Source organism: Streptomyces sp. NPDC057474, from assembly GCF_042802555.1.
Classification (GTDB): domain Bacteria; phylum Actinomycetota; class Actinomycetes; order Streptomycetales; family Streptomycetaceae; genus Streptomyces.
The window spans coordinates 1-57,671 of sequence record NZ_JBHVDX010000028.1 but is presented as its reverse complement, the minus strand read 5'-3'; the positions used below and the strand labels follow the sequence as shown (position 1 = coordinate 57,671).

Here is a 57,671-nt window from a genome sequence, read left to right as displayed (position 1 = left end):
GCCTGTCCACCGGACCGCTCATCGACCTGGGTCGCAGCGCGTCGACGGGTCAGCCAAGGACATAGGTCTCATCACCGAAGTCAGCGACGATCTTCAACTTGCCGCCGAGCGCCTTGACGTAGGCGGCGAGGGTGTCGACCTCGCTGCGCTCCAGTTGACCCTTCTCGATGCGTGAGACGCGGGCCTGGGTGACACCCATGGCTTCGGCGACCTGGACCTGTGTGGTGTGCTGCCGCTTCCGCAACTCGGCAAGACGGTGCACACGGGAGGCCAGGACCATCGCCTGCGCCCCCTTTTGAATCTGGTCCCTTTCAGCATCGGTGAAGGCGAATTCCTCGGCCAGGTCTCCCCAGGAGACGGCCTGCGGGTCCTTGAGGTGATCAGTCATCGTGCCCCGTCCTCTCCATCGATTCGCTTCAGATGCTCCGCGTACGCCTGCTCTGCCTGGGGCACCGCGACGCGATACCAGCCGGACCAGTTGCCCGCCTTGTCGCCGCCCACCAGGATCACTGCCTGGCGGTCCGGGTCGAACACGAACAACAACCGCACTTCAGTCGCCCCCGCCGAGCCAGGGCGGAGCTCCTTGAGGTTCGACAGCGCCGAGCCCTTGATCGTATCCACCAGAGGCCGGCCCAGCGCGGGACCTTCCTTCTGAAGGGCAGTGACAGCTTGACTGACCTGAATCAGGGTGTCGCGATCAGTGCGGCGCAGGCCGTGAAGCCACGAAGAGCCGGCTCGACCACGACAGTCTTCCAAGCCATACACGCGTCCCCCATCTGCGCTTATTACACTGGCGGCATACACCACTGACGTCATAATTGGAGAGGGCTACCGTTCTCGCAGTGCGGACGTACCGCCGCTGATCCTGCACGATGCCGCGGCGACCGCATCCTGCCACTCGACGTCAAGGGGCGGCTGCGCTGCGCGCCGCTGCCGTCTGCCGAGTACGTGGCGATCGAGGGCACACGGGCCGCCGTGGACTTACACGGAGAGGCCGACGACGCGCTGCTGCCCTTCCTTGCCGAGGAGCCGTTCAGGCGCTCGGCCACATGCTCCGCGAGAAGGGCGACCCGAGTTCCGTCAGCTACCGAAGGGCGAAACCTGGTGGCCTGTGAGGTCGTCGCGCAAGCACAGGAAGCGGGCGGGTGGCGGTACTGACCCTGGACGACTGCTCATCGGCAGGGAACTCCGCAACCAGGTCGGGCCGTACGGGGGCGTCAGGCCTCCCGCCTGGAACAGGCGAACACCAAGCTGTTGGCGCGGCCGGAGGAGAGGGACGCGGAGCTGGAGGCCGCCCGGGCGGCCAACCGCGAGCCGACCCGGGCCCGAACCAGAAGGAAGCCGCGCACCGCTGGGGCCTGGCCGGCCCGGTCGTCCAGCTTCCAGTCGACGTAGCCCTTGGCTGCGGAAGGCGCGCTCCGGCGGAGCGCCTCCCGCTTCGACCGCCACCCCGAGGAGACCGATGCAACCGCGGCCGATCTTGCACAGCCCGAGCGACAGCAAATACTTGGCTAGCCACATGTTTGCTGTTACGTTGATTATGTGTCCAGCCACCTAAATGGGTGGCGACATGAGAGGAGCCATCATGAAAGCCATCCTGTTCGACCGTTTCGGTGGCACGGAAGTGCTGCACGAGGCGGACATCGAGGTCCCGCAGCCCGGCCCCGGGCAGATCCGCGTCCGCGTCAAGGCGGCCGGGCTGAACGCGCTGGACGGCAAGATCCGCTCTGGGGCACTGGAGGCCGTGTTCCCCACGCCGCTCCCCTCCGTCCCCGGTCACGAGCTCGCCGGCGTGGTGGACGCCCTCGGCGAGGGCGTGCAGGACGTGCAGGTCGGCGATGAGGTGCTGGGCTGGTCGGACACCGGCTCGTACGCCCAGTACGCGCTGGCCACCACCGTGTCCCCCAAGCCAGCCGGCCTCGACTGGCAGCACGCGGTCGCGCTGCCGGTGGCCGCCGAGACGGCCGAGCGGGTCCTGGACCTGCTCGGCGTCACCGCCGGGGAGACCGTGCTCATGCACGGCGCGGCCGGAGCGGTCGGCACCCTGGCGGTCCAGCTCGCCACGGCCCGCGGAGCACGCGTCATCGCCACCGCCGGCCCCGCCAACCAGGACTACCTCACCTCGCTCGGCGCCACCGCGACCCTCTACGGCGAGGGCCTGGTCGAACGGGTCCGGACGCTCGCCCCCGACGGCGTGGACGCGGTGTTCGACCTGGCCGGCAAGGGAGCCCTCGAGGACTCCATCACCCTGCGCGGCGGCACCGAGCGCATCGTCACCATCGCCGACTTCCGCGCGCACCAGCTCGGCATCACCTTCTCCAGCGGTGGCCAGGAACGCTCGGCCGCCCGCCTGGCCGCGCTGGCGCAGGACGCCGCGACCGGCGACCTCGTCACCACCGTCACCGCCTACCCGCTCGATCAGGCCGCCACGGCCCAGCAGATCAGCGACGCCGGGCATGTCCGGGGCAAGCTCGTCCTCACCCTCGACTGATCACGCCCGCCATTCCCTCTTGTTCCGATCATCACCTGGCCATCACCGCACCGAAGGACCACGCATGCTGAACGCCCTCTGGACGCCGACCACCGTCGGCGACATCTCCCTCCCGCACCGCCTGGTCATGGCCCCCATGACCCGTGACCGCTCCACGCCTGAAGGCATACCGACCGAGCTGAACGCCGAGTACTACGCCCAGCGGGCCTCGCACGCGCTCATCATCACCGAGGGAACCCAGCCCTCCACCGACGGCCAGGGCTACCTCCTCACCCCCGGCATCCACAATGACGATCAGATCGCCGGGTGGCGCAAGGTCACCGACGCCGTGCACGCGGCCGACGGCCGGATCGTCATCCAGCTGATGCACACCGGACGCATCTCCCACCCTGACAACACCCCCCACGGCCGTCAGCCGGTCGCCCCATCGGCGATCCAGCCGCAGGCCGCGATGTTCACCGCGTCCGGGCCCCAGGAGATGCCGACGCCCCGTGCGCTGTCGACGCAGGAGGTCGCGGCGACCGTCGACGACTTCCGCCGCGCCGCAGCGGCCGCCGTCGCGGCAGGCGCCGACGGCGTGGAGATCCACGGCGCCAACGGCTACCTCGTGCACCAGTTCCTCGCCGACAACACCAACCAGCGCACCGACCGCTACGGCGGCTCCATCGACAACCGCATCCGCTTCGCCGTCGAGGTCGCCGCTGCCGTAGCCGACGAGATCGGCGCCGACCGCACCGGCCTGCGCATCTCCCCCGGCAACCCCTACAACGACATCGCCGAGTCCGACACCGCCGAGCTGTATCCGGCACTCCTGCGCGCCCTCAGCCCGCTCGGCCTCGCCTACCTCCACATCCTCCACGCCGGCGACGACGCGCTGCTGGGCACCCTGCGCGCGCTGTGGCCGACCACTCTGATCCTCAACCGGGCCGGCACCGACCTGCCCACCCGCGCCAAGGACGTCGACAACGGCACGGCCGACCTTGTCTCTGTCGGTGCCCTCGCGCTCGCCAACCCGGACCTGGTCGAGCGGCTACGCTCTGACGCGCCGCTGAACACCCCCGACCCGGCGACCTTCTACGGCGGCGGAGTGGCCGGCTACACCGACTACCCCACCCACACCGTCTGAGGAACCGATGCCCGCCCCCACACACCGCACCCCCTCCACGGCCGGCGAGGGGCCGATGAGCTACGCGATCTTCCAGCTCGCCCGCGCTCACCGCGCCCGCGCCGCCGCCATGCTCCGCGAGATGGACCTGCATCCCGGACAGGAACTGCTGCTGATGCAACTTCTCGACCGGGACGGCCAGACCCAGTCCGAACTGCTCGAAAGCGTCGGCCTGGACCACTCCACCGTCTCCAAGTCCCTGCGCCGCATGCAGGACGCCGGCCTGCTCATCCGCGAGCCGGCCGAACACGACCGGCGCGTCATGGTCGTCCACCTCACCGACCAGGGCCGTGCCATGCGCGAGCCCATCGCTGCCATGTGGCGGGCCCTGGAGGAGACCTCCGCGCGGGACCTGTCGGCGCAGCAGGCAGAGTCCTTCGTCCGCACCGCCTACGCCATCACCGACGCGATCAACAGCCGCGCTCTTCCGCGGGAAGAGGCCGAGTAACTCCCCTCGGCTTGCACCCCGGTTCCGGCCTGGTGTGCGAATCGTTTCCGGCGTTCCTGCGAAGTGGACAGTGCTGCAGCGCACTCGGCTCACGAAGGCCCATGCTGAACGGAGCCAGGCTCCCCGACTGTCGGAAGAAGACCCGGCGAGCCGAGCCGGCGGATGCGGTGGAACCCGCCCGTTCACTCCCGTACCTCGGGGAGAACCGGGGTGAACGGGCCTCAGTGTGAGGGGCAAGCGCGAGCTGTCCCGATGGAGGCAGGACGGAACTCATTCGGGGCCAGGGCGACACCCGCGGGGCCTGCGAGCCCTTCCCCGTCGCCGTCCGGCCCGCATGAAGGTTGGCCGCATCACCCGCGTCCGGGCCGCCTTCGACCCCCGCGAGCTCCTGCAGGCCGCCGGTGACCCGCGCCGCGGACCCGCCCACCACAGGCCAACCCCCTGAGCGACCCGGGCCGACGGCGCCCGCCTCCCGCGACCACCATTACCCCGCCCACCCAATTCCCCTCACCACCACTGACCTGATGGAAAGTGAGACCCCCATGACCACCACCCTCCCCGTCCTCGTCGTCGGCGCGACCGGTTCCCTCGGCGGCAAGGTCGTCGACGAACTGCTGGGGCGCGGTAAGAACGTCCGCGCCCTGGTCCGGCCGACCACCGACGCGAGCCGGCTCGAAAACCGGGGTGTCGAGATCGCCCGCGGCGACATGCTCGACCTCGACTCGCTCGTCGCCGCCATGAACGGCGCCGATGCCGTCATCACCACCGCTGCCGGCTACACCCGCGGCGGCAAGAACGCGCACGACATCGACACCGTCGGCAACGCCAACCTCGCTGAGGCCGCCCACCGCACCGGCATCCGGCGGTTCGTCCTGACCAGCATCCTCACCAGCGACCAGACGCCCCAGGTCCCGCACTTCTGGCACAAGAAGCTCGCCGAGGACAAGCTCGAACAGCTCGGCGTCCCGTTCGTCGCACTGCGGCCGGGTGCCTTCCTCGACCAGATCGCGACCATGGCGGGCAACCCGATCGACAAGGGCCGCCTGGCGTGGATCGGCAAGACCACCGTCCCGCTGACCTTCGTCCACACCTCAGACCTCGCGGCGTACCTGGCGGCCGCCGTCGACGCCGAGGCGGACAACGGTGAGCGCATCGACATCGGCTGGGACCGTCCGGTCAGCATGCGCGGGATGGCCGACCTGATGGGCAACCGGGCCGGCAAGGAGATCAAGGTACGGGCCGTCCCCTCCGTCGTCGCCCGCGCCGCAGGAGCCATCGCCGGACGCTTCATGCCCCTGGTCAAGGACATGGCCGCGATGTTCAGCTGGTTCGACAGCGGCCGCTACGTCGCCGACCCCCGCCGCCAGGAGCAGCTGTTCGGCCCCGCCCCCACCGCCGAGGACGTCCTCGGCCGGTACACCGACGAGCTGGGCACGGCGCAGCACCGGTGACCAGCCCGCATGCCGGTCCGGCCGCCCGGGCGGGGCCCAACCGGTGAGTGGGAGGACCGCTCTGACAGATCGCCGTACATTCCTGCCGCACCCGGAATGGGACTGCCGGGCCGACTCCAGCCGGGCTTCACCTGAACTGGCAAAACCACGGCACCTGCTGCGGTGGCAGCGGTTCCTGACAGCCAGGAGCTCTCCAGGGGAGCGACTGTGGCGCGAGGCCAGCCGAGAGGGTCGAGTGACCCATCGGGGCCGTTTCCCCTTCGGGCCGTTTCCTTGCCCCTCGGCCATCGCCGGGACACTTCCTCAGCAGCGACAGGTTTTCCACAGCACAGACGGCAGCCGACGTCGCCCTACCGCGTCCGCGCACCCGCCGCGCCGGTATCAGCACTGCCTCCTCCGCCGCCGGCCCGGTACTCAACTGTCCGCCCTGTGGATGGCTGCCCCAGCCACGCAACCATCAAATGGGACAACGAATCGACCCCGAAACACCGTCGGCCTGGACACGTCTGCGCCGTCCCGGCCCCTGTACGGCCCCTGGGTCCTGGCATCGGCCCTCAAGGCAGTCGCCCAGGCCGCGAGCGACACCCTCGATCATCTACTCACCCGCAGGTCAGGGGGTGGAGCTCCCCCGAGCACCGCCCGACTCCAAACCCACGAGCAGCGGATTCAGTCCGTTCAGGCAAAGTTGACGCTCCGACAGCCAAAAACGAACGATTCCTCAGGTCAGAAACCTGTAGTGGTGGGGCGGGTGGGACTCGAACCCACGGCCGACGGATTATGAGTCCATTGGGAATCTTGGCGGTCCTTGCCGATCCATGCCGATTCATGGCGTTCTTGCAGGTCAGAAGCGTGCACCTGTGTCGGCCTTGCGCGGTCCTAGTCGGTTGATTCCTGTCCTTGCGGTCCCTCGCTGGTCCCTGCCGCTCCATGAGAGACCTGCCGACACGGAATCCCGGACGTCACTCCAGCTCAGCGGACGCAGTCGAACCATGGCGCAGCGGATTTCCCTACCACGCGCAGAGGCTAAGCCCCGGATGTCGGGGAGGAGATTCTGCGAACAGTCGCCACAAGTCAAACGTCTACGGGGAGTGCGGGCCCGTGCGGTCTGAGCGTCCAGGTCGACGACGGCGTGGAGCGCACCGTGCTGTGCGCCGGCCCGTACTTCGCGCTGGAGCGGTGGCGGGCGGGCACGACGGCGCCACTGGTGCGGGAGTTCTCCACCGCGCTGGTCGTCAGCAACGTCGGCGCCCCGGTCAGCGTGGAGTCCGGTGGCCGGTCCGAGCGGATCGGGCGCGCCCGGAGCCTGCTGCTCCCTGCCGCGCTGGGCCGCGTACGCATCCAGGGGCCCGCCGACGTCCTCCTCGGCTACCTGCCCGACCTGGAGCAGGACATCCGCACGCGTCGCGATCGCCTACGCCCGCGAGGGCGCCGACGTTCTCCTCTCGTACCTGGACGAGGAGGGCGACGACGCCCGCGACACGGCGCGCTGGGTGGAGGAGGCCGGCCGCAAGGCGGTCATGGTGCCGGGCGACCTGACCGACCCTGCCCACTGCCGAGACGTGGTGGCACGGGCCGTCGAGGAGTTCGGCCGCATCGACGTCCTGGTCAGCAACGCGGCGTTCCAGATGTTCCGCGACTCGATCGAGGAGATCCCCGACGAGGAGTGGGACCACACGCTGGCGACCAACCTCAGTGCCATGTTCCACCTCTGCAAGGCGGCGGTGCCGCACATGAAGCCGGGGGCGTCGATCATCGCGTCCAGTTCGGTGAACTCCGACACACCGCCGCCGGGTCTGCTGGCGTACAACGCGACGAAGGCCGGCATCGCCAACATGGTCGGCTCCCTGTCCCAGTCGCTCGCCGAGCGTGGCATCCGAGTGAACAGCGTCGCCCCCGGGCCCATCTGGACGCCGCTCATCCCCGCCACGATGCCGGCCGAGCAGGTCGAGGACTTCGGCGCCCAGACGCCACTGGGACGAGCCGGACAGCCGGCCGAAGTCGCTCCCGTGTACGTGATGCTCGCCTCCGACGAGGCTGCCTACGTCTCGGGCGCGCGCATCGCCGTCACCGGTGGCCAGCCCATCCTCTGACCTCCATGTCCTCTGACACGCCATCAGGAACCGGGAGGCAACCGTGGACTGGTACCCCTTGCGGCTGACCACCCCGGTCAAGCAGCACGTCTTCGGCGGCCGCGCCCTCGCCGAACGGCTGGGCCGTACCGGCCTGCCCGACGGCCAGGTCGCCGAGACGTGGGAGGTCAGCGACGTGGACGGTGAGGGAGCGCGGGTTGCGGACGGCCCGCTGGCCGGACGCACCCTGCGCCGACTCGTCGAGGACCACCCCGGCGAACTCGTGGGACCGGGATGGCGCGGCCCACGCTTCCCGGTGCTGACCAAGTTCATCGACGCCACCGGCGCCCTCCCGGTCCATCTGCACGCCGACGACGACACGGCGCGCCGCCTGGAGGGCGAGCCCCACGGCAAGACCGAGGCGTGGCACGACCTCGACGCGGCCCCGGGAGCCACCGCCCTGGTGGGGGTGAAGGCCGGCGTGGACCGGGAGACGCTGCACCGGGCGCTGCTCGCACAGGACTTCGATGCGGTCATGCGCCGGCTTCCGATGCGGTCCGGGCAGACCGTCTACGTGCCCGGTGGCACGTTGCACAGTTTCGGGCCCGGCACCCTGGTCTACGAGATCGAGCAGACCTCCGACATCCAGCAGCACGCCATGCGGCGGCACATGGAGGACGGCTCGGAACTGGACGACGAGGAGTGGCACACCAACCTCGGTCGGCTCCTCGACGAGTGGCGTCCCGGACCGCGTCCCGAGTTCCACTCCGTCATGGAATCGGTGCAGACCCACTGCGGTCGCTCGACGTCGAGGACATAACCACCGGATCGCCGGACGATGTCCGCCCCCTCCGCGACGGCCAAGGCTTGCCGCAGACGGGAGACGTAACCGTAAAGCGCGTTCCGGACCCGCTGCGGAGGACGGTCGGCCCAGACACGCTCGACGAGCTGTTCCACCGAAACCACCTGGTTGACGTCCACCAGCAGCACTGCCAGCACACACCGCTGCCGGGCATGCCCCAGATCGACGATTCGGCCGCCCACACGCGCCTCGACGCTTTCGAGCACATCGAACTCAACCGTCACCGCACGCCCCCGAGTCTCAAGTCCCCACCTTGGGATAGCACCTTCGACCAGCCAATTCAACGTTTGTCCAAGATTCACCGACGGTCGGCCGCGCACCGTGGTGCAGGACAGGGAAGAGCGCGACACACAACGCCGAGGCTCAGCTCGGCAGGCGTCGAGCCGCACAACGAACGGACGGCCACGACGAGTGGGCAGGCATCAACCCGGGGTGGAATGGCACCTACCCGCAGGAGTTGCCCCGGGTACGTACAGGAATCGCAGCAGAACGCCGGTTGTCGGGCTGATCGCACAGCAAGCTCACCCCACTGCGGGACGCAGGCGACAAGGCCCTTGGGCCGCTGTCCTGTGCCGTGCGGCGGGATGCCGACACCCCGGTGAACACATCAAGCGCCATGCCCATGCATGCCTCCCCGTTCGCCTACGGGGAGACAGCCACAGCGCACCATGCTCGTCCTCCCTCAGGGAGGACGAACGCAAGTAACCCTCCGCCATGCTTCAAACCGACCCAACCAAGGGAGCAAGCAGAATGCAGAGAATCCTTGCCAAGGCAGGCATCACGCTCGGCGGACTCGCGCTGGCAGTAGGAAGCACCACCGTCGTGGCACCGACCGCCCAGGCGGCCGGGACGTCGACCACCGCGCACTTCGAGGGCAAGACGATCGACCTGTCCAAGGACTGGGGCGCTGCCAAGGCCTGCAACGTCCAGCGCGGCGTCATCGACTGCTTCCGCACCGCCAAGGAGAGCGACACAAAGGCCGCTCAACAGGCCAAGACCGCAAGCCCCCGCACTGCCCAGGGCTACTGTTCCACCCCGCTGCGCCTGTACGAGCACGCCAACTTCAACTCTTCCCCCTACCCCCAGGGCCGGATCCTGTCGTTCTACGACAGCGGCTACTGGCAGAACCTGGGCGACTACGGCTTCAACGACCAGACCTCTTCCTACAAGACAGGCAATTGCGCCACCTCCTTCGCCAAGGACAACGATGGCAGGGGAAGCAACCCCTCCCCTGTCTACGTCGGAGCGTGGCAGTCCGACGGGTACATGGGAAACGGCAGTTGGAATGACCTGGTGAGCTCGATCGCGCTTTACTGACCCAGAGCCGCCGACCGCAGGAGGGCTGGTTCAGCATGGCGTACCTCCTCAGGACCCACGCTGGTTGGCCGGCTTGGGCGAAGTGCAGTACGACCGCTTCGCTTCGTCAGTGACAACGGGTCGTGCGTGGCGCTGTCCTGGCTGCCGGAAGAACCGGTCCGGGAGAGTTCCCGGCATTCGCTGAGCGACATTCCGGAGGCGGCGCGGAAGCGCGGTTGAACCGAATCCGTAGCTTGCGGCGACGGCGTGCGCGGTACGTGACCGCAAAAAAAAGGGGGCGTGCCGCGACTCGCCGGCCACGACCACCGGACCTGCAGCTGACACCGCACGCTGAGCGCACCAGGCCCGTCCTCCCCAGGGAGGACGGGCCCACCCGGTATTGGCGCGGTGAGCTCTTCCTGTCGCAGTCCGCGAATCCGGCGCAGACCGCGGTAGCCGTCTCGCACGCCTACATCAGCCGGCTGCAGTCCCGCCCGCTGAGCACGGAGGAAGGCGACGAGTTCGGCACCGCGGGCTGCTGGCCGGTCCTCCGGGACACCGCTCCATGCCTACTTGACCCCGCGCGAGATGTATCGGCCCAGCCATTTCCGCAAGGAGCTTCGTATGGCAGATCGCTGGGCCCCGTGCTGGTCATCGGTGCCACCGGCCGGCAAGGTGGCGCGACCGCACGGCAACTGCTCGAGTGCGGCCGACCGGTCAGGGCCCTGGTGCGCCCCCGATTCACCCCCGGCCAGGGCACTGTGTGGCGGGAGCCGACGTTGTCGGCGGCGACCTGGACGATCCGACGTCGCTGCGGAAGGCGATGAGGATACGAGCCTTCGACGAACAGCTCACCCAGATGGTCACGTTCTGCAATGAGCGGCCTGCCGGTCTGCCCGACGTCTCAGCCCTGCGGGAGCACCCTCCCGGCCTGATGAGCCTCGGGACCTGGTTGCGCAGCACCGGCTGGAAGCCCTGAACCCGGGAAACGAGGAGACATGACCGATGGACTGCTGCTACCGCCCGGTGGCGGCCGCCGGATCCAGACCATGACCCTGAAGGCGGGTGCTGAACGGTCGACGACCTGGTCGACGTTCGAGGCCGAGGTCGCGCCGGGATTCGATGTCGGAGCGCACCTGCACCACCATGCCGAGGAGGTGTTCTACGTCCTGGAAGGCGAACTCGATCTCCTCGCCTTCCACCCGGCCACCCAGGCCACCGGCGACTGGCGTTCCTGGGAGTCCGAGACCGGAGCGACCGTGTTGCGGGGCGGACCCGGGAGCTTCATGTTCGTGCCCGCCGGATGCCCCCACGCCTTCTCCAACCCCGGGACCGGACCCGCCCGGATGCTCTTCCTCGTCTCCCCCGCCGGCCACGAGACCTACCTCCAGGAACTCACCGATCTCCTGAGCACCCCAGGGCCCCCGGACCAAGCCGAGATCGCAGCACTACGGCTCCGCCACGACATCCACCAACTCACCCCCCTCACATCCCCCACCACAAACTGAGGGAACAAAGCGCACCGGCTCGGGGAAACGTCAGCGCCAGTTAGCCGGTCGGGGCCAGCGGGTTTCTCCCATGGCCGGCGGAGGTCCCCGGCAACGGGCCGGGCGAGCCGGAACTGGGCGCGGCCAACGATCAGGATCCAGGTCCAGCGGTCCGCCGATCCCCTACGGCCCAGACCGGGCATCGGCCTCCGGAGAGCAGAGACGCGCGCGGTCCGACCCCCACCGCTCAGATAGAGCCGGGCCCACTGCAGCCGTCGGTCCGGGAGATCAGCCACCACCCGGAATGCCGGGTATGAGTGCGCCCCATCGCGCTGGAACACCGCCATGGCGTGCCGCCCCGGAGGCACGCCCGCGCGCTACGCCATGGTCAGGCGCGCGCCGGTCGAACCACGACCCGGCAGGCCCTCTGGCTCGGGGCGTCATGGCAGAGCGGCGGCCTCACGCGGAGATCAATCGTGGGTCGCGGGACTTCTCAGGCACCCGGCGACCCCGTGACCTGCCTATTTCAGGTTTGCTGCAGCTTCGCCGAAGACGGCGGCCCCACGATGACCTCTGCCTGGCCGCCCACGCCATCGTGGGGCGGCCGACCGACTGAGGGGGACAATCATTCCGATCAAGAACGGCGCCGGCGTCCCCCGTCACACCACAACCGGCGTTCCCGACGCCCAGGTCACCGTCCACCCCGTCACCACGGACGACGGACTCGGCCTCCAGCTGACCCGTTTCCGCCGAGCGGAGTGCGACGACGTCGTACTCCTCGTACATGGACTGACCGCGTCCAGCGACCTGTTCATCATGCCCGAGCACCGGAATCTGGCGACCTGTCTCCTCGACAACGGTTTCGCGGACGTGTGGACGCTCGACATGCGGATGAGCAACCGCTTCCCGTACAACACGGAACCGCACACGCACACCCTCGACGACATCGCCCTGTACGACTACCCGGCCGCTCTCGCCGAGCTGCGCCGGCATGTCGGCGAACGGCGGGTGCACGTCGTGGCGCACTGTCTCGGGTCGATGACCTTCCTGATGAGCCTGTACGCCGGCGCCGTACGGGACGTCACCAGCGTCGTCACCAGCGCGGTCGGCCTGCTGATGCGCGTACCGGCCTGGTCGCGCTGGAAGCTGGCCTACGGCCCCGCGCTCGTCGAGGGCGCGCTCGGGCTGTCCCAGCTCGACCCACGGAGCGGCGACGCGGCCTGGTTCAGCCGCAGCGGGCTGTTCTCCCACCTGGTGTCACTGGCGCACCCGGAGTGCGACAACCCGGCCTGCCACATGGTGAGTTTCATGTGGGGCACCGGCTGGCCCGCGCTCTACAGCCACGACAAACTCGACCCCGTCACCCACGACCGCATCGCGGACCTCCTCGGCCCGGTCGGGCTGGGCTACCACCGGCACATCGGCAGAGTCGTACGGGCGGGCCGCGCCGTGAAGTACGACGCCGCCGAGCCGCGCCACGCGCACCTCCCGGGCGACTACCTCGCGGCGGCGGCCAAGGGCGGCCCACCGGTGCTGTTCCTGACCGGCGAGCACAACCGCGTCTTCGGGGACTCCGTCGTCCTGGAGCACGAGGAGATGTCGCGGGAGACCGTCGACCCCGACCGCTACGAACTGTTCGTCGCCCCCGGCTACGGCTACGTGGACACGATCATCGGCCGGGACGCGCACCGGGACGTCTTCCCGCACCTCCTCGACTTCCTCCGCCGAAGGGCGGTGTGAGATGCCGGAGTCGCACGCCGAACACGTCGGCACCGTCGTCGTCGGCTCGGGATTCGGCGGCTCCGTGGCCGCGTACCGGCTGGCCGCGGCCGGACAGCAGGTGGTTCTGCTGGAACGCGGACGCGCTTACCCGCCCGGCGGCTTCGCCCGTTCCCCTGCCGAACTCGGCCGTGCGTTCTGGGACCCGCGGGCAGGCATGCACGGCCTGTTCGACGTGTGGAGCTTCCGCGCCTTCGACTCCGTCGTCGCCAGCGGACTGGGCGGCGGATCGCTCATCTACGCGAGCGTGCTGCTGCGCAAGGACGAACGCTGGTTCGTCGACGAACAGCCGCTGCCCGGCGGTGGCTACGAGGCCTGGCCCGTCGGCCGCGCCGAACTCGACCCGCACTACGACGAGGTCGAGCGGATGCTCCGCCCGGTCCCGTACCCGCTCGACCGCCCCGGCTACACGGACACACCCCGGGCGCACGCGATGCGTGAAGCGGCCGAACGGCTGGGCCTGGCGGCGGAACGGCCGCCGCTCGCGATCAGCTTCGCCCCCGCACCGGGCGCCGACCCCGGGCCCGGTCTGCCGATGACCGACGCCGACCAGGACAACCTGCACGGCGTCGGCCGCCGTACCTGCCGGCTGTGCGGTGAGTGCAACCTCGGCTGCAACGACGGTGCCAAGAACAGCCTCGACCACACCTATCTGTCGGCGGCCCGGCGGCACGGTGCCGAACTGCGCACCGGGCACGAGGTGCGCGCGGTGCGGGCGCTCGCGCGAGGCGGATACGCGGTGGACTACGTCAGACATGGACGACACGGACCGGACGGCGAAGGGGGAGGGGAAAGGGGTGATCCGGACGACCGCGGGGACGGAGGAGGTGTGTCCGGATCACTCCACGCCTCCGGATCACCCCGTACCTCCCGAACGCTCCACACCATCAGCTGCGACCGTCTGGTCCTCGCCGCCGGCACCTACAACACGGTCTCGCTGCTGCTGCGTTCTCGCCGGTACCTGCCCGGTCTGAGCCCGGCGATCGGCAGCCGGTTCTCGACGAACGGCGACCACCTCGCGTTCGTGCTCCGGGCCAGGCGGGGCGACGAGCCCCGGCCGATGCGGCCCAGCCGCGGTCCCGTCATCACCAGCTCCATCCGGCTGCCCGACGAACTGGACGGCGTACCGGGCGCGGGGCGCGGAGGATACATCCAGGACGCGGGATACCCGGGTTTCGTGGAGTGGCTCGTCGAAGGCGCTCACGCACCGCAGGGAGTCTCCCGGGCGGCCCGCTTCCTGGCCGGGAGGCTGCTCGACCGGATCTCCCGCGCCCCGGACCCCAGGCTCTCGGGCGCGTTCGCCGAGCTCCTCGGCGACGGCGCGTTCACCGGTACGTCCCTGCCGCTCCTCGCGATGGGCCGAGATGTACCGGACGGGGAACTGCGCATGCGTGGTGGCCGGTTGGACAGCACCTGGACGGTACGGGGCGGCAGCGCGGCCCAGTTCGAGCGGACGCGCACACTCATGCGGCAGATCGCCGGCGCGCTCGGCGGCGGATACGCCGACCATCCGCTCTGGCACCGGGACCGCGTCCTCACGGTGCACCCGCTCGGCGGCGCCCCCATCGGCCGGCACCCCGGTACCGGGGTCTGCGATCCGTACGGCGAGGTCTTCGGTCACCCGGGCCTGTACATCGCGGACGGGGCGGCTATGCCCGGCCCGGTGGGCCCCAACCCGGCCCTCACCATCGCGGCCCTGGCCGACCGTATGTGCACCCGCCTGTTGGAGCACCGGCCCTCCACTCCACGGGCGGTCGCGCACCGCACGTACCCCCGCCGCGCCTCTCTGCAGTTCACGGAGGAACTGCGCGGACGCTACGCACCCGGTGCGGATGGGTCCCGGACCGAACCGTTCGCGTTCCGGCTCACCGTCACGGCCGACGACGTGGACGCCTTCCTGGACGAACCGGACCACGAGGCGCGCGCGGACGGCTGGATCGACAGCCCCTCCTTCGGAGGGCGCCGCCCCGTCCTGCACGGCAGCGTCCGCCTGTTCGCGGACGGCCGCCGCACGATGCACTACCGGCTCCACTTCACCGACGCCGACGGTCAGCCCCGCATCTTCGCCGGCCGCAAGGACCTGGCGCCCGGCGCCCCGGCCCGCCTGTGGACCGACACGACCAGGCTGGCCTTCCGCGTCCTGAACGGACACGTCCACCAACCGGGCGGGACCGACGCCGGACTCCTGGGCACGGGGACGGCGAATCTCGGCGCCACCGATCTCGCCCGCCTGCTCACCACGTTCCGCACAACGGGCCCGCACGGCACCGCGGCACTCACTCGCTTCGGCCGCTTCTTCGCCGGCGAACTCTGGAACACCTACGCCCTGCGGCGCCACTGAGCAGCTCAGGAAATACCGCCCCGCCCTAGCTCCCAGGGGGCACACGCAGCTACGCCGCAGTCCTGGGCCTCGTGGCGATCCAGCGCCGCCGACCCGACCGCGTCGCCTTCTCATGGTCTCCGCCGAGCGATGTGTTCCTTACGGGCAGTTTTCAGTTCGGGCCGTTTCGCATGCGCTTCCAACGGTCGCCGAGCCAGTCCTTTGAGGATCTTGGCGGTCCTTGCCGATCTACGCTCATCCTTCGGTGAACCTGGTCCAGGGGGTGGGGAAGGCCCTTCGCTGTGATCATGTCTGCTCCTGGCGCGGTGCGATCCGAGCGTCGGCGTCCAGCCCGCGTGCTGTCTGTCGCGTCGAGTGTCGGCAGACGGGCGCACCGCCACGAAGGCCGCGTTGTTCCTGGGTGCGGCAGGACCAGCCTCCGCCCAGGCTCGCCTGCTCCCGTTCGGGCTACTGGTCCTTGGCCGCGAGGTCGGCCGCGGGCACGGCCGCCGGGGCCTGCTTCAGCTCGGCGGCCATGGCCCTCAGTGTCTCGAAGGCGGCTGCCGTCAGGTCGGCCGGTTCGGCTTGATAGACCACGAGCTGCTGGTGCAGGACCCCGTTGACCGTGAAGGCTGCGAACGGGCCGTTTTCTGTACGGGCCGTTTCCCCCGCACCGCGGTCGGGCGGCAGCCGTGATCCAAGGGCCGCGCACCCTGATCGACTGCCGCCACTCCGCCACCCACCACAGCTGGATCGGGCAGGATGGCGCCGAGGCAGCCACTCCCGATTCCCTGCGTCCTGCCAGTGTCCCGAACTCGGCGCTCAGCCCCTCACATAGGCCGCCTGCGGCGCCTTCCCCCGGCCACGAGCCCAGGCATCCGGGCAGGTCAGGGCTGTTCTAACCAACGCTGACCGCAACAGCGTTGAATGCACGAGCAGCGGATTTCTCTTCCAACGCGCAGAGGCTCCGCCCCACTGCTCGGGGCGGAGCCTCTTTGACCGTTGTCGCAGGCTCGTACGGAGCGCCACCACCGCGACCCCCAACTCCAGGGTGGCGGTCTCGGGCGTCAATCGGCCCTCGTGGTCCGCCAGCTCCCGCAGCAGCAGAGCCGTGGCCTCTTCGTATCGGCCGAGCGCCCATTCCATGGTGGCTCGGAGGGCAGCCAACCGGGCCTGCTGGCCTCGTGCTCGCGCGGGCAGGAGGGAGGCGGCCTGCGCAGGATGTCGCGGCTTTCCAGCAGTCGTCCGGGCATGCCCAGCTCGTTGGCCTGCTGGAGCCACAACTCGGGCCGCGGTCGGCCCTAGAGTCCGGGGAACCGCAAGGCTACCTCTGTCCAACGCGCGGCAGCGGCTGGTGCGGTCGTCATCACCTGACGGGCGGCCCGTACAAGTACGTCGACGGCATGTTCATCTCCTCTCCGCGCCGAACGCTGGACATGCGACGCCTGGGCAACCAGCGGCGCGCAGCGCAGCGCCAGGGCCTCTGCGGCCCGGTTATGTGCCTCGATCCGCCAACCGGCGCCCACGCTCTGGTATATGACGGCGCGTACCAGCGGATGGCGGAACTGGTATCGACCCGCAGAGCCGATCTGGCGTACCAGGTCCCGCTCCGCGACCTCGTCCAGGGCCGCAAGGGCCTGTGCCTCATCGGTTTGGGCCACGACTGCCACCATCTCGGCTTCGAAAGAATCACCGAGCACCGCGGCTGCTTGCACGGAGACCCTCGCTGCGGCCGAGAGACCTCCGAGTTCCCCCAACAGCACGGCACGCACCGACTGCGGCAGATCGTCGGCAATGGCTACCGAGTCGGCAGGGGCCGCCTCAGGGCTTTGGTTCCCGGCCCTGGGGGTCAGCGCCTCCAGGTAGAACGGGTTGCCACCGCTGACCTCGTACAGCCGTCGGAAACGCCAGTGATCCGTCCTGGCACCGCACAGCTCCGCTCCCTCGGCCGGAGACAGCGGGCCCAGCTCGACCCTGGCCACTCTTCCCTCCGTTCCTGCCCGGGCCAGTGCCGCGGCCAGTCGCGGCGGAGCCTGCCGGGGACGGTAGGCGAGGGCAAGCAACAACGGTGTTCTTGGCGGGTGCCGTATCAGATGGTCGATCAGCTCGGCGGTGCCGTCGTCCGTCCACTGCAGGTCGTCCAGGCTGAGCACGAGCCCGCCCTCGTCACTCAGCGCCTCCAGCAATGTCCGCACCGCCCGGTGGAACCAGTACCGTTCGACCTTCACCGGCTCCGGACCGGTCGGGAACCGGTCACAGAGCGCGGGGAAGACCGTACTCAGTAGCGCGAACGCGCCGGGCGGTAACCCGTCGTGCCGGAGGCGGAGGAAGTCCTCATGGCCGAGGTGGTCGTCCAGGGCGTCCACGAACGCACCGTACGGAGCCCGGTCGAACTCCACGCTGCGTCCGGCCAGGGACTCGAAACCGCGCTGCCTCGCGCGCTCGGCCAGTTCGCCGAGCAGCCGGGTCTTTCCGATACCCGGTTCCCCGACCATCTCGACCACCCCTGGCGAACCGGCCAGGGCATCCTCGATCGCACCGTCGAGGACCATCAGCTCCGCTGCCCGCCCGATCAGGTGGCTCCCCGTCCGGGGCCGCTGCGGGGTCGGCGGACCGGGCAGGGCACCGCCGCCCCGTGGGGTGCGCACCGGCGGGGGCGTGGGTATCGGGCGCGGCACGAGAGCGGGTGCGGATGCCGGAGCACGCCCGGCGGCTGGGACGTTCAGTGCGGGGTCGGTGGTCAGGATCTGCTGGTGCAGTTGCCGCAGCGGGAGGCCGGGGTCACAGCCGAGTTCTTCGGCCAGCAGCAGCCGGGTCTGCTGGTAATGGTTGAGGGCATCGGCTGGGCGACCACAGCGGTACAGGGCGAGGATGAACTGGCCGGCCAGCCGTTCGTCCAGTGGGTGTGTCTCGACCCGGGCGGACAACTCGGCCAACAGCCCGGTGTGCTGACCGCAGCGGAGCCGAACGTCGGTGTGATCCAGTTCGGTCGCGATCCGTTCTTGGACCACGGCGTCGCGGAGGGCGTTGATCCAAGGGGTGTCCAGACCCGCGAAGGCATCTCCCCGCCAGAGGCCGAGTGCCTGCCCGAACAGGGTTGCGGCCTGCTCGTCCTGCGTGCTCTGCGCGGCCGCGCGGGCCCGTGCGACGACGTCATGGAATCGGTGCAGATCCACTGCGGTCGCCTCGACGTCGAGGACATAACCACCGGATCGCCGGACGATGTCCGCCCCCTCCGCGATGGCCAAGGCTTGCCGCAGACGGGAGAGGTAACCGTAGAGCGTGTTCCGGGCCCGCTGCGGAGGACGGTCGGCCCAGACGCGCTCGACGAGCTGTTCCACCGAAACCACCTGGTTGGCGTCCACCAGCAGCACTGCGAGCACACACCGCTGCCGGGCGTGGCCCAGATCGACGATTCGGCCGTCCACGCGCGCCTCGACGCTTCCGAGCAAATCGAACTCAACCGTCACGGCACGCCCCCGAGTCTCAAGTCCCCACTCTGGCATAGCACGTTCGACCAGCCACTTCAACGTTTGTCCAAGGTTCACCGACGGTCGGCCGCGCACCTTGGTCTCGTCCGCGCAACTGGGCCGACGAACCTAGGAGACACCATGCGTATTCGCACAGGAGCCGACGAAGTGACAAGCGCGAAGTGGGCCGTACGGACGGGCGCACTCATCTCCGGCGTGGCCCTGGCCGCCTCGCTGGGCGGCATCAGCCAGGCCCAGGCGGCAACGCCCAGGTCCTCCGCCGGCATCCAGTCCATCGACTACATCTCCGGCAAGGACGTCACGGTCGGAAGCTGCAAGGGCTGGATGAACCGCAGGTCCACCGACGGCTACGTTCAGGGACTCGTGCAGTCCTGGAACGGTGTGGACTGCGAAATGTGGCTGGAGCGCAAGGTCATCGGCTCGTACGACTACAGGCGCGCGACCCCCGGCGTCGACGTGATCAACACCAGCACGTCGACCGGCTTCCACTGGAACGGCACCAACGCCGGCACGCGTGTCTGCATCACCAACTGGAGCACCTACGTCAGCGACTGCGGCGAGACTGCCTGGTGAGCTCCCGTCACGTCGTCGCACACCACGGAGCGGTTTTGGTAGCGGCGTGATCGCGAGCGGTGTCGGAGCCAGGCAGGCATCTGCGGCAGCCCGCCTGGCTCGCTGCCGAGATCGGGTGCCGGGACTGGCATGCGGTAGTGATCCCGGAGGGGCCGTTTTCTGTTCGGGCCGTTTCCGGACAGCCCAGGGCGCCCGGCGCCGCGGTCACCGAGCGGCAGTGGCGACCACCACTCTCCGGCGCAGGGACCCTCAATAACCGGGATCGCCGATCGGCCACGCCATCAGCAACACGCGCCGTCCCGCCACTGGCAGCACCAAGACGCACCACCATCCACTACACCCGGTGCGCCCGGCACCCGGCCGGATACATCGCGGACGACGGCCCACAGCCAGCGAATGAGAAGCGCCACGCCCCTGGGATCCCACACACGCGACGCATTGTGTCGGCGCCGTCTTGGTCCCTGTCTGGTCCCTGGACCTTGGCTTCGAGCCCCCGGGCAGCGGCCCCGGAGGCCGACGACATCCTTGAATACCTGTTCCGTCGCAGGTCAGAGCGATCAAACAACTTCCGAGCACCACAGGACCGGCGAGATCCCAGACTCGCGAGCAGCGGATTCAGTCCGTTCAGGCAAAGTTGACGCTCCGACAGCCAAAAACGAACGATTCCGCAGGTCAGAGACCTGTAGTGGTGGGGCGGGTGGGACTCGAACCCACGGCCGACGGATTATGAGTCCGCTGCTCTAACCGGCTGAGCTACCGCCCCGTACGGCGTGTCGCGTACATGTGTGCGCGCCGTCTGCCGCAGCATAGCCGCTCATACGATCTCCTGCTTCGGATGGTCGGCCTTCGCCCTGCGCTTCTTGACCTTGAGGACTTCGGCGCGGCACACACGGTTCCCCCGGACATGAAAAAGGACCCCGACGGGGTCCTCGTTCAGGTTGCTCTCCCGACTGGACTCGAACCAGTAACCTGCCGGTTAACAGCCGGCTGCTCTGCCAATTGAGCTACGGAAGATCGAAGCTCCCCCGACTGGACTCGAACCAGTAACCTGCCGGTTAACAGCCGGCTGCTCTGCCAATTGAGCTACGGAGGATTGCCTCGCTGCATCGAACGTACCTCCCTGGGTATTCGCCAGGGGGCGTGCGCTCGCTGCGACACATACATTAGCGCAAGCAGGGGGGTGCTCCGCCAATCGGTATCCCCCACGCCCGTCGCCCACGCAGGGCAACGCAAGGGACCGACGCAGACGTAAGGGAAGGGTGGCCGCCATGCGCTATCGGCTCACGTTCTTTGCCGGACTGGCCCTGGGGTACGTGCTCGGCACGAAGGCCGGACGCGAACGCTACGAGCAGTTGAAGAAATCCGCGCGGCAGGTCGCGCAGAACCCCGCGGTGCGCAACACCGCCGAGTCGGCCGCCCAGCAGGGGCGCGTCTACGCCGGCAAGGCGTACCACGTGGTCAGCGAGAAGGTCGGGGACCGCGTACCCGACCTGGTCGCCGAGCGGGTCCGCTCGCTGCGCGAACGCAACGCGAACGGCTCCGCCGGGGACGACTGGGGTACCAGCAATACCTAGGGACCACATCGCGTCGGCCGAACCGACGCGCGGCGCCCCCACCCCTTCCGGTGCGGCAGAATTTCTGCCATGGGGATAGTCGCCGGGCTGGACAGTTCGCCCGATTTTACGCGCATTGTCGTCTGTGACTCGGACACAGGGGCCGTGCTCAGGCAGGGGTATGCCCCGCACCCGTTGGAGTCGGCGGAGGGCGGGGGGCGTCCGTCGGACGTCGATCCGCAGGCGTGGCTGCTGTCCCTGGGGGAGGCGGCCACCGGCGGCCTGCTGGAGGGTGTGCAGGCGATCGGGGTGTCGTCCCAGCAGAACGGGCTGATCGCGCTGGACGCACAGGGCAACAGCGTGCGCCCGGCGATGGTCGGCGGCGACAAGCGGACCCAGGTCGCGGCGGCCGACCTCGTGGACGCGCTCGGGGGGCGCGGCGCGTGGGCGGAGGCCGTCGGATGCGTGCCGGGGGCCGCGCAGCCGGTGACCAAGCTGCGCTGGATGAGCCGTACGGAGCCGGATGCCGCGATGCGGACGGCCGTACTGCTGCAGGCGCACGACTGGCTGGTCTGGCAGTTGCTGGGGCGGCCGGTCAGGAGGACCACCGACCGCGGCGGGGCGTCCGGGACCGGGTACTGGAACGCGGCGACCGGGCAGTACCGCACCGATCTCGTCGAGATGGCGCTCGGGCATCAGGTCATGCTCCCCGAGGTGCTCGGCCCCTCGGACGCCGCCGGTACGACGCCGGAGGGGCTCCTGATCTCCGCCGGCACCGGTGAGACCATGGCCGCCGCGTTCGGGCTCGGCATCGGGCTCGGGGACGCGGTGGTGTCGCTGGGGGCCTCCGGGTCCGTCATGGCCGTCCACACCGAGGCGCTCGTCGACTCCAGCGGGATGATCACCTCGCTGGCCGATGCCACGGGTATGCATCTGCCGGTCGTGACCACGCTGAACGCCGTACGGACGTTGCGCGGGGCCACCGAGATGCTGGGCGTGGCCGATCTGGAGGGGCTGTCCGACCTGGCGATGAAGTCGACGCCGGGGTCGCACGGGCTCGTCATGCTGCCGTATCTGGAGGGCGAGCGGACGCCGAATCTGCCGCACACGGCCGGGACGCTGGCCGGGCTGCGGCGGGAGTCGATGAAGCCGGAGCACTTCGCGCGGGCCGCGTTCGAGGGCATGCTGTGCGGGCTCGCGGACGCGCTGGACGTGCTGCGCGGCCGGGGGGTCGACGTCCGGCGGATCTTCCTGCTGGGTGCGGCGGCGGAGCTGCCTGCCGTGCAGGCGGCGGCGCCGGCGCTGTTCGGGGTGCAGGTGGTGGTGCCGCAGCCGGCGGACTACGCGGCGGTCGGCGCCGCGCGTCAGGCCGCGTGGGCGCTCGGGGTCTCGCAGGGGGCGCTCGATGCGCGTACGCCACCGATGTGGCCGGGGGCGGCGGCGCAGGTGCTGGATCCGGGGGACGAGCTGGCTGTGGGGCAGGCGGTTCGGCAGCAGTACGTTTCGGTTCGTGAGCAGACGCATCCTGGGGCGTTTCGGGTGTGAGGACCACGGCCCCAGCTGCAAGGACTGGGCCCCGAGCCCTCACCGTTGGGTTAATTCGGTTGAGGTAACGCGGGTGGAGTGTTCGACGATGGGGGGTGGTGCATCCCGAACCCCGTCTTCGACTCCGAGAGATCTCGCGTGCTCATACGATTGCTGAGAAGTCATCTTCGTCCGTACCGGACACCGATCGTCCTGCTGGTGCTGCTGCAGTTCGTGCAGACGTGCGCCACGCTCTACCTGCCCACGCTGAACGCGGACATCATCGACAAGGGCGTGGTGGAGGGGGACACGGGTTACATCCTGTCCTTCGGCGCGCTGATGGTCGGTATCTCGCTGGTGCAGGTCGTCTGCAACATCGGGGCCGTGTACTACGGCGCCCGCACCGCCTCGGCGGTCGGCCGGGACATCCGGGCGGCCGTGTTCGACCGGGTGCAGTCGTTCTCGGCGCGTGAGCTCGGTCACTTCGGGGCCCCGTCGCTGATCACGCGGACGACGAACGATGTGCAGCAGGTGCAGATGCTGGTGCTCATGACGTTCACGCTGGTGGTGTCGGCGCCGATCATGTGCGTCGGCGGCATCGTGCTGGCGCTCGGGCTGGACGTGCCGTTGTCGGGCGTCCTGCTCGCCGTCGTACCGGTGCTCGGCATTTCCGTCAGCCTGATCGTGCACCGGTTGCGCCCCCTGTTCCGCACCATGCAGGAGCGGCTGGACACCGTGAACCGGGTGCTGCGGGAGCAGATCACCGGCAACCGGGTCATCCGTGCCTTCGTGCGGGACGACTACGAGAAGGATCGATTCCGGAAGGCGAACGTCGAGCTGACGGACGTATCGATGGGAACCGGGCGGATGCTCGCGCTGATGTTCCCGATCGTGATGACGGTCGTCAACCTCTCGTCGATCGCGGTGGTGTGGTTCGGCGCCCATCGGATCGACAGTGGCGAGATGGAGATCGGCGCGCTCACCGCCTTCCTCGCCTATCTGATGCAGATCGTCATGGCTGTGATGATGGCCACTTTCATGTTCATGATGATGCCGCGCGCGGAGGTGTGCGCCGAGCGCATCCAGGAGGTGCTGGACACCGGGACGAGTGTGGTGCCGCCGGTCGAGCCCGTCCGGGAGCTGCGGCGGCACGGGTTCCTGGAGGTACGGGGTGCGGGCTTCCGCTATCCGGGCGCCGAGGAGCCGGTGCTCAGGTCGATCGAGGTCGTCGCGCGGCCCGGTGAGACGACCGCCGTCATCGGGTCCACGGGCAGCGGGAAGTCGACGCTGCTCGGGCTGGTCCCCCGGCTGTTCGACGTCACCGAGGGCGAGGTGCTGGTGGACGGCGTCGACGTACGGACGCTCGATCCGAAGCTGCTGGCCAGGACCGTGAGTCTGGTGCCGCAGAAGCCGTATCTCTTCTCGGGGACCGTGGCGACGAACCTGCGGTACGGCAATCCGGACGCCACCGACGAGGAGTTGTGGCACGCGCTGGAGGTGGCGCAGGCCAAGGAGTTCGTGTCCCGGCTGGAGAACGGGCTGGACTCGCCCATCGCGCAGGGCGGGACGAACGTGTCCGGCGGGCAGCGGCAGCGGCTCGCGATCGCGCGGACGCTGGTGCAGCGGCCGGAGATCTATCTGTTCGACGACTCGTTCTCCGCGCTCGACTACGCGACCGACGCCGCCCTGCGCGCGGCGCTGGGGCGGGAGACCGCCGACGCGACCGTCCTGATCGTGGCCCAGCGGGTGGCGACCATCCGGGACGCCGACCGGATCGTCGTCCTCGACGAGGGCCGGGTCGTCGGCACCGGACGCCACCACGAGCTGATGGCCGACAATGAGACGTACCGGGAGATCGTCCTCTCCCAGCTCACGGAAGCGGAGGCAGCCTGATGGCCGGGCCGTTGGGACGGATGGCGGGGGCCGGAGGCGGCCCCGATCAGCACTCCATGGACTTCAAGGGGTCCGGGAAACGACTGCTCGCACAGTTCAGGCCCGAGCGGTTCACGATGTACGCGATGGTCGTGTGCGCGGTGCTCAGCGTCGGTCTTTCGGTGCTCGGGCCGTGGATCCTCGGCAGGGCGACCGACCTGGTGTTCGCGGGTGTCGTCGGGCGGGAGATGCCGGCGGGCGCCACGAAGGCCGAGGTCCTCGAGTCCATGCGCGAGCGCGGGGACGGCGGGGTCGCCGACATGCTGTCGGGCACGGACTTCACACCGGGCGAGGGCATCGATTTCGACGCCGTCGGCGGCGTGCTGCTGGTTGCCCTCGGCATCTTCCTGGTCGCGGGGCTGCTGATGGCGGCGGCCACGCGGCTCTCCAACCGGGCCATCAACCGGACCGTCTACCACATGCGCGAAGAGCTCCAGGCGAAGCTGTCGCGGCTGCCGCTGTCGTACTTCGACCGGCGGCAGCGCGGTGAGGTGCTGAGCCGGGCGACCAACGACATCGACAACATCGGCCAGACGCTGCAGCAGTCGATGGGCCAGCTCGTCAACTCGCTGCTCACCATCATCGGTGTGCTGGTGATGATGTTCTGGGTGTCGCCGCTGCTGGCGCTGGTCGCGCTGGTGACCGTGCCGGTGTCGTTCGTGGTCGCCACGCGCGTCGGCAAGCGGTCGCAGCCGCACTTCGTGGCGCAGTGGCGGGTCACCGGGAAGCTCAACGCGCACATCGAGGAGATGTACACCGGCCACACGCTCGTGAAGGTGTTCGGGCGGCAGGAGGAGTCGGCGAAGCAGTTCGCCGAGGAGAACGACCGGCTGTACGAGGCCGGGTTCAAGGCCCAGTTCAACAGCGGGATCATGCAGCCGCTGATGTTCTTCGTGTCGAACATCAACTATGTGCTGGTCGCGGTGGTGGGCGGACTGCGGGTCGCGTCCGGCTCGCTGTCCATCGGTGACGTACAGGCCTTCATCCAGTACTCGCGGCAGTTCTCGATGCCGCTGACGCAGGTCGCGTCGATGGCGAACCTGGTGCAGTCGGGTGTGGCGTCCGCCGAGCGGATCTTCGAACTGCTCGACGCGGAGGAGCAGGAGGCCGACGCCGTGCCCGGGGTGCGGCCCGAGGAGCTGCGGGGGCGGGTGGCGCTGGAGGGTGTGTCCTTCCGGTACGACGCCGACAAGCCGCTGATCGAGGACCTGTCGCTGGTCGTGGAGCCGGGGCACACGGTGGCGATCGTGGGGCCGACGGGTGCCGGGAAGACGACTCTGGTGAACCTGTTGATGCGGTTCTACGAGGTCACCGGTGGGCGGATCACTCTCGACGGGGTCGATGTCGCGTCCATGTCCCGGGACGAACTGCGGGACGGGATAGGCATGGTGCTCCAGGACACCTGGCTGTTCGGTGGGACCATCGCGGAGAACATCGCGTACGGGGCGTCCGCCGCGCGGAAGGTCACGCGCGGGGAGATCGAGGAGGCGGCCCGTGCCGCGCACGCGGACCGGTTCATCCGGACGCTGCCCGACGGGTACGACACCGTGATCGACGACGAGGGGACCGGGGTGAGCGCGGGTGAGAAGCAGCTCATCACCATCGCTCGGGCGTTCTTGTCCGATCCCGTGATCCTGGTGCTGGACGAGGCGACCAGCTCGGTCGACACCCGTACCGAGGTGCTGATCCAGAAGGCCATGGCCAAGCTGGCGCATGGGCGTACGTCGTTCGTGATCGCGCATCGGCTGTCGACGATCCGGGACGCGGACACGATTCTGGTGATGGAGAGCGGGGCGATCGTCGAGCAGGGGGCGCACGAGGAGTTGTTGGCCGCGGATGGGGCCTACGCGCGGCTGTACAAGGCGCAGTTCGCTGAGGCTGTGGCTGAGGTGGACTGAGGTCGGCGGGGGCGCGCGTGGGCTGTTTCGCCCCCGCCGCCCCTGCCCGTCCCCTCCCCAGGGGGCTGCGCCCCTTCGACCCCCAGGCGCGGGTTCGGTGGGGGTTGGTCGCGCAGTTCCCCGGGCCCCTGACCAGCAGGGGCCGTGTCTTTCAGGGGCGCGGGGACTGCGCGAGCAACCACGCACCACCCGCATCCGCACCCGCCGACCGCCCCCGAGCTCTCAGGCGGAATCAGTCCAGGTAGCCCCTCAGTTGGTCCGCGAAGGCGTGGTCCCTCAGCTTGTTCAGGGTCTTGGACTCGATCTGCCTGATGCGTTCGCGGGTCACGCCGAAGATGCGGCCTATCTCCTCCAGGGTGCGGGGGCGGCCGTCGGCGAGGCCGTAGCGGAGTTGGACGACTTTCCGTTCGCGTTCGCCCAGTGTGGAGAGGACCGCCTCCAGGTGCTCCCTCAACAACAGGAACGCGGCCGATTCCACGGGGCTCGCCGCGTCGCCGTCCTCGATGAGGTCGCCGAGGGCTACGTCGTCCTCTTCGCCTACGGGGGCGTGGAGCGAGACCGGTTCCTGGGCGAGGCGCAGGACCTCGCTGACGCGTTCGGGAGCGAGGTCGAGGTGGACGGCCACTTCATCCGGGGTGGGCTCGTAGCCGCGCTCCTGGAGCATGCGGCGCTGGACGCGGACGACCCGGTTGATCAGCTCGACCACATGGACGGGGACACGGATCGTGCGGGCCTGGTCGGCGAGGGCCCGGGACATGGCCTGGCGGATCCACCAGGTCGCGTAGGTCGAGAACTTGTAGCCGCGGGCGTAGTCGAACTTCTCGACGGCCCGGATGAGGCCCAGATTTCCTTCCTGGACCAGATCGAGCATGGTCAGGCCGCGGCCGACGTAACGCTTCGCCACCGACACGACGAGCCGCAGGTTCGCCTCGATGAGGCGGCGCTTGGCCATACGGCCCATCACGACCAGCTTGTCGAGGTCGAGGGCGAGCCGGGTGTCGAGGTCGGGAGAGTTGCCGAGCCTCTCCTCGGCGAAGAGGCCGGCCTCGACGCGGCGGGCCAGTTCCACTTCCTCCACGGCCGTGAGCAGCGGGATGCGGCCGATCTCGCGCAGGTACTGGCGGAACAGGTCCGAGGACGGGCCACTGGTGTCCGCGCGGCTGCGCGGCAGTTCCACGGGCTCGGGAGGATCGGCCGTCTCGACGGCCTCCACCACGGCGGTCGGCGGCTCGTCGATCACCCCGGACGGGCCGTCCGGGGCCGCCTCGGGGTGGTGCGCGGCGCGGCTCTGGGCGGGCACCGCGGTGATGACATCGGCCTCCGCGTCCGGCTCCGCGTCGGTACCGATGGCCGTACTGGTGTCGTTCTGTACGAGGGTCTGGGTCTGCACGGGGGCGACCTCCAGGAATGTCGCTGCCAAGGCGTACGGCAGCGGTACGTCTGGGATGGCGCGGGCGGCCTCGCCGCCGTCCATCCCGTACTCATCGAGCGGAACCGCGGGGATCTCGGACCCATGGGGGACGGGTCGGCCGCGCTCCGAGGACTCAGGCACCGGAACCCAGTGTGGAGTACGACACACAGCCGCCACGAGGGGCGTGCGGTGACTTTTTGCGTCCGGTGCGTGACCCCACGGTCACTTGCCGTACAAGTCCGCTGCTGGGAGGGCTCTAAACCGCTTGCAGGCCCTACGGAACGGGGTGGCTCCGGCGTGGGATTGGCATGTGCGCCGGGGACGTTCACGCCGGGGGCGCCGACCGGCACGGCCTCAGAGCGCCTCCGCGCCCCGCTCCCGCAACGCCTGGTCGTACTGCTGGAGAACCCACAACTCGTTCTGTACGGCGGCCAGCTGGGCCGGGTCGCCCTGAGCGGCCGCCCTCGCCAGGCTGCCCTGGACGTCGCGCACCCGGCGTTCGACGGCCCGGCGGCGCACGGTGACCAGCTGCGCGCCCGCGTACATGTCGTCGACCGTCTTGCGCATGATCGCCTCGACGGCCAGCTCGGTCACCATGGCCCGCACCGTGTCGTCCGGCGCCGCCTCGCGGACCCGGACCAGATACTCCTGCGGGTCCTCGGCGCCGTACTCGACACCGCCCGCCTCGATGATCACCTCGCGGACGGCTGCGTACTGGTCGGCGGTGAACTCGTCGACGCCGTACGCGTCGAAGGCGGGGGCGACCAACTCCGGGCGCTGGAGGGCGAGTTTGAGGAGTTCTCGCTCGGTGGCGAACACCGGGTTGCGGAGGGTGAGGGCCGGGCCGGAGGGGGGCCGGGTGGCGGACTCGTACGGCTGTGCCTGGCGCTGTGCGGACGGGGCCGGGCCCTGGCCGCCGCGGTCGCGGGCCCAGCGGGCCAGCTGGGCGACGCGCTTGACGACGAACTGGGTGTCGAGGATGCCGAGCATGCCGGCGAGCTGCACGGCGACCTCGTGCTGGGCGCCGCTGTTCTTGATGCGGGCCACGACGGGCGCCGCCTCGTCGAGGGCGGACGCGCGGCCCGCGGGGGTCTCCAGGTCGTAGCGGGCGACGATCTGGCGGAGGGCGAACTCGAAGAGCGGGGTGCGGGGTTCGGTCAGCTCGGCGACGGCCTCGTCGCCCTTCGCGAGGCGCAGCTCGCACGGGTCCATGCCGTCCGGGGCGATCGCGATGTACGTCTCGGCGGCGAACTTCTGGTCGTCCTCGAAGGCGCGCAGGGCGGCCTTCTGACCGGCCGCGTCGCCGTCGAAGGTGAAGATGACGCGGGCCGAGCCGTTGTCCATCAGCAGCCGGCGGAGGATCTTGATGTGGTCGCCGCCGAAGGCCGTGCCGCAGGTCGCGATGGCCGTGGTCACCCCGGCGAGGTGGCAGGCCATGACGTCCGTGTAGCCCTCGACCACGACGGCCCGGCTGGCTTTGGCGATGTCCTTCTTGGCGAGGTCGATGCCGTACAGGACCTGGGACTTCCGGTAGATCGCCGTGTCCGGGGTGTTCAGGTACTTCGGCCCGTTGTCCGACTCGTAGAGCTTGCGGGCGCCGAAGCCGACCACGTCGCCGGCGATGTCGCGGATGGGCCACATCAGGCGGCCCCGGAAGCGGTCGATGGGACCTCGGCGGCCTTCCTGCGACAGCCCGGACAGGAGCAGTTCCTTGTCGGCGAAACCCTTGCCGCGGAGGTACCGGGTGAGGTGGTCCCAGCCCTGGGGGCTGTAGCCGACGCCGAAGTGGACGGCGGCTGCCTGGTCGAAGCCGCGCTCGGCGAGGAAGATCCGGCCGGTGTCGGCCTCGGGGCTGGTGGCGAGCTGCTCCGCGTACCACTCGGCGGCGATCTTGTGCGCCTCGACCAGGCGGATCCGCTCGCCGCGCTGGTGGGTGGGGTTGTACCCGCCCTCCTCGTAGCGCAGGGTGATGCCGGCCTGGCCGGCGAGCCGCTCGACCGCTTCCGAGAAGGACAGGTGGTCGACCTTCATCACGAACGTGATGGTGTCGCCGCCCTCCTGGCAGCCGAAGCAGTGGAAGAGCCCCTTGCTCGGGCTGACCTGGAACGACGGCGACTTCTCGTCGTGGAACGGGCAGAGTCCCTTGAGGTTTCCGCCGCCCGCGTTCCGCAGCTGGAGGTACTCGGACACCACGGCGTCGATCGGGACCGCGTCCCGTACCGCCTTCACGTCCTCGTCGTTGATCCGTCCTGCCACGCGGTGATTCTACGGTGGTCCACCGACAACCATGGGGCACGGGCAGCGCCCCGAAAGGGGCGGGGCTGTATCGATATGCGGCTCCGCCGCGTGGGCGCGACCAGCCACACACGGCCCGCAGTCGCCCGCGCCCCTGTCCGGCAACCCCTTAGGCGATCAGGCTCTCCAACGGCACCTGAGGATTCGACAGGGCATCCACATCGACCCGCGCCCGGGACCGGATCAGCTTCTGGATCGGCTCAGTGACATCCCACACGTTCACGTTCATCCCGGCCAGCACCCGCCCCTCCTTCACCCAGAACGCGATGAACTCCCGCTTCCCGGCGTCCCCCCGGATCAGCACCTGGTCGTACGACCCGGGCGGCGCCCACCCCGAGTACTCCATCCCCAAGTCGTACTGATCGGAGAAGAAATAGGGCACCCGGTCGTAGGTGACGTCCTTCCCGAGCATCGAGCGGGCGGCGGCCGGCCCGCCGTTGAGCGCGTTGGCCCAGTGCTCGACCCGCAGCCGGGTGTCGAAGAGGGCGTGCGGGAAGGACACGACGTCACCGGCGGCGTAGATGGAGGGGTCGGACGTACGCAGCCGCGCGTCGACCTCGATGCCCCCGCCGTGCGCCCGGTCGGCGATCTCCAGCCCGGCGGCCTCGGCGAGACCGATGCGGGGAGCGGCTCCGATGGCCGCGAGGACGTCGTGCGCCGGGTGCTCCTCCCCCGTGTCCGTGCGGGCGGCGAGGACCATCCCGTCCTGGCCGACGATCTCGGTGAGCTTCGCGCCGAAGTGGAAGCGGACGCCGTGCTCGCGGTGCAGTTCGGCGAAGAGGTTGCCCAGCTCGGGGCCGAGCACGCCGTGCAGCGGCGTCGGCTCGGGCTCGACGACCGTCACCTCCGCGCCGTACTCGCGGGCCGCCGCCGCCACCTCCAGGCCGATCCAGCCGGCGCCCGCGATGACGAGGTGGCCGTTGTCGCGGCCGAGCGCGGCGAGGACGCCCTTGAGACGCTCGGCGTGGGCGAGGCGGCGCAGATGGTGGACGCCCGCGAGGTCGGTGCCCGGGATGTCCAGGCGGCGGGGCTCGGCACCGGTCGCGATCAGCAGGGTGTCGTAGTGGACGAGGGTGCCGTCGTCGCCGAAGCGGACGGTCTTCGCCGTACGGTCGATCGCGTCGACGGTCTGGCCGAGGTGCAGCTCGATGTCGTTGCGCGCGTACCAGGACGGCTCGTGGACGAAGACGCTGTCGCGCTCCTCCTTGCCGAGCAGATAGCCCTTGGAGAGCGGCGGGCGCTCGTAGGGGTGGTCTCGTTCGTCGCAGATCAGTATCACGCGGCCGGTGAAGCCCTCCGCTCGGAGCGTCTCGGCCGCCTTCGCGCCGGCGAGACCACCTCCGACGATGACGAATGTCTGATCCGCGTCGACCACTTGATGCCTCCTCTTAAGGGTGCGTCCACATGCGAGCGTCCCGCACACAGCGTGATGCGGGAAGAGGTAGTGACCCGATCAGGCCACGGAGGGTCACGTGTCAGTCATATCCCCGTCACATCCGCCCCGTCAGTCTCGCGTGCAACGTGCGGGCGGAGGGGTCGGTGAGCGAGGCGATCTGGTCGACGATCACCCGCTTGCGGGCACGGTCGTCCGCAGCCGTGTCGAACAGTGCGCGGAACTGGGGTTCGAGTCCCTCCGGCGCGCGGGCGGTGAGCGCCTCGGCCAGCTCCGCGACGACGATCCGCTGGTCGGCGCGGAGCCGCTCCTGCTCGGCCCGCTGCATCACATACCGGTCGGCGACGGCCTTGAGGACCGCGCACTCCAGACGCGCCCCGCGCGGGACGACCAGTTCGGCGGCGTACCGGGTGAGGGGGCCGGTGCCGTACGCCTGCCGGGTGGCGCCCTCGGCGGCGAGGCAGAAGCGGCCGATGAGCTGGCTGGTGGCGTCCTTCAGGCGGGCCTGGGCGACGGCCGTTCCGTCGTAGCCGTGCGGCCACCACTCCTGGTCGAGGAGGCGGTCGAGGGCCTCGGCGAGTTCGGCCGGGTCGGTGTCGGCGGGCACGTAACGGCCGCGCGCGACCTCGAACACCGCCTGCCGTTCGGGCTCCGCGTGCAGGCAGTTGGGGTCGATGTGGCCCGCGTGCAGGCCGTCCTCGACGTCGTGCACGGAGTACGCCACGTCGTCGGACCAGTCCATGACCTGGGCCTCGAAGGTGGCGCTGGTGCCGGGGGCGCCCTTGCGGACCCAGTCGAAGACGGGGCGGTCGTCATCGTAGACGCCGAACTTGGGGGACGTCGGCTCGGTGGGGTGGGCTCCGCGCGGCCAGGGGTACTTGGTGGCGGCGTCCAGGGCGGCGCGGGTGAGGTTGAGGCCGACGCTCACGAGTTCGCCGGTGGTCTCCGACGGTACGAAGCGTTTGGGTTCGATCCTCGTCAGCAGGCGCAGGGACTGGGCGTTGCCCTCGAAGCCGCCGCAGTCCTCGGCGAACTCGTTCAGTGCCTGTTCACCGTTGTGGCCGAAGGGAGGGTGGCCGAGGTCGTGGGAGAGGCAGGCGGCCTCGACGAGGTCCGGGTCGCAGCCGAGGGCCGCGCCCAGCTCGCGGCCGACCTGGGCGCACTCCAGGGAGTGGGTCAGGCGGGTGCGGGGGCTGGAGTCCCAGGCGATGTTGCGTGTACCGGGTGTGACGACCTGGGTTTTGCCGGCGAGTCTGCGGAGGGCCGAGGAGTGGAGTACGCGGGCGCGGTCGCGTTGGAAGGCGGTGCGACCGGGGCGTTTGTCGGGTTCCGGGGCCCATCGTTCTGCTGAGGGGGTGTCGTAGCCGACGGGGGTGTCGTGGCTGGGGGGTGCGGTGCCTTCCATGATTCGACAGTACGGGGAGGGGGTGACAAATGGGCGCCTGATCGTCTGCGGGGTTCTGCGCTGTGGCGGGTGCGGGTCGTTCGTGGCTGGTCGCGCCCACGCGGCGGAGCCGCGTATCGATACAGCCCCGCGCCCCTCGAAGTGAGCCGGATGGCTCAGGCTGACGCCAGCGCGGGCACCGCCTTGGTCCTGGCTGTCAGGGACTCGTCGTAGCGGTGCAGGATCAGGCGGGCCATTGCCGGGTGGGCGCCCAAGGGGGCCGCGGCTATCCAGGGGGCCGCGTTCGCGCATTCCGTGGCGAAGCGGCCGGGGGCGGTGAAGTAGGAGGCGATGGCTATGCGGGTGCGGCCTCGGGCGGCGAGGGCGCGGACGGTGTCGGGGACGTCGGGCGCGGCGGTGGTGGCGTAGGCCGGGACGACGGGGACACCGAGGCGTTCGGCGAGGAGCTGTGCGGTTCGGCCGGTGTCGACCTTCGACTCGGGGTCCCGGGAGCCCGCGGCGGCGAGCACCACGGCGCTGGTACGGCGGGTGGCGTCGTCCATCCTCGTGCGCCAGCCGGCCTCGACGAGGCGGGTGTGCAGGGTCTCCGCGAGGAGGGGATGCGGGCCGAGGGGGGCGGCCAGGCGGGTGCGGACCTCGGCGGCTGCGGCCATCTCGGGGATGTCCTGCTTGATGTGGTAGCCGCGGCTGAGGAGGAGGGGGACGAGGACCGCTTCCCGGTCGCCGAGGGCGGCGAGGGTGTCGGGGAGCAGGGGCTCGTTCAGCTCGATGTGGCCGAGGTGCACGGCGAGGCCGGGGCGCTGGTCGCGGACGCGCTCCATGAGGGTGCGTACGGTCGCCAGGGCGCGCGGGTCACGGCTGCCGTGTGCCACCAGGACCAGCGCGGGCGGGGTGGGGCGCCGGGTTCCGTTGCGGGAGACGAGGCTGAGCTGGGAGGCCAGTTGGTCACTGATCAGGTTCATGATGTGCGCCGTACTGTCGAGGTCCGCGTTCGACTTGCTCGTCGTCGCCGTCATGCACCGATGGTGCCGGGGGGACGTTGCCTCCCCGTTGCACGGTGGTGACGGGTGTTTTCCGGCGGTTCACCGTGCGCCGTGAGGGCGTGTGAACCTCCGTGACCTGGCGTTTCGACTCGTCCGAGTGAAGCTTGTCACGCTGGGGGGTGAACCGGATCGATGCGGATGACGTCTTCGTTGGTCGGAAGGACGGGCGCTGTCGGGCCCGCCGGAAACAACCAGGACACATACGTGGGTCCGACGAGACGGGGGGCCGCGGTGCGGCGTATCGGGCGGGTCGCGCGCGTCATTCGGCTGCCGCGTACGCGGGCGGGACGGCGACGGGCCGTGCAGGCGGTGATGGTGCTGTGCGCGCTGGCGCTGCTGCCCTCGACCTGGATGTTCACGGCGGCGGGCGACCGGCTGCGGACCACGGCCGACGTGCCGCGCACCGAGGTCGCCATGGTCTTCGGCGCGGGGCTGTGGAGGGGCGAGCCGTCCCCGTATCTCGCGCGTCGGCTGGACGCGGCGGCCGAGCTGTACCGGTCGGGCCGGATCAAGGTGGTGCTGGTCACCGGGGACAACAGCCGCGAGGAGTACGACGAGCCGGACGCGATGCGCGGCTACCTGACCGAGCACGGCGTGCCCGACGACCGCATAGTCAGTGACTACGCCGGGTTCGACACCTGGGACTCCTGTGTCCGCGCCAAGAAGATCTTCGGCGTGGACCGCGCGGTGCTCATCAGCCAGGGCTTCCACATACGCAGGGCGGTCGCGCTGTGCCAGGAGGCGGGCGTCGAGTCATACGGCGTCGGGGTGCAGGACCGGCACGACGGGACCTGGTACTACGGGGCCACCCGGGAGCTGTTCGCGGCGGGCAAGGCCTCCCTGGACGCGATATTCGAGCCGGACCCCCGCTTCCTCGGTCCTGAGGAAACGGGGGTCGACACGGCGCTCGCGTCGGCGGGTTAGTGCTGGACGGTGCCCCAGGTGCCCTGGTCCACGGCGCAGCCCCACTTCTTGCCGTCCGAGGTCTTGCCGTAGACGGCGAACTTCACCTCGTAGAGGTCGGTGCGCAGCATGCGGGTGCTGACCTTGAAGGCGGCGCTCTTGCCCGGCTTGAGGGTCTTGGCGGCGACCTTGACGATCTGGTTCGTCTTCTGGGTGATCCGGGCACCCTTGGTCGTCACCGTCGCCTTGCCGAAGCGGAGGCTCTTGGTGTTGGTCACCTTGAGGCTGACGTCCTTGAAGGTCACCTTCTTGCTGGAGTTCGTGAGACCGAACCGGAGACCGCCGTTGGTCACCCAGTTGTTGTTGTCCACATAGAACTTCTTCAGGTAGGTGATCTTGATCGGGCAGTTCGCGGCGGCCTGCGTCCCGACGGCGGCCTGCGGCTCGACGGACGCTGCGGACGCGGCCCCGGCGAAGCCCAGCTGGGCGGCGGTGAGAGCCCCGGCGGCTCCCAGGACGGCGACGGTGGTGCGCATACGGTTCACGGTGGTGGTTCCTCTTCCCCCTACGGCCCTCGCACGGGCCACGTGACAGGACGTACGCCACACGGGGCTCACGGCACGACCCCCGTTGTCTGTGGCGCCCGTAGTTCTTAGCACGCGAGGGCCGAACAGGTGCACGGTACGCGCTTGAGCGGCCGCCTACGGTGACAGAATCGGGACATCGGCACACCCTCCGTTCACCGCGGCTGCGGACCGCGCCGGGGACTCGGATCCGGCTCCTCACGCCGGGCCCGGGCGCGCCGGGAGGTCCCCGTGCCGGTCGCGTAACGGGGAGCGTCCCGGCGCGTAACACGCCCGACGCACGCTGAACGGTATGCAGAACTCCGCGACGCCCACCCACTGCCCGTACTGCGCCCTGCAGTGCGGAATGAACCTGACGCCCGGTGCGGACGGGTCCGACGGTGTCGTAGTGGTCACGGAGCGCGCGGACTTCCCGGTGAACCGGGGAGCGCTGTGCGGCAAGGGCCGTACGGCGCCGGCGGTGCTCTCGTCCCGGGTCAGGCTGACCAGTCCCTTGGTCAGAAGGGCGGGCGTCCTGGAGCCCGCCTCCTGGGACGAGGCACTCGACCGGATCGCCGAGGCGCTCACCCGCACGCGTACGGAACATGGTCCGGACGCGTGCGGGGTGTTCGGTGGCGGCGGGTTGACGAACGAGAAGGCCTACGCGCTCGGCAAGTTCGCGCGGGTGGTGCTCGGCACCTCGCAGATCGACTACAACGGCCGCTTCTGCATGTCCTCGGCGGCGGCCGCCGGGATCAAGGCGTTCGGGCTCGACCGGGGGCTGCCGTTCCCGCTGGAGGACATCCCGAAGACCGGGTGTGTCGTCCTCGTCGGCTCCAACCTCGCCGAGACCATGCCGCCGGCGCTGCGCTATCTCACCGAGCTGAAGGAGAACGGCGGCAAGCTGATCGTCATCGATCCGCGCCGTACCCGTACGGCCGAACAGGCCGACCTGCATCTGTCCCCGCGCCCCGGCACCGATCTCGCCCTGGCCCTCGGCCTGTTGCACCTGATCGTGGCCGAGGGCCGGACGGACGAGGAGTACATCCGCGAGCGGACGAGCGGATGGGAGGAAGCCCGGGCGGCGGCCATGGCGCACTGGCCGGAGTACGTGGAACGGATCACGGGGGTGTCCGTTCCCGAACTCCGCGAGGCGGTACGGCTGTTCTGCGAGCCGGAACACGCGATGGTGCTCACGGCGCGCGGGCCCGAGCAGCAGTCCAAGGGCACGGACACCGTCGGCGCGTGGATCAACCTCACGCTGGCGACGGGCCGTGCCGGACAGCCGCTGTCCGGGTACGGCTGCCTCACCGGGCAGGGCAACGGGCAGGGCGGGCGCGAACACGGCCAGAAGGCCGACCAGTTGCCCGGCTACCGCAAGCTGGTCGACCCCGAGGCCCGGCGGCACGTCGCCGAGGTCTGGGGAGTGGACCCGGACAGCCTGCCCGGCCCGGGCCGCAGCGCGTACGAACTGCTGGACGCACTGGGCACGGACATCAAGTCCCTGCTGCTGATGGCCTCCAACCCGGTGGTGTCGGCGCCGCGTGCCGCGCACATCGAGGAGCGCATCAAGTCGCTGGACTTCCTGGCCGTGTGCGACGTCGTGCTGTCGGAGACGGCGGAGCTCGCGGACGTCGTCCTGCCGGTGACCCAGTGGGCGGAGGAGACCGGCACGATGACCAATCTGGAGGGCCGGGTGCTGCTGCGGCGGCGCGCGATCACCCCTCCCGAGGGTGTCCGCAGCGACCTGGAGGTCATGCACGAGCTGGCCAACCGACTGGGCGTCGAGAAGGGCTTCGCGACCGACCCCGAGGAGGTCTTCGAGGAGCTGCGTCGGGCCAGCGCGGGCGGGCCCGCCGACTACTCGGGGATCACCTACCGGCGGCTCGCGGAGGAGAACGGGGTGTTCTGGCCCTGCCCGACACCGGCCACCCCGGCCACCGACGTGCACCCCGGCACCCCGCGCCTCTTCCTCGACCGGTTCGCCACCGAGGACGGCCGGGCCCGGTTCGTGCCCGTCTCGCACCGCGCGGCGGCCGAGGAGCCGGACGCCGAGTACCCGGTGCTGCTCACCACCGGGCGCGTGGTCGCCCAGTACCAGTCCGGCGCCCAGACCCGGCGGGTCGACGAGCTGAACGCCGCCGCGCCCGGCCCCTTCGTTGAACTGCACCCCCGGCTGGCCGAGCGGCTCGGCGCGGCGGAGGGCGACCCGGTGGCCGTGGTCTCCCGCCGGGGCCGGGCCGTGGCCCCGGCCCGCATCACGACCGCCATCCGCCCCGACACGGTCTTCATGCCGTTCCACTGGCCGGGCGAGGGCCGCGCCAACACCCTCACCAACCCGGCCCTCGACCCCACCTCCCGCATGCCGGAGTTCAAGACGTGCGCGGTCCGGGTGGAGGCGGTGGGGAAGTAGGGGTGGGGGGACCGGGGGCCCGGCCGGCGGGCGGGCGACGGCTCAGAGGACCGTCAGTACGGTTGTCGCGTCCTCGGTGTACTTCGCCGTCTCCTCGGCCGTGAACTCCCTGCGCTCAGCGAAGCCCAGCCCGATCACGGCAAGAAGTCGTGCCGGGTCGTCCGGCGCGAAGACGGGGAGCGTGACCGAGCCCTTGGCCTGCGAGGCGCGGGCCGGCAGGCGGGCGACGCCCGAGGTGTCGGTCTGCAGGTCGGTGATGCCGATCGGCGCCCGGCGCTCGGCGGTGACCCCGGCCATGCCCTTGCCTATGACGACAACGGCGGCGCCGTTCACCACGGCCGGCGGCAGGTTGTGCGCGGCCACGAGGACGATCTCGCCCTCCTCCGCGGGCTCGGAGAGATGGACGGATCCGACGAAGCCGCCGTGCCGCACGACGAACTCGGCGAGCCACGCCTCGGCTTCGGGGCGGGCGTTCTGCAGGACGGTCTCGTTCAGGGCGACGGCGTTCATGTGGGGGCTCCTCGTACTCATGGCGCTGATGGTGCCGGTGGTGCTGGTGGTGGTGCGGACGGTGCTGCCGTGATAGGCATCGATACCCGGCGTGCTTGAACATTCATGCTTTTCGATACGTAGATCTTGTGTGGTTATCCCGACACTTCACGGAGGATGGGGAAAGCGGACGCACAGCTCGCCGTGAACACTTGGGAGTACAGCCGACCCGGGGGGATCGCATGCCGCAGCACGACAGTCACCAGTGGACCGACTCGTTCCCGTGGAGCCTCTCGTACCGCTGGGGCCACTCCGCACTCACCGCCGACTTCGACCTGAGCGGCGACACGCCCCGGCTGCTGCGGGTCCGCCACTCCGGCGAACCCGAACCCGGCCCCGAGGAGACCAAGTCCGGACCCTCGCTGCCCCTGGTCGACCTGGTCCTGCTCGGCGACGGCACCGGCTGGGCGAGACCGCGCTTCACCGGCACGGCGATCGGCGGGCGCCTGAGATACCGGGCGCACCACTCCACGTACGGCACCACGCTCGGCTCCGCGTCCGGCTCCGCCGACGGCGAGGGCTGGCACAGGCTGTCCTTCGAACTCCACGATCCGGCGAGCGGGTTGACCGCTTTCGTCGAGTACGCCTCACCGGACGGCATCCCCGTCCTGCGTTCCCGGGTCCGGCTGCGCAACGACGGCACCGAGACGGTCACCGTGCGCTCCGTAGGCAGCCTGCTCCTCGGCGGCCTCCCCTCCCCCGACGAGCTGTCCGTCTTCCGGGCGCGCAACGACTGGCTCGCGGAGTGCCGTTGGTACGCCGAGCCGCTGCGGGACTCCGTGCCCGACATCAACCACGAGGTGCACGGCGGTACCGGCCACGCGGCGGCACGCCTTGCCGGGCGCGGCAGTTGGCCCACCGACGGGCATCTCGCGATGGGCGCCCTCCAGCACCGTACGGACGCGCGCAGCTGGCTGTGGCAGATCGAGTCCGCGTCGAGCTGGGTCTGGGAGGCCGGCGCGTCGGCGGGCCGGACGTACCTCGCGCTCGGCGGCCCCACCCACGACGAGCACCAGTGGCGCGAAGTCCTGGAGCCGGGCGCCGAGTTCACGACCGAGTGGGCCGCCCTCGCCCTCGGCACCTGCTTCGACGGGGCCCTGGCCGCCCTGACCTCTTACCGCCGGGTCGTACGCCGCCCGCACCCGGACCACACCCGACTCCCGGTGATCTTCAACGACTACATGAACACCCTGATGGGCGACCCGACCACCGAGAAGCTGCTGCCGTTGATCGACGCGGCGGCGGCGGTGGGCGCGGAGTACTTCTGCGTGGACGCGGGGTGGTACGACGACGGGGAGAGCGGGGAGAGCGGGGAGAGCCGGGAGATCGAGGAAAGCGGGGACATCGAGGAAAGCGCCGATACGGAGAACGGCGATAGGGAGAACGGCGACTCACCCGGGGGCTGGTGGGACAGTGTCGGCGCCTGGCTGCCGTCGGCGCGGCGCTTCCCCGGCGGTGGTCCCGGTGGCGGTATCCGGGTCGTGCTCGACCGGATCCGGGAGCGTGGGATGGTGCCGGGGCTGTGGCTGGAGCCGGAGGTCATCGGGGTCCGCAGTCCCCTCGCCGACGAACTGCCCGCCGAGGCATTCCTCCGTCACGAGGACGGCACCCGGGTGACCGAACAGGGTCGCCACCAGCTGGACCTGACCCACCCGGCGGCCCGCGCCCACCTCGACGAGACGGTCGACCGCCTCGTCGGCGAGTGGGGCGTCGGCTACCTGAAACTCGACTACAACATCACCACCGCCGCACCGGCCCACCTCGCCCACTCCCGGGCCTGGCTGTCCTGGCTGTCCTCGGTCCTGGACCGCCACCCCGGTCTGGTCGTCGAGAACTGTGCCTCCGGCGGCATGCGCATGGACGGCGCCTCCCTGGCCGTGGCCCAGCTCCAGTCCACCTCCGACCAGCAGGACCCCTTGCGCTATCCGCCCATCGCCGCCTCCGCCCCCACCGCCGTACCCCCGGAACAGGGCGCCGTCTGGGCCTACCCTCAACCGTCCCACTCCGACGCGGAGATCGCCTTCACACTCGGCTCCGCACTCCTCGGCCGCATCCATCTCTCCGGCCATCTCGATCGCATGACGGAGCATCAACTAAATTTGGTACGGGATGGCTTGACGGCGTACAAGGCCATTCGGGCCGATCTGTGCACCGCCCTGCCCTTCTGGCCCCTCGGCCTCCCGGGCTGGACGGACGACTGGATCGCGCTGGGGCTGAGACCGCCGGTCGCGGGCACGGCCCCGGTGTACGTGACGGTGTGGCGCCGGGGAGGCGACACCGAACGGTCCTTCGCACTACCCGGCCGAGACATGGGCGACGTACAGGTGGAGGTCCTGCACCCGAGAACGACAACGGGCACAGCCGAGTGGGACGGATCGGAGCTCCGGTTGAGCCTGCCCGAAGCCCCGTCGGTCTTGCTGCTGAGGCTGACCGCAGCCGCGCGCTGAAGGGGCGCGGGGCTGTGACGCCCCACCCCCGCGCACACCATGCCGTCGTCCACATCGGTCCACACACGCCGTGGCGACGTACGGCAGACGGCAGACGGCAGACGGCAGGGCGGCGTGCGGCAGACCGCAGACCACAGGGCAGCGTGCGGCAGACCGCAGACGGCAGGGCGGCGTGCGGCAGACCGCAGACCGCAGGGCGGCGTGCGGCAGACCGCAGGCGACAGGCGGCAGACCGCAGGCGGCAGGCGGCAGGCGGCAGGCGGCAGGCGGCAGGCGGCTCAGCGGCGCGTACGCCAGTCCCCGCTCTCGATCAGCTTTCCCCAGGCCCGCAGGCCGGCGGCGACGGTCGGGGCGGCGACGTACACCCAGGCCCGTACGACCGTGCCGTCGTCGCGGGTGGCCTCACGTTCCACCCGCTCATAGAGGTTCGCCGGGTCGCCCGCGGTGTACTCCTCCAACTCGTCGAGGGTGCGCAGGAGTTCGGCGTAGGACTCGGGCCGGGCAGTGACGAGTTCGCCGCTCACCGCGCTCCCTCCCCGGGCCCTCTCGCCGATCTCCTCCACGGCGTACGGGTACCCGGGGCCGTCGTACAGGGCCATGCCGCGCATCCGGGCGGGCTCCTCGGCGCGGGTGCGGCCGCGCAGGAAGAGGTCGTGATTGTGCTCGCCGGGGCGGAGGGTGCCGTAGACGAAGAAGGGGAGCACCCGTTCTCCTCTCCAACTGGTCGGACTCTTCCGAGTGGGACGGGTGGGCCGGGCAGGCCTTTGCAGAAACGATTCTCACCCCTCACACATCCCACCGCCGACACGCTGGACGCGGCCTGTCATGCCCACTTAAATCTGTCGACATCCGTGGTCAGTCCAACAACCACCGTCCCTGGGAGACAGATGAGCCGAATACGGCACCTCCGACGCCCGCGCCTCGCCACCACCGGCACCGCCGTCGCGGCCGCCGCGCTGCTGGCCGCGACGCTCACCCCCACCGCGGGGGCCGCCGACAGACCGACCCGGAGCACGGCGATCGCCAACGCCGCCGACGTCCTGCGGGACCGCGCGGCGAGCCTGGGGCTCAGCTCCGCCCAGGACACCACCGTACGAGACGTGATCGTGGACGCGGACGGCGCACAGCACGTCCGCTACGACCGGACGTACCGTCAGCTCCCGGTTCTGGGCGGCGACTTCGTCGTCCACCTCACTCCCGGCGGCGAGTACCGGAGCGCGAACCGGGCGACGACCCGCGAGATCACCCTCCCCACCGTGACGCCCACCGTCAAGGCGCCCAAGGCCGCCGACATCGCCGCCGCCGCGCTGCGCGCCGCGAACGTCGGCGAGACGCTCCGCAAGCTGACGTCCAAGCCCCGACTGGTCGTCGACGCCCTGCACGGCGCCCCGAAGCTGGCCTGGCAGACGGACGCGCTGGCCCAGGACGAGGCCGGCAACCCGGTCGCCCGCACGGTCGTCACGGACGCCACGACGGGGAAGCAGATCGACGCCTGGGACGCGCTGGAGACCGCGACCGGCGACGGCCGGTCGCTCTACGGCGGCACGGTTCCGTTGGAGACGACCCTCTCCGGGTCGACGTACCAGCTCAAGGACCCCACACGCGGCAACACGTACACCGGTGACGCCGCGAACCAGACCGACCTCTGCTTCCTCGGCATCTGCGTCCGCCGCGCCCCCGCGACCCTCTTCACGGACGCCGACAACCACTGGGGCACGGGCACGAGCACGGACCGCGCCACCGCGGCCGTCGACGCCCAGTACGGCACCGACACCACCTGGGACTACTACAAGAACGTCCACGGCCGGAACGGCATCGCGAACGACGGCCGGGGCTCGTACAACCGCGTCCACTACGGCAACGCCTACAACAACGCCTTCTGGGACGACAGTTGCTTCTGCATGACGTACGGCGACGGTGACGGGAACCTGCTCGGCCCACTGGTCTCGCTGGACGTGGCCGGCCACGAGATGAGCCACGGCGTCACCTCCGCGACGGCCGACCTGACGTACTCGGGCGAGCCCGGCGGCCTCAACGAGGCCACGTCGGACATCTTCGGCACCCTGGTCGAGTTCTACGCCGGCAACGCCTCCGACCCCGGTGACTGGCTCGTCGGCGAGAAGATCGTCCGCTCCGGCTTCGGCGAACCGGCCCTGCGGTTCATGGACCAGCCGAGCAAGGACGGCTCCTCGGCGGACTGCTGGAGTTCGTCGGTGGGGAACCTGGACGTCCACTACTCCTCGGGGGTCGCCAACCACTTCGCGTATCTCCTCGCCGAGGGCAGCGGCACCAGGACCATCGGCGGCGTCGAACACTCCAGCACCACCTGCAACGGCTCGACGCTGAGCGGCATCGGCAAGGACAGGCTGGGCGCGATCTGGTACCGGGCCCTGACGGTCTACATGACCTCGTCCACGAACTACGCGGGGGCGCGTACGGCGACCCTGAACGCGGCGCGGGACCTGTACGGGTCGGGGAGTACGGAGTACGACGCGGTGGCGGCTGCGTGGAGTGCGGTCTCGGTCGGCTGATGCGCCGTCACCTCACCTGGCAGCGCCCGTAATTCCATGGCCGGGGGGTGCGGTCGTGGCTACGCTCCACGGCTGTCCCCCGGCCACGGAATTTACGGAGATCCATGTCGTCGTCCCAAGGGAAGCTGCACGCCGACGAGTTCGACATCGACGAGGCGCTCGTCCGGCGGCTGGTCGTGGCGCAGTTCCCCGAGTGGGCCGGGCTGCCGGTCACCCCCGCTCCCGCCGCCGGGACGGACAACGTCATGTACCGCCTGGGGGACGACATGGTCGTACGCCTTCCCCGGAAGCCCGATGGTGCCCACCAGGCCGACAAGGAACACCGCTGGCTGCCGCTGCTGGCGCCGCACCTGCCCCTCGCCGTACCGGAGCCGCTCGGCAAGGGGCGGCCCGGGGAGGGATACGGGCTGCCGTGGTCGGTGCTGCGCTGGCTGGAGGGCGAGAACGTGTACGACGCTCCCGTCACCGATCTCGGGTGCGCGGCCGAGGAGTTGGGCCGTTTCGTGGCGGCGCTGCGCAAGGTGGACGCGACGGGCGGGCCAAGGTCCTTCCGGGGTGGACCGGTGAGTACGAACGACGGCGAGGTCCGGGAAGCGATCCGTGGGCTGGGTGCGGACGGCGCGGTGGACGCGGCGCTCGCCACCGCCGTCTGGGACGAGACCCTCCGCCTCCCCCAGTGGACCGGAACCCCCGTCTGGGTCCACGCCGACCTCCTGCCCGGCAACCTCCTCACCACCGCCGGCCGCGTCACCGCCGTCATCGACTTCGGCGGGCTCGGCGTCGGCGACCCCGCCTGCGATCTGCTGCCGGCCTGGACCCTCTTCACCGGCGCCTCCCGCACCGCCTTCCGCGAGACCGCCGACGTCGACGACGCGACCTGGGCGCGCGGGCGGGGATGGGCCCTGTGCTTCGGGATCGTCGCCGAGCACTACTACCGCGACAAAGGGCATGTACTGGCGGAAGTGGGGCGGCGGGCTGTGGGAGAAGTGTTGGCGGAGTATGCGTGACGGGTGCGCGTGACGGGTGCGCGTGAGGGTGTGTGTGACGGGTGTGTGTGACGGGTGTGCGCTTCAGCGCCGCGCCTGCCACCACTGAGTGAGGATCTCGACCTTCAGGTCGAACTCCTTGTCGACGAAGGACATCGGGGTGTGCAGCATGGCGCGGCGGCCGTCCGTGGTGTGGACGGCGATCTGGCGTACGCCGAGGATGCGACGTACCTCCAGTCGCTCGATGCCGGTCCAGGGGATGCGCCGATGCCGGGTGCCGCGCACCACGAGGGCGTCCTCGGCCAGGGCCACCTCGTCGTTGCGACGCAGCACCGCGACGACCACCGTGGCCGTCAACGCCCCCGAGAGACACTGTCGCAGTGTGTCGCTTCTCATCGGGTCGGAGGTCAGGGCGAGGCCCGCGTACAGAAGCGCTGTGCCGCCCAGAAGCCCCAGCAGGACGGGCAGGACGGACTGGAGCGTCCCTGACTTGTACGTGATCGTTTCGTGCTCGCCGTGGTCGACGGGAGCGGGCCTGGAAGGCATGGTGTGGGTGTTCCCGTGGGTCAGGGCGTGGTGAGCGGAAGGGCGTCCGTGTAGCCGTTGGACGGGCGGGTGATCTTTTTGATGCTGTGGGCGTCGAGGGCCGCGTCGGCGGAACTCGTGCCGAGAGTGCCGGTGGGGTGCCAGGTGCCGGTGAGGGTGACCCAGGTGTCGTCGGGCGGGGGCGGGGTGCCGTGGACGCGTACCTTCACGAACTGGGCGTCGGCGGCGCAGCAGCTGAAGATGGTGCGGGTCAGGTACCAGTCGGCGTTCCCGTCGTCGCCGGTCTTGTCGGGGGTGACGAAGCCGGTCAGCTGGACGGTGCGGCCGTCGATGGCCCGGTCGCGGTCCTGCTGCACCCGGCGCGTGAAGTCGGTGAGGGTCATCGGCAGGGGTGAGGTCGTCGGCAGGGGGTCGAAGTCGGCCTGTTCGGTGACCGTCACCGCCTTGGGCGCCTCGCGGGAGGCGGTGTACGCGCCGATGGCCGGCGGGGCGTAGAAGAGCAGGCTCAGGGCGGGGAGGAGCAGGAGCCAGGCGACTCGGGGCGGGGTGGAGTGGTCATGGCCGTGGGCGTCACCCTGATCCTGACCGTGATCGTGGTCATGGTCGTCGTCGTGGCTCTCCTGCTCGCCGGTACCGCGCGGTCTCCACAGTGACCATGCCTCCGCCGCGCCCAGCACCAGCAGCAGCGCGCCCGAGGCGATGAGGAGGGGGCGCATGCCCTCCTTGACATATCTGAGGTAGTGGTCGGTGAGGAGGGTGGCGTGGAGGAGGCCGAGGCCGCTGAGGAGGAGAAGGAGCGCCTGCAGGGGTCGTTTCACGGAGAACCTCCGAGGATGCCCCGGCCTTCAGGCCGGGGAGGAATCGGATCCTTGCGGAGCAGGGCAGGGAAAGGTGAGTCGCCGTCAGGGCGGGACATCGATTGAGCCAGGAATCTCCTGCCTCCAGGGAGGGGAGCAGTCAAAGCAGTACGGCTCCGATCAGGACGCTGCACAGGATCGCGACGACGACTGTCGCGGCGGAGAAGCGGACCGCGAAGGCCCGGCCGAAGGTGCCCGTCTGCAGGGCGATCAGCTTCAGGTCGACCATCGGGCCGACCACCATGAACGTCAACCGCGCGGTGGGTGAGAAGCCGGTGAGGGACGCGGCGACGAAGGCGTCGGCCTCGGAGCAGACCGAGAGGAGGATGGCTAGCCCGGCGAGGAACAACACCGACAGCCAGGGCGAGTCGGCGAAGGTGTCGAGCACGGTGCGCGGGACGAGCACGTTGAAGGTGGCCGCGGCCATCGCGCCGACGACGAGGAAGCCGCCCGCGTGCAGGAAGTCGTGCTGGAAGCCGGTCCGGAACTCGTGCCGGCGGCTCTGCCCAGGCCGGTGTCCCGTCTGCCGCGCGACCGGTTTGAGCCACTCCGCACGCCCCAGCCAGAGCCACAGCCAGCCCATCCCGGCGGCGGTGACGAGGGAGGCGAGCAGCCGGGCCAGCACCATTTCGGGGCTGCCGGGGAAGGCGATGGCCGTGGCGGTCAGGACGATCGGGTTGATGGCCGGCGCCGACAGCAGGAACGCGAAGGCGGCGGCCGGGTCGACCCCTCGGCGGATCAGACTGTGCGCGACCGGCACCGACGCGCACTCGCAGCCGGGCAGGATCACCCCTGCGGCACCGGCGACCGGGACCGCGAGTGCCGGCCTCCGGGGCAGTACCCGGGTGAACACCCGCGCCGGTACGAACGCGTTGATGGCGCCCGACAGGGCCGTACCGAGCAGCAGGAACGGCAGTGCCTGGACGGTGATGGAGAGACAGACCGTCCGCCACGCCTGCACGGCCGGTTCCTCCATCCACCGCCCCACCGCGAACAGCATGACGCCGGGGACGACGGCCGCGCCGAGGAGCAGCAGGGGCCAGTGACGGGGCCAGTTGTGGTCGGGCGTGGCGTCGGGGTCGAGGTCGGGGTCGTGCCGTTCGCCGTGGGGCGCTTCGTGGCGGGTGGCCTCATGGACCACCACGGCTATCTCCGACTCCGCCGCCTCTTCCGACTCGGCCGTCACCGCCCCTTCGGCCGGTTCATCTGTCTTCTGCATGCCAACTCCGAATATCCGGATGATCGGGTCGAACATAGCGGGCGCTCCGGGTGGGCGTGTCAGACCCCGCCCAACAGGGACGCGAGGCCGTCGTCGAGCGCCGGTTCCAGGTCCTCACCGCCGAGCGCGACGACGGCGCACGAGCGGCGCAGGAAGCGGCGGAGCGAGGGCGTGTCGAAGCGGATCATGGCCATGCCGTGCGGCGAGTGGAGTTCCACGACGGTGTGGAACGGGCCGCAGGGCCACAGGTGTACGTCGCCGATCCCGGCCGGGGTGACCAGCCCCTCGGCGAGCAGGGTGCGGGCGAACGTCCATGTCACGTTCGCGTGGTCGGCGGAGGCGCCGGCCGGGAAGTCGATGTGCACGGCGAAGGGGTCGTCGGGGGTGTAGCGCAGGGTGGTGCGTACCGGGACCTCCTCGTAGTCGGGTGTGATCAGGCAGGCGCGGGCGCGTTGTTCGAGAGCGGGAGGCGTGGGCCGGGTGGGCTGCGCGGGGTGCATGAGCGGTCTCCAGTTCGGGCACATCAGGTACTCGGGCGCTTCGGGCGCTTCGGGCGCTTCGACTTCTTCACGTGGTTCAGGCTCTTCGGATGCCCGGATGTTGCGGGTTCGTGTGTCGTCAGACGTTTCTTCGGACGACACACCCTCTCGACCGCGCCAAGACCCCCTGTATTACGCCGTTTTCGAAGTTACCCGCTGTGACGCGTGTCACTTTCTGTGATTACTTGAGATTTTTGTCATCTCGGCATACAAAATCGTCCTCGTCCCATCAGCAGTGGACTGGAGAGCGTTCCTGCCATGACCGACGGCCTGTCCTCGTCCGCGACCGCCGCGTACACCCGGATCTTCGAGGAACAGCATCCGCGCCTCGTCGCGTACGCGCGCTCCCTCACCAGGAACTCCTGGACCGCCGAGGACCTCGCCTCCGAAGCGCACTTCCGCGTGTGGCGGCGGCTGTCGGCGGGGCACGAGATCGACAACGTGCCGGCGTACCTGATGACGACGGTGCGGCATCTCGCGGCCGCCGTCGGGAGCGCCGCGCGTGAGACACCGCTGGATCCGACGGCTCCCGAGCGGGCCGAGGTCGACGTCCGGGTGGCCGATGCCGCCGACCCGGCCGAACAGGTTTCCTCGGTCGACCTGTTGGTGCGCGTGCTGGGCCAGCTGCCCGAGCGGTGGGTGCAGGCGCTGTGGCTGGCCGAGGCGGAGGGCCAGCCGCTGGAGACGGTCGGGCAGCGCATCGGCGCCAAGCAGGGCGCGACGGCGGTGCTGCTGCACCGGGCGCGTGAGGGTATGCGCCAGGCCTTCCTGCGTGAGCAGCCGGGGGCGCCGATCGACCCGGCGTGTCAGGTGCGTTGGGGGCGCATGCCGGCGTATGTGCGCGGTACGGCGACCTCGCGACAGTCCGAGCAACTGCTCAGCCATGTGGACGCGTGCGACGACTGCCGGGCACGGCTCACGGTCCTGATGCGCACCAACGACCGGCTTCCCGCGCTCGTCGGTCCGGCGCTGCTGGTCTTCGTCGTGGGCGGTGGCGGGGGCAAGCTGCTGCTCTCCCTCACGGCGGGCTCCGCCGGTACGGCCGCCGCGCTGGGTGGGGCGGGTGGGCACGGTGGTGGCCAACTGCTGCACGCGGTACGGCAGGCCGCGACGGGCGGGGCGGGCGGGGCGAAGGTCCCCACGGTCGCCGCCGTCGGGGCGGCCGCGGCTGCCGCCGCCGTCGTGGCCGGCATCATCCTCGGGCCCCTCGACTCGGGCGCGGTCCCGCCCCAGCGGGTGCCGGTCGCGCAGGCTCCGGCGCCCCATCGGCCCGAGGCCCGCTCCCCCGAGGTCGCCGAACGCCGGGACGCGGTCACGGATGCCGTGGTTTCGCCGGGGGGTTCGGGTGCGTCGGGGGTCGTCGGCACGGGTGTGGCCTCGACGGGCCTCGGTGACCGCGACACCGTGGTGACTCAGGCGGCGGATGACGGGGACGCCGTGGAGGAGCCGGCGGTCGGGACTCCGGCGGACGACGACACGGCACCGGGGGGCGAGACCGCGCCGGACACGGAGCCGGATGCGGACGCGCCGACGGGTGGCGGGGACGAGGGCGGCACCGGCCACGGGGACGGGGGTGGGGACGGCGGCGCCGGCGAGGAGGGGAACGAGCCGGAGGGGGCTGCGCCCGAACCGCCGGACGCCGGGGCGCCGGAAGCGCCGGGAACGCCTGAGACTCCGCAGGCGCCAGGGGCGCCGGAAGTCCCGGGTGGCCCCGACGGTGATACGCCCGGGAGCGATACGCCGGGATATGAGACTCCTGACACGGAGACACCGGGCGGGGGTACGCCTGGGGTGGAGGAGCCTGGGGACGATGAGCCGGGAGCCGAAGCGCCCGGCGCGGAAGAGCCCGGCACCGGTTACCCGGAGGTCGATGAGCCGGGGGCTGAAGCGCCCGGGTCTGAAACGCCGGGAGCTGGGACACCCGGGACCGAGACACCCGGCGCCGAGACGCCGGGGGCCGAGGACCCGGCGCCGGAGGTTCCCGTCCCCGCCGAGCCGACCCCCGCCGAGCCCACCCCCGTAGAGGAGGCGCCCGTAGAGGAGGCGCCTGCCCCGCCGGAGGTGGTCGATCCGGCGCCGGAGACGCCCGCTCCTGTGGAGCCGTCGCCGGAGGTTCCGGGGCCCGGGGGCGGGTGCTGAAGGTGACGCGGCAGTGGGGTGGTGGTGGCGGTATCGCTTTTCGCCCCCGCCGCCCCTACCCGTCCCATCCCCAGTCGACGGGGCCGCCCCCTCAACCCCCGTACGGCCGCCTCTCCTTCGCCTCGCGCAAAGCGCGGCCCCACCATGACAACTGGTCCAGCATCACCTGGGCCGCGGAGTTGGGGGCGGACGGGTCCTTGAGGTGGCCGGCCTCGTCGAAGGAGGCGTGCGCGTTGTGGAAGGAGACCGTGTCGCGGACGGTGGTGGCGTGGAGTTCGGCGAAGACCTGCCGGAGGTGTTCGGCCGCGCGGAGACCGCCTGACATGCCGCCGTAGGAGACGAGGGCGACGGGCTTGGCGCGCCATTCGTGGAAGTGCCAGTCGATGAGGTTCTTGAGGGCCGCCGGATAGGAGTGGTTGTACTCGGGGGTCAGGACGATGAACGCCTCGGCCGCCGCCAGCTTCGGCGTGATCTCGGCCAGCCGTGCCGTGGCCTCGGGGGTCGGCTCGAAGGTCGTCGGCAGATCGGCCTCGGCGACATCCACCACGTCGACCTCGAAGCCGTCGTGCTCCCGCACCCGGCCCAGCAGCCACTCGGCGATCACCGAACCGAAACGGCCGGTTCGGTTGCTGCCGATGACCAGCGTCACCCGGACCGGGGTGGCGGGGGTGGGGGTGGGAGCGTCGTCAGGGGCGGAAGCGGGCGCGGGCGCGGGACCCGTGGCCGCGTGAGTGTTCGTAGCGGTCTTCATGGCCATCACCCTCGTACCTCGACTTGGCTTGAGGTCAAGCCGTTGTCGATGCCGGTCGGATCCGCCATCGACTTGGCTTGAGGTCAAGCCGTTGTCGATGCCGGTCGGATCCGCCGCCCCGGAGCACCCCCGGTAGCCACAGCCGACGAAGCCGCCGTCCGCGGGGCCAGCACCCCGAAGCCACCGCCCGAGCCTCACCACACCACCCCCGGTCACCCGTTCACACCCCCGCCGCGCACCCATCGCCTTCTCTTCTCCGCCACACCCGCTCCACCCCGATGACCTGCTCAAACATCTCCCGCTCCGCCCTCCTCCCCCGCCCCCCTGACACCCGTTCACATCATTTCTGACGCCCTATCAGGAAGCGCTCGGGCCGGTGTGCCACTTACCTCGGAAGGGAACGGAGGACTCTCGGAGGAGCTAGCACGATGCGACGTACCGCCCGGCCGCTGACCGCAACCACGCTCGCCATCGCCTTCGCGGCCCTGGCCGCCGCACCCGCGTACGGCGGTGAGGGCACCGGGCGGCTCGAACTGTCCCCCGCCGCCGTCGTCCCAGGCGACGAGGTCACCGTCCGTACGGCGGCCTGCGGCGCGGACGGTACGGCGACGGGGGACGCGGGCGCGGTCGGGGCCGACGCCTTCCCGCTCGCACCCGGCGCCGGGCAACGGCAGCTCGACGGGCGGTTCGAGGTACCGCCGAGCGCGCAGCCGGGGACGTACGAGATCGTCGCGACCTGCGCGGACGATGGCCGTCGGGTCACCGGCGACCTGGTGGTCTCCCTCACCGGCACGCGTACCGCGCAGCCGACGTATCCGAGGGGAAGTGTGAAGACGGGGGTCGGTGGCGCACTCGGTCCCGACCCCGTGCAGACCGCGGCGGGTGTGGCGGCTCTGGCCGTCGCCGCCGCGGGCGGTACCTGGCTCCTCCATCGCCGGGCGAGAGGCGACGGGATCTGACGGACACCCTCCGCCGTCCGTCCGCCGGTACCGCCGCCCCCCTCCCCTCCGGGCCCGACGCCCCTCGGCCCGGAGGGGAGGAACAAGGGGATGACAACGGGGTGAGACGACCCCATGGGTTGGAGACGACGAGGGGCCGAAGGGCCAAGGGCCGCAGGGCGCCGAAGAGACACCGTCGGCGGACTCCCTGAACGCCCAGCACGGCCCGAGAGGAGGTTTTTCTGTGCGTCGGCTCGCCAATGCCGTCATAGCCGGGGTCACCGTGGTCGCCCTCTGTTCCGGCGCGTGGTTGCTGCGCAACGGCACCGCGTCGCACGCGCCGCCGCAGCCGTCGGCCGCGCAGGCCCACATCCGTTCCAGTACGCCGAGTACGTCGAGTAATTCCGGTGCTTCGAGCGCATCGAGCGCGTCGGGGGCCGACGAGCCGGCGGCCGTCGCGTTGCCGCCCTCCCCGCCCGACCGCATCCGTATCCCCTCCATCCGCGTGGACGCGCCGCTCATGGGGCTCGGCCTCACCCCCACCGGCAGCCTCGATGTCCCGCCCGCCGCGAAGGTGAATCTCGCCGGCTGGTACGAGGCCGGCACCACCCCGGGTGAGCGGGGAACCTCGATCGTCGCGGGCCACGTGGACAACGCCGACGGCCCCGCCGTCTTCTACGGCCTCGGCGCGCTGAAGCGGGGCGCCACCGTCGAGGTGGACCGGCGGGACGGCGGGATCGCGGTGTTCACGGTGGACGCGGTGGAGGTGTACGACGCGCGGAACTTCCCCGACGAGAAGGTGTACGGGGCGGCGGCGAGACCGGAGTTGCGGGTCATCACCTGCGGCGGCGGGTATTCGAGGTCGACCGGCTACCAGGGGAACGTGGTCGTCTTCGCCCACCTCACGGGCAGCCGCGTCGGCTGATCACCGACGGCCCGACGGCCCGAATATCGTCCGCCGTCGCTCACGCCACCCACTGCTCGTACCCCATCTTCGCCACCAGCGTGAACACCACCGTGAGCAGGACGACCCGGACGAAGCCACTGCCCTTCTTGAGGGCGGTCCGGGCGCCGACGGTCCCGCCGACGAGGTTGAAGACCGCCATCAGGGCCGCCAGCTGCCAGTACACCGTGCCCTTCCAGGCGAAGGTGGCGAGGGCGCCCGCGTTGGTACAGCAGTTGACGATCTTGGCGGTGGCGGAGGCCGTGACCAGGTCGAGATGGAGGACGGCGGTCAGGGTGAGCACCAGGAACGTGCCGGTGCCGGGGCCGATCAGACCGTCGTAGAAGCCGATGCCGACGCCTGCGAGGCCGATCGCGGCGAGGACGCGGCGCGCGGAGACGGGGCCCGTGGCGGGGGCCGTCGTGCCGAAGGAGGGGCGCAGGATCACGAAGGCTCCCACGGCGAGGAGGACCACCATGACCACCGGCTTCAGGACCTCGGTGCTCATGCCCGCGGCCACGAAGGCCCCGGCCGTCGAGCCCGCCAGCGCCGCCAGACCGATCCGTACGGCGATCTTCACGTCGACGGGGGTGCGGCGGGCGTACGTCACCGCCGCGCCCGTCGTACCGACGATGGCGACCGCCTTGTTGGTGCCGAGCGCGTACTGCGCGGCGGAGGCTCCGTTCGGCAGCCCCAGGAGGAGGGTGGGGAGGAGCAGGAGCCCGCCGCCGCCCACCACGGCGTCGATCCAGCCGGCCGCGAGGGCGGCGAGGCAGAGGACTACGACCATGGTCAGCGATATGTCGGGCATGATCGCGACCCTATGCGGTGGGATAGGTGCGCCGTCCATCGACCTGAGGATCTTCTGAGGTTCGGCGCCGGGGACTCTCGCCGAGCGCCCCACCTCGTCTTCGCCCTGCCGCATTCCCCACCGATCCGCGACCGGAAATGTTCCGCCGCCGCCCGCCTCGTGACCCCCGAGCGTGACCTACGGCACCGCCGCCCGGGGCGGCCGCCTCTCCAGCCTCCCTCCCCCGCCCTCCCGTATACGCCTGCATGGCCCCCGTATCGCCAGGTCAGCAGCGTGATCCCGGGCGTCCTCACACCCCACCCCGCCCTTCCGGAAACCCCTCACACTCCGCTCGGGGCCGCGGGGAGGGCAGCGTTCCTCGTGGGAAACAGATGCGATGCGGTCGGGTAACACCGGCACCGCACGCTCAAGGGCATGACCTCGAATGAGCGTGTGGTGGTGATCGGCTCCGGCCTCGCGGGTGTACGTCTCGCCCGGCGGCTCGGAGAGCTCGGCATGCCCGCCACGCTGGTGGGCGAGGAGGAGCACACACCGTACAACCGGGTGCTGCTCGCCGAGGTCCTGGCCGGGCGGTACGCGCCCGAGGTCATCGCACTGCCCGCCCCCGCCGAGCTGACGCGCGGCCGGGTGGTCCGTATCGACCGCGAGATGCGAGCCGTACATCTCGCGGACGGTACGGAGATCGCGTACGACAAGCTGGTCCTCGCGACCGGCTCGAACCCGGTGCTGCCGCCGCTGCGCGGCCTCTGGGACCCGGAGCGGCACGAGTTCCCCGACGGGGTGCACGCCTTCAGGACCATGGACGACTGCATGCGCCTGTCGAAGGCCGTACGGCCGGGTGCGCGGGCCGTCGTCATCGGGGGTGGGCTCCTCGGGGTCTCCGCCTCCCGGGCGCTCGCCCTGCGCGGCGCCCAGGTCGTCCTCGCCCAGCAGGGCGAACGGCTGATGGAGCGTCAGCTCGACCCGTCCGCCTCGAAGTTGGTCCGTCGGCACCTCGCCGACCTCGGCGTCGAGGTGCACACCGAGACGCGCGTACGTGCCGTGCGCAGCGTCGGCGGGACCGTGCGATCGGTGTCGATGGCCGACGGGTACGCGCTCGACGCGGATCTCGTGGTCATCGCCTGCGGGGTCCGTCCCCGCGCGGGTCTCGCCCAGGAGGCGGGGCTCGCGGTGCACAAGGGCGTCATCGTCGACGAGGAGCTGCGCAGCTCCGACCCGCGCATCCACGCGATCGGCGACTGCGCCCAGTTCGAGGGCACGGTGTACGGGCTCGCCACTCCGGCGCTCGAACAGGCCGACGTACTCGCCGAGTTGCTGGCGGGTGACGCTGATTCCCCGGCCGCTCGTTACACCGGCACCCGCGCCCTGACCCGGCTGACGCTCGCCGGAGCGGACTTCCTCGATCTCGCCGCGTTCGGCGAGACCGAGCCCCGGCCCGGTGACGACGTCATCCAGCTCGCCGACGCCACCCGCGGCACCTACCGCAAGGTCGTCGTCCGCGACGACCGCCTGGTCGGCGGCGTGCTCGTCGGCGAACTCGGCACCGTGGGCGCGCTCGCCCGCGCCTGGGAGGGAGCGGAGCCGCTCCCCGCGAACGGCGCTCCCCTGCTCCACCTGCTCACCAACGATGGAGGCTCCTGAATGTCCGCCACCCTGGGGGCCACCCCCACGATCGTGCTCGTCGGCCACGGCATGGTCGGCCAGCGCTTCCTCGAGGCGCTCGCCGAGCGCGGCCTGACCGCCACGCACCGCGTGGTCGTGCTGTGCGAGGAGCCGCGCCCGGCGTACGACCGAGTGGCGCTCACCTCGTACTTCGCGGGCAAGACGCCCGAGGACCTGTCGATGACCGACATGGAGTTCATCGAGACGCACGGCATCGAGCTCTTCGTCGGCGACCCGGCGGAGACGATCGACCGTGAGGCCAAGAAGGTCACCGCGCGCTCCGGCCAGGTCTTCGAGTACGACACCCTCGTTCTCGCCACCGGCTCGTACCCCTTCGTGCCGCCGGTCCCGAACAAGGACGCCGCGGGCTGCTTCGTCTACCGCACGATCGAGGACCTTTTCGCGATCGAGGAGTACGCGAAGAAGGCCGAGATCGGTGCCGTGGTCGGTGGCGGTCTGCTCGGTCTTGAGGCGGCCGGTGCGCTGAAGGGCCTCGGACTCACCTCCCACATCGTGGAGTTCGCGCCCCGGCTGATGCCCGTGCAGGTGGACGACGGCGGTGGCGCCGCGCTCCTGCGCACCATCGAGGACATGGGCCTGTCGGTCCACACCGGTGTGGGCACGCAGGAGATCGTCGTCGGCGAGGACGGCGCGGTCACCGGCATGAAGCTCTCCGACGGTTCCGAACTCGCCACCGACCTGGTGGTGTTCTCCGCCGGTGTCCGCCCCCGCGACCAGCTCGCCCGCGACTGCGGTCTGACGGTCGGCGAGCGCGGCGGCATCAGCGTCGACGAGCAGTGCCGGACCGTGGCCGACCCGCAGGTGTTCGCGATCGGCGAGTGCGCGCTGGCCTCCGACGGCCGGGTGTACGGCCTGGTGGCCCCCGGTTACGAGCAGGCCGAGACGGCCGCCGCGACGATCGCGGCGGACGAGGCCTCGTTCACGGGTGCGGACATGTCGACCAAGCTGAAGCTGCTGGGCGTCGACGTCGCCTCCTTCGGTGACGCGCACGGCGCGACCGCCGACTGCCTGGACGTCGTGTACTCCGACTCCCGCTCGGGCGTCTACAAGAAGCTGGTCATCGGCCGCGACGGCGAACTGCTCGGCGGCATCCTGGTAGGCGACGCGGAGGCGTACGGCACGCTGCGGGCCTTCACCGGCTCCGTCCCGCCCGTCTCCCCCGAGTCCCTGGTCCTCCCGGCGGGCTCCGGCGGCGGCGCGCAGCTCGGCCCGTCCGCACTGCCGGACGAGGCGATCATCTGCTCCTGCCACAACGTGTCGAAGGGCGCGATCCGCGGCGCGGTCACCGACCACCAGTGCACCACCGTGCCCGAGGTCAAGAAGTGCACCAAGGCCGGTACGGGCTGCGGCTCCTGCGTCAAGGTCCTCGGCCAGCTGGTCACGGCCGAGTTGGAAGCCAGCGGTGTGGTCGTCGACAAGGGCCTGTGCGGCTGCTTCTCGCAGACCCGCGAGGAGCTGTACGAGATCGTCCTCGCCCTGCGGATCAACACCTACCAGCAGCTGCTGGACCGGTACGGCCGTGACGAGGCCAAGGGCGGCGACGGCTGCGAGGTCTGCAAGCCGGCGGTCGGCTCGATCATCGCCTCCCTCGCTCCGACCATCGGCGCCAGCGGCTACGTCCTGGAGGGCGAGCAGGCGGCGCTGCAGGACAGCAACGACCACTTCCTGGCCAACCTCCAGAAGAACGGCTCGTACTCGGTCGTCCCGCGCATCCCCGGTGGTGAGATCACCCCCGAGGGCCTGATCGTGATCGGCGAGATCGCCCGCGACTTCGGTCTCTACACGAAGATCACGGGTGGCCAGCGGATCGACATGTTCGGTGCGCGCGTCGAGCAACTCCCCATCATCTGGGCCCGGTTGGTGGACGCCGGCTTCGAGTCCGGCCACGCCTACGGCAAGTCGCTCCGCACCGTGAAGTCCTGCGTCGGCCAGACCTGGTGCCGCTACGGCGTCCAGGACTCGGTCCGCATGGCGATCGACCTGGAGCTGCGCTACCGGGGGCTCAGGTCGCCCCACAAGCTGAAGTCGGCGGTCTCCGGGTGCGCCCGCGAGTGCGCCGAGGCCCAGTCGAAGGACTTCGGCATCATCGCCACCTCCAACGGCTGGAACCTGTACGTCGGCGGAAACGGCGGCGCCACCCCCCGCCACGCGGACCTCCTGGCCCAGGACCTCGACGACGCCGAACTGATCAAGCTGATCGACCGGTTCCTGATGTTCTACATCCGCACCGCGGACCGCCTGGAGCGCACCTCGACGTGGCTGGAGCGGATCCCCGGCGGCCTGGACCACGTCCGGGACGTGGTCGTGGAGGACTCCCTCGGCATCTGCGAGGAGCTGGAGTCCCTGATGACGGACCACGTCTCCCACTACGCCGACGAGTGGGCCTCGACCATCAACGACCCCGAGAAGCTCGCCCGGTTCGTGTCCTTCGTCAACGCCCCGGACACCCCGGACCCGGTCGTCGGCTTCGTCCCCGAGCGCGACCAGATCAAGCCCGACCTGCCGCTGCTGTCCATCGGCCTGCGGCCCGCCGATGTCCTGGAAGGAAGCGCCCAGCGATGACCCTCGCTCCCGAGAAAACCGATGTGAAGGTCCAGCTGCGGCTGGCGGACGGCTGGTTCACGGTCTGTGACCTGACCCTGCTGACCCCGGGCCGCGGCGTGGCCGCCCTCCTCCCCGACGGCAACCAGGCCGCGCTCTTCCTCGACCGCGCGGGCAAGCTGTACGCCGTCGACAACCGCGACCCCTTCGGTGGCGCCGCCGTCCTCTCCCGCGGCCTCACCGGCAGCCAACAGGGCCGCCCGTTCGTGGCCTCCCCCCTCCTGAAGCAGCGCTTCGACCTGGAGAGCGGGCAGTGCCTGGACGACGAGACGGTACGGATCACGGCGTACGAGGTGCGCGCGTCGTAACCCGTCGCCCCTGACCCATCACGCACGCGTGTGGCGCGCGAACCGTACGAGGCTACGG

Annotated in this window: 46 protein-coding genes, 3 tRNA genes and 1 pseudogene; 28 read left to right on the top strand and 22 right to left on the bottom strand. The window is 70.5% G+C overall.

Going from position 1 to position 57,671, the window contains the following annotated elements:
- Positions 1-49: 49 nt before the first annotated feature.
- Together ACFU53_RS11160 and ACFU53_RS11155 are read right to left on the bottom strand one after the other, a co-directional pair.
- On the bottom strand, positions 50-388 hold the full coding sequence (locus tag ACFU53_RS11160; RefSeq protein ID WP_383989103.1) for an XRE family transcriptional regulator: 339 nt from the start codon (positions 386-388) through the stop codon (positions 50-52).
- The gene (locus ACFU53_RS11155) at positions 385-765 is read right to left on the bottom strand and encodes a type II toxin-antitoxin system RelE/ParE family toxin (protein WP_383989100.1); all 381 of its coding nucleotides are present in this window, start codon (positions 763-765) and stop codon (positions 385-387) included. Before ACFU53_RS11155 ends, ACFU53_RS11160 begins: the two co-directional genes overlap by 4 nt.
- An 820-nt stretch (positions 766-1,585) precedes the next feature.
- Here ACFU53_RS11155 and ACFU53_RS11150 point away from each other — a divergent pair.
- The 6 genes from ACFU53_RS11150 to ACFU53_RS11125 all read left to right on the top strand — a co-directional run bounded on the left by ACFU53_RS11150 (position 1,586) and on the right by ACFU53_RS11125 (position 8,444).
- The gene (locus ACFU53_RS11150; protein WP_383989098.1) at positions 1,586-2,491 is read left to right on the top strand and encodes an NADP-dependent oxidoreductase; all 906 of its coding nucleotides are present in this window, start codon (positions 1,586-1,588) and stop codon (positions 2,489-2,491) included.
- 64 nt (positions 2,492-2,555) lie between these two features.
- Entirely contained in the window at positions 2,556-3,617 is a 1,062-nt protein-coding gene (locus ACFU53_RS11145; RefSeq protein WP_383989095.1) for an alkene reductase, read from the top strand.
- 7 nt (positions 3,618-3,624) lie between these two features.
- Positions 3,625-4,104: a MarR family winged helix-turn-helix transcriptional regulator gene (locus tag ACFU53_RS11140; protein ID WP_383989092.1), complete on the top strand. Its 480-nt coding sequence runs from the start codon at positions 3,625-3,627 to the stop codon at positions 4,102-4,104.
- A 542-nt stretch (positions 4,105-4,646) separates the two neighbouring features.
- Positions 4,647-5,555: an SDR family oxidoreductase gene (locus ACFU53_RS11135; RefSeq protein ID WP_383989089.1), complete on the top strand. Its 909-nt coding sequence runs from the start codon at positions 4,647-4,649 to the stop codon at positions 5,553-5,555.
- A 1,268-nt stretch (positions 5,556-6,823) separates the two neighbouring features.
- On the top strand, positions 6,824-7,645 hold the full coding sequence (locus ACFU53_RS11130; RefSeq protein ID WP_383989086.1) for an SDR family oxidoreductase: 822 nt from the start codon (positions 6,824-6,826) through the stop codon (positions 7,643-7,645).
- A gap of 43 nt (positions 7,646-7,688) precedes the next feature.
- Complete coding sequence (locus ACFU53_RS11125) at positions 7,689-8,444, top strand: class I mannose-6-phosphate isomerase (protein WP_383989083.1); 756 nt, start codon at positions 7,689-7,691, stop codon at positions 8,442-8,444.
- A gap of 53 nt (positions 8,445-8,497) precedes the next feature.
- Here ACFU53_RS11125 and ACFU53_RS11120 read toward each other — a convergent pair.
- A pseudogene (locus ACFU53_RS11120) lies at positions 8,498-8,581 on the bottom strand (regulator); the annotation flags it as partial.
- 655 nt (positions 8,582-9,236) lie between these two features.
- On the opposite strand from ACFU53_RS11120, the gene ACFU53_RS11115 reads away from it, so the two are divergent.
- The 6 genes from ACFU53_RS11115 (at position 9,237) to ACFU53_RS11090 (ending at position 15,389) form a co-directional block, all read left to right on the top strand.
- Positions 9,237-9,803, top strand: coding sequence for a hypothetical protein (locus ACFU53_RS11115; protein ID WP_383989080.1), 567 nt, complete (start codon positions 9,237-9,239; stop codon positions 9,801-9,803).
- Between the two features lie 122 nt (positions 9,804-9,925).
- Positions 9,926-10,609 (top strand): NmrA family NAD(P)-binding protein, encoded by a 684-nt coding sequence (locus ACFU53_RS11110; protein WP_383989077.1) that lies wholly within the window; start codon positions 9,926-9,928, stop codon positions 10,607-10,609.
- A complete protein-coding gene (locus tag ACFU53_RS11105; RefSeq protein ID WP_383989128.1) occupies positions 10,546-10,761 on the top strand; it encodes a hypothetical protein in 216 nt (71 codons plus the stop codon). Before ACFU53_RS11110 ends, ACFU53_RS11105 begins: the two co-directional genes overlap by 64 nt.
- A gap of 19 nt (positions 10,762-10,780) precedes the next feature.
- The gene (locus tag ACFU53_RS11100; protein ID WP_383989074.1) at positions 10,781-11,290 is read left to right on the top strand and encodes a cupin domain-containing protein; all 510 of its coding nucleotides are present in this window, start codon (positions 10,781-10,783) and stop codon (positions 11,288-11,290) included.
- A 552-nt stretch (positions 11,291-11,842) separates the two neighbouring features.
- Positions 11,843-13,009, top strand: coding sequence for an alpha/beta fold hydrolase (locus ACFU53_RS11095; protein ID WP_383989124.1), 1,167 nt, complete (start codon positions 11,843-11,845; stop codon positions 13,007-13,009).
- 1 nt (position 13,010) lies between these two features.
- The gene (locus ACFU53_RS11090) at positions 13,011-15,389 is read left to right on the top strand and encodes a GMC oxidoreductase (protein ID WP_383989071.1); all 2,379 of its coding nucleotides are present in this window, start codon (positions 13,011-13,013) and stop codon (positions 15,387-15,389) included.
- Positions 15,390-15,836: 447 nt separating this feature from the next.
- Here ACFU53_RS11090 and ACFU53_RS11085 read toward each other — a convergent pair whose 3' ends face one another.
- Both ACFU53_RS11085 and ACFU53_RS11080 read right to left on the bottom strand, forming a co-directional pair.
- Positions 15,837-15,965 carry a hypothetical protein gene (locus ACFU53_RS11085; RefSeq protein ID WP_383989069.1) on the bottom strand — a complete coding sequence of 43 codons (129 nt, stop codon included), beginning with the start codon at positions 15,963-15,965 and terminating at the stop codon, positions 15,837-15,839.
- 704 nt (positions 15,966-16,669) lie between these two features.
- Entirely contained in the window at positions 16,670-18,838 is a 2,169-nt protein-coding gene (locus ACFU53_RS11080; RefSeq protein WP_383989066.1) for a BTAD domain-containing putative transcriptional regulator, read from the bottom strand.
- A gap of 141 nt (positions 18,839-18,979) precedes the next feature.
- Here ACFU53_RS11080 and ACFU53_RS11075 point away from each other — a divergent pair, with 141 nt between their 5' ends.
- A complete protein-coding gene (locus ACFU53_RS11075; RefSeq protein ID WP_383989063.1) occupies positions 18,980-19,432 on the top strand; it encodes a hypothetical protein in 453 nt (150 codons plus the stop codon).
- Between the two features lie 686 nt (positions 19,433-20,118).
- Here the strand turns inward: ACFU53_RS11075 and ACFU53_RS11070 are convergent.
- The 3 genes from ACFU53_RS11070 to ACFU53_RS11060 form a co-directional block, all read right to left on the bottom strand.
- Positions 20,119-20,195: transfer RNA gene (locus ACFU53_RS11070), tRNA-Ile, on the bottom strand.
- Between the two features lie 178 nt (positions 20,196-20,373).
- Positions 20,374-20,446: transfer RNA gene (locus ACFU53_RS11065), tRNA-Asn, on the bottom strand.
- A gap of 6 nt (positions 20,447-20,452) precedes the next feature.
- Positions 20,453-20,525, bottom strand: a tRNA-Asn gene (locus tag ACFU53_RS11060).
- Positions 20,526-20,700: 175 nt separating this feature from the next.
- On the opposite strand from ACFU53_RS11060, the gene ACFU53_RS11055 reads away from it, so the two are divergent.
- From ACFU53_RS11055 to ACFU53_RS11040, 4 genes are all read left to right on the top strand, one after another.
- A complete protein-coding gene (locus ACFU53_RS11055) occupies positions 20,701-21,006 on the top strand; it encodes a hypothetical protein (protein WP_033530202.1) in 306 nt (101 codons plus the stop codon).
- A gap of 69 nt (positions 21,007-21,075) precedes the next feature.
- Positions 21,076-22,530, top strand: a complete 1,455-nt coding sequence (locus tag ACFU53_RS11050) for an FGGY family carbohydrate kinase (protein WP_383989060.1) — start codon at positions 21,076-21,078, stop codon at positions 22,528-22,530.
- 138 nt (positions 22,531-22,668) lie between these two features.
- Entirely contained in the window at positions 22,669-24,402 is a 1,734-nt protein-coding gene (locus tag ACFU53_RS11045) for an ABC transporter ATP-binding protein (RefSeq protein WP_383989057.1), read from the top strand.
- Entirely contained in the window at positions 24,402-26,339 is a 1,938-nt protein-coding gene (locus tag ACFU53_RS11040) for an ABC transporter ATP-binding protein (protein WP_383989055.1), read from the top strand. The genes ACFU53_RS11045 and ACFU53_RS11040 overlap by 1 nt, the downstream gene beginning before the upstream one ends.
- A gap of 232 nt (positions 26,340-26,571) precedes the next feature.
- Here the strand turns inward: ACFU53_RS11040 and ACFU53_RS11035 are convergent, their stop codons facing one another.
- The 5 genes from ACFU53_RS11035 to ACFU53_RS11015 all read right to left on the bottom strand — a co-directional run bounded on the left by ACFU53_RS11035 (position 26,572) and on the right by ACFU53_RS11015 (position 33,859).
- Positions 26,572-27,891, bottom strand: coding sequence for an RNA polymerase sigma factor (locus tag ACFU53_RS11035; protein ID WP_383989052.1), 1,320 nt, complete (start codon positions 27,889-27,891; stop codon positions 26,572-26,574).
- Positions 27,892-28,104: 213 nt separating this feature from the next.
- The gene (gene dnaG, locus ACFU53_RS11030; protein WP_383989050.1) at positions 28,105-30,006 is read right to left on the bottom strand and encodes a DNA primase; all 1,902 of its coding nucleotides are present in this window, start codon (positions 30,004-30,006) and stop codon (positions 28,105-28,107) included.
- Between the two features lie 148 nt (positions 30,007-30,154).
- The gene (locus tag ACFU53_RS11025) at positions 30,155-31,420 is read right to left on the bottom strand and encodes an NAD(P)/FAD-dependent oxidoreductase (RefSeq protein WP_383989047.1); all 1,266 of its coding nucleotides are present in this window, start codon (positions 31,418-31,420) and stop codon (positions 30,155-30,157) included.
- Positions 31,421-31,535: 115 nt separating this feature from the next.
- On the bottom strand, positions 31,536-32,843 hold the full coding sequence (locus ACFU53_RS11020; protein WP_383989045.1) for a deoxyguanosinetriphosphate triphosphohydrolase: 1,308 nt from the start codon (positions 32,841-32,843) through the stop codon (positions 31,536-31,538).
- A gap of 155 nt (positions 32,844-32,998) precedes the next feature.
- Positions 32,999-33,859: a sirohydrochlorin chelatase gene (locus ACFU53_RS11015; protein ID WP_383989042.1), complete on the bottom strand. Its 861-nt coding sequence runs from the start codon at positions 33,857-33,859 to the stop codon at positions 32,999-33,001.
- Between the two features lie 339 nt (positions 33,860-34,198).
- Between ACFU53_RS11015 and ACFU53_RS11010 the strand changes: the two genes are divergently transcribed.
- Entirely contained in the window at positions 34,199-34,810 is a 612-nt protein-coding gene (locus ACFU53_RS11010) for a vancomycin high temperature exclusion protein (protein ID WP_383989121.1), read from the top strand.
- On the opposite strand, the gene ACFU53_RS11005 is transcribed toward ACFU53_RS11010, so the two are convergent.
- Positions 34,807-35,334 carry a hypothetical protein gene (locus ACFU53_RS11005; RefSeq protein WP_383989039.1) on the bottom strand — a complete coding sequence of 176 codons (528 nt, stop codon included), beginning with the start codon at positions 35,332-35,334 and terminating at the stop codon, positions 34,807-34,809. The genes ACFU53_RS11010 and ACFU53_RS11005 overlap by 4 nt on opposite strands.
- Before the next feature lie 331 nt (positions 35,335-35,665).
- On the opposite strand from ACFU53_RS11005, the gene ACFU53_RS11000 reads away from it, so the two are divergent.
- Positions 35,666-37,765 (top strand): molybdopterin oxidoreductase family protein, encoded by a 2,100-nt coding sequence (locus tag ACFU53_RS11000; protein WP_383989036.1) that lies wholly within the window; start codon positions 35,666-35,668, stop codon positions 37,763-37,765.
- Positions 37,766-37,807: 42 nt separating this feature from the next.
- On the opposite strand, the gene ACFU53_RS10995 is transcribed toward ACFU53_RS11000, so the two are convergent.
- A complete protein-coding gene (locus ACFU53_RS10995) occupies positions 37,808-38,296 on the bottom strand; it encodes a hypothetical protein (RefSeq protein WP_383989034.1) in 489 nt (162 codons plus the stop codon).
- A gap of 200 nt (positions 38,297-38,496) precedes the next feature.
- Here ACFU53_RS10995 and ACFU53_RS10990 point away from each other — a divergent pair, with 200 nt between their 5' ends.
- Positions 38,497-40,761, top strand: a complete 2,265-nt coding sequence (locus ACFU53_RS10990) for a glycoside hydrolase family 36 protein (RefSeq protein ID WP_383989031.1) — start codon at positions 38,497-38,499, stop codon at positions 40,759-40,761.
- Between the two features lie 278 nt (positions 40,762-41,039).
- On the opposite strand, the gene ACFU53_RS10985 is transcribed toward ACFU53_RS10990, so the two are convergent.
- Entirely contained in the window at positions 41,040-41,465 is a 426-nt protein-coding gene (locus ACFU53_RS10985) for a gamma-glutamylcyclotransferase family protein (RefSeq protein WP_383989028.1), read from the bottom strand.
- A gap of 183 nt (positions 41,466-41,648) precedes the next feature.
- Here ACFU53_RS10985 and ACFU53_RS10980 point away from each other — a divergent pair, with 183 nt between their 5' ends.
- Both ACFU53_RS10980 and ACFU53_RS10975 read left to right on the top strand, forming a co-directional pair.
- Complete coding sequence (locus ACFU53_RS10980) at positions 41,649-43,292, top strand: M4 family metallopeptidase (protein WP_383989025.1); 1,644 nt, start codon at positions 41,649-41,651, stop codon at positions 43,290-43,292.
- A gap of 104 nt (positions 43,293-43,396) precedes the next feature.
- Entirely contained in the window at positions 43,397-44,299 is a 903-nt protein-coding gene (locus tag ACFU53_RS10975) for an aminoglycoside phosphotransferase family protein (protein ID WP_383989022.1), read from the top strand.
- Between the two features lie 63 nt (positions 44,300-44,362).
- Here the strand turns inward: ACFU53_RS10975 and ACFU53_RS10970 are convergent, their stop codons facing one another.
- The 4 genes from ACFU53_RS10970 to ACFU53_RS10955 all read right to left on the bottom strand — a co-directional run bounded on the left by ACFU53_RS10970 (position 44,363) and on the right by ACFU53_RS10955 (position 47,400).
- Complete coding sequence (locus ACFU53_RS10970; protein WP_383989019.1) at positions 44,363-44,824, bottom strand: hypothetical protein; 462 nt, start codon at positions 44,822-44,824, stop codon at positions 44,363-44,365.
- A 20-nt stretch (positions 44,825-44,844) separates the two neighbouring features.
- Positions 44,845-45,642 carry a TIGR03943 family putative permease subunit gene (locus tag ACFU53_RS10965; RefSeq protein WP_383989016.1) on the bottom strand — a complete coding sequence of 266 codons (798 nt, stop codon included), beginning with the start codon at positions 45,640-45,642 and terminating at the stop codon, positions 44,845-44,847.
- Between the two features lie 139 nt (positions 45,643-45,781).
- Positions 45,782-46,900: a permease gene (locus ACFU53_RS10960; protein WP_383989013.1), complete on the bottom strand. Its 1,119-nt coding sequence runs from the start codon at positions 46,898-46,900 to the stop codon at positions 45,782-45,784.
- Between the two features lie 59 nt (positions 46,901-46,959).
- Positions 46,960-47,400 (bottom strand): SsgA family sporulation/cell division regulator, encoded by a 441-nt coding sequence (locus ACFU53_RS10955; RefSeq protein ID WP_383989010.1) that lies wholly within the window; start codon positions 47,398-47,400, stop codon positions 46,960-46,962.
- 297 nt (positions 47,401-47,697) lie between these two features.
- Here ACFU53_RS10955 and ACFU53_RS10950 point away from each other — a divergent pair, with 297 nt between their 5' ends.
- Positions 47,698-49,578 (top strand): sigma-70 family RNA polymerase sigma factor, encoded by a 1,881-nt coding sequence (locus ACFU53_RS10950; protein ID WP_383989007.1) that lies wholly within the window; start codon positions 47,698-47,700, stop codon positions 49,576-49,578.
- A 91-nt stretch (positions 49,579-49,669) separates the two neighbouring features.
- Here ACFU53_RS10950 and ACFU53_RS10945 read toward each other — a convergent pair whose 3' ends face one another.
- Positions 49,670-50,329, bottom strand: coding sequence for an NADPH-dependent FMN reductase (locus ACFU53_RS10945; protein WP_383989004.1), 660 nt, complete (start codon positions 50,327-50,329; stop codon positions 49,670-49,672).
- A 428-nt stretch (positions 50,330-50,757) separates the two neighbouring features.
- Between ACFU53_RS10945 and ACFU53_RS10940 the strand changes: the two genes are divergently transcribed.
- A complete protein-coding gene (locus tag ACFU53_RS10940; RefSeq protein ID WP_383989001.1) occupies positions 50,758-51,288 on the top strand; it encodes a hypothetical protein in 531 nt (176 codons plus the stop codon).
- A 223-nt stretch (positions 51,289-51,511) separates the two neighbouring features.
- Positions 51,512-52,192 (top strand): class F sortase, encoded by a 681-nt coding sequence (locus tag ACFU53_RS10935; RefSeq protein ID WP_383988998.1) that lies wholly within the window; start codon positions 51,512-51,514, stop codon positions 52,190-52,192.
- Positions 52,193-52,232: 40 nt separating this feature from the next.
- On the opposite strand, the gene ACFU53_RS10930 is transcribed toward ACFU53_RS10935, so the two are convergent.
- The gene (locus tag ACFU53_RS10930; RefSeq protein WP_383988995.1) at positions 52,233-53,021 is read right to left on the bottom strand and encodes a sulfite exporter TauE/SafE family protein; all 789 of its coding nucleotides are present in this window, start codon (positions 53,019-53,021) and stop codon (positions 52,233-52,235) included.
- Positions 53,022-53,435: 414 nt separating this feature from the next.
- On the opposite strand from ACFU53_RS10930, the gene ACFU53_RS10925 reads away from it, so the two are divergent.
- From ACFU53_RS10925 to nirD, 3 genes are read left to right on the top strand one after another with little or no spacing between them, the layout of a single operon-like run.
- Positions 53,436-54,662 carry an NAD(P)/FAD-dependent oxidoreductase gene (locus ACFU53_RS10925; protein WP_383988992.1) on the top strand — a complete coding sequence of 409 codons (1,227 nt, stop codon included), beginning with the start codon at positions 53,436-53,438 and terminating at the stop codon, positions 54,660-54,662.
- Positions 54,663-57,266: a nitrite reductase large subunit NirB gene (gene nirB, locus ACFU53_RS10920; protein WP_383988989.1), complete on the top strand. Its 2,604-nt coding sequence runs from the start codon at positions 54,663-54,665 to the stop codon at positions 57,264-57,266.
- On the top strand, positions 57,263-57,613 hold the full coding sequence (nirD, locus tag ACFU53_RS10915; protein WP_383988986.1) for a nitrite reductase small subunit NirD: 351 nt from the start codon (positions 57,263-57,265) through the stop codon (positions 57,611-57,613). The genes nirB and nirD overlap by 4 nt, the downstream gene beginning before the upstream one ends.
- The last annotated feature ends 58 nt before the right edge of the window (positions 57,614-57,671 follow it).

What these genes read in the sequence shown, in the direction of transcription:
- ACFU53_RS10980 (WP_383989025.1), top strand. Translation starts at nt 41,649, where the DNA reads ATGAGCCGAATACGGCACCTCCGACGCCCGCGCCTCGCCACCACCGGC.
- ACFU53_RS10930 (WP_383988995.1), bottom strand. Translation starts at nt 53,021, where the DNA reads ATGCCCGACATATCGCTGACCATGGTCGTAGTCCTCTGCCTCGCCGCC.
- ACFU53_RS11145 (WP_383989095.1), top strand. Translation starts at nt 2,556, where the DNA reads ATGCTGAACGCCCTCTGGACGCCGACCACCGTCGGCGACATCTCCCTC.
- ACFU53_RS11075 (WP_383989063.1), top strand. Translation starts at nt 18,980, where the DNA reads ATGCGTATTCGCACAGGAGCCGACGAAGTGACAAGCGCGAAGTGGGCC.
- ACFU53_RS11160 (WP_383989103.1), bottom strand. Translation starts at nt 388, where the DNA reads ATGACTGATCACCTCAAGGACCCGCAGGCCGTCTCCTGGGGAGACCTG.
- ACFU53_RS11115 (WP_383989080.1), top strand. Translation starts at nt 9,237, where the DNA reads ATGCAGAGAATCCTTGCCAAGGCAGGCATCACGCTCGGCGGACTCGCG.
- ACFU53_RS11000 (WP_383989036.1), top strand. Translation starts at nt 35,666, where the DNA reads ATGCAGAACTCCGCGACGCCCACCCACTGCCCGTACTGCGCCCTGCAG.
- ACFU53_RS10970 (WP_383989019.1), bottom strand. Translation starts at nt 44,824, where the DNA reads ATGCCTTCCAGGCCCGCTCCCGTCGACCACGGCGAGCACGAAACGATC.
- ACFU53_RS10990 (WP_383989031.1), top strand. Translation starts at nt 38,497, where the DNA reads ATGCCGCAGCACGACAGTCACCAGTGGACCGACTCGTTCCCGTGGAGC.
- ACFU53_RS11040 (WP_383989055.1), top strand. Translation starts at nt 24,402, where the DNA reads ATGGCCGGGCCGTTGGGACGGATGGCGGGGGCCGGAGGCGGCCCCGAT.
- ACFU53_RS11055 (WP_033530202.1), top strand. Translation starts at nt 20,701, where the DNA reads ATGCGCTATCGGCTCACGTTCTTTGCCGGACTGGCCCTGGGGTACGTG.
- ACFU53_RS10940 (WP_383989001.1), top strand. Translation starts at nt 50,758, where the DNA reads ATGCGACGTACCGCCCGGCCGCTGACCGCAACCACGCTCGCCATCGCC.
- ACFU53_RS11135 (WP_383989089.1), top strand. Translation starts at nt 4,647, where the DNA reads ATGACCACCACCCTCCCCGTCCTCGTCGTCGGCGCGACCGGTTCCCTC.
- ACFU53_RS10975 (WP_383989022.1), top strand. Translation starts at nt 43,397, where the DNA reads ATGTCGTCGTCCCAAGGGAAGCTGCACGCCGACGAGTTCGACATCGAC.
- ACFU53_RS10995 (WP_383989034.1), bottom strand. Translation starts at nt 38,296, where the DNA reads ATGAGTACGAGGAGCCCCCACATGAACGCCGTCGCCCTGAACGAGACC.
- ACFU53_RS11050 (WP_383989060.1), top strand. Translation starts at nt 21,076, where the DNA reads ATGGGGATAGTCGCCGGGCTGGACAGTTCGCCCGATTTTACGCGCATT.
- ACFU53_RS10950 (WP_383989007.1), top strand. Translation starts at nt 47,698, where the DNA reads ATGACCGACGGCCTGTCCTCGTCCGCGACCGCCGCGTACACCCGGATC.
- ACFU53_RS10955 (WP_383989010.1), bottom strand. Translation starts at nt 47,400, where the DNA reads ATGCACCCCGCGCAGCCCACCCGGCCCACGCCTCCCGCTCTCGAACAA.
- ACFU53_RS10945 (WP_383989004.1), bottom strand. Translation starts at nt 50,329, where the DNA reads ATGAAGACCGCTACGAACACTCACGCGGCCACGGGTCCCGCGCCCGCG.
- nirD (WP_383988986.1), top strand. Translation starts at nt 57,263, where the DNA reads ATGACCCTCGCTCCCGAGAAAACCGATGTGAAGGTCCAGCTGCGGCTG.
- ACFU53_RS11150 (WP_383989098.1), top strand. Translation starts at nt 1,586, where the DNA reads ATGAAAGCCATCCTGTTCGACCGTTTCGGTGGCACGGAAGTGCTGCAC.
- nirB (WP_383988989.1), top strand. Translation starts at nt 54,663, where the DNA reads ATGTCCGCCACCCTGGGGGCCACCCCCACGATCGTGCTCGTCGGCCAC.
- ACFU53_RS11140 (WP_383989092.1), top strand. Translation starts at nt 3,625, where the DNA reads ATGCCCGCCCCCACACACCGCACCCCCTCCACGGCCGGCGAGGGGCCG.
- ACFU53_RS11010 (WP_383989121.1), top strand. Translation starts at nt 34,199, where the DNA reads ATGGTGCTGTGCGCGCTGGCGCTGCTGCCCTCGACCTGGATGTTCACG.
- ACFU53_RS10960 (WP_383989013.1), bottom strand. Translation starts at nt 46,900, where the DNA reads ATGCAGAAGACAGATGAACCGGCCGAAGGGGCGGTGACGGCCGAGTCG.
- ACFU53_RS10925 (WP_383988992.1), top strand. Translation starts at nt 53,436, where the DNA reads ATGACCTCGAATGAGCGTGTGGTGGTGATCGGCTCCGGCCTCGCGGGT.
- ACFU53_RS11090 (WP_383989071.1), top strand. Translation starts at nt 13,011, where the DNA reads ATGCCGGAGTCGCACGCCGAACACGTCGGCACCGTCGTCGTCGGCTCG.
- ACFU53_RS11015 (WP_383989042.1), bottom strand. Translation starts at nt 33,859, where the DNA reads ATGACGGCGACGACGAGCAAGTCGAACGCGGACCTCGACAGTACGGCG.
- ACFU53_RS11100 (WP_383989074.1), top strand. Translation starts at nt 10,781, where the DNA reads ATGACCGATGGACTGCTGCTACCGCCCGGTGGCGGCCGCCGGATCCAG.
- ACFU53_RS11020 (WP_383989045.1), bottom strand. Translation starts at nt 32,843, where the DNA reads ATGGAAGGCACCGCACCCCCCAGCCACGACACCCCCGTCGGCTACGAC.